The sequence below is a fragment of the Bradyrhizobium sp. USDA 4452 genome, from assembly GCF_054063575.1.
Genome location: NZ_JBSSGK010000002.1, coordinates 49,461 through 101,491 on the forward strand (window position 1 = coordinate 49,461; position 52,031 = coordinate 101,491).

Annotated in this window: 81 protein-coding genes and 1 pseudogene (1 of these 82 only partly in view); 70 read left to right on the forward strand and 12 right to left on the reverse strand. The window is 61.0% G+C overall.

Annotated elements, in window-relative coordinates; translation table 11 throughout:
* Positions 1-575: 575 nt before the first annotated feature.
* From ACVISU_RS41495 to ACVISU_RS41595, 21 genes are all read left to right on the forward strand, one after another.
* A complete protein-coding gene (locus ACVISU_RS41495; RefSeq protein ID WP_456711016.1) occupies positions 576-1,184 on the forward strand; it encodes a hypothetical protein in 609 nt (202 codons plus the stop codon).
* Entirely contained in the window at positions 1,162-2,181 is a 1,020-nt protein-coding gene (locus tag ACVISU_RS41500) for a hypothetical protein (RefSeq protein WP_456711017.1), read from the forward strand. The genes ACVISU_RS41495 and ACVISU_RS41500 overlap by 23 nt, the downstream gene beginning before the upstream one ends.
* Before the next feature lie 16 nt (positions 2,182-2,197).
* The gene (locus ACVISU_RS41505; protein WP_194483194.1) at positions 2,198-3,211 is read left to right on the forward strand and encodes a hypothetical protein; all 1,014 of its coding nucleotides are present in this window, start codon (positions 2,198-2,200) and stop codon (positions 3,209-3,211) included.
* Positions 3,212-3,250: 39 nt separating this feature from the next.
* Positions 3,251-5,476 (forward strand): hypothetical protein, encoded by a 2,226-nt coding sequence (locus tag ACVISU_RS41510; protein WP_194483195.1) that lies wholly within the window; start codon positions 3,251-3,253, stop codon positions 5,474-5,476.
* Positions 5,477-5,490: 14 nt separating this feature from the next.
* On the forward strand, positions 5,491-5,979 hold the full coding sequence (locus ACVISU_RS41515) for a hypothetical protein (RefSeq protein ID WP_194483196.1): 489 nt from the start codon (positions 5,491-5,493) through the stop codon (positions 5,977-5,979).
* A 170-nt stretch (positions 5,980-6,149) separates the two neighbouring features.
* Positions 6,150-6,449, forward strand: coding sequence for a DUF7717 family protein (locus tag ACVISU_RS41520; protein ID WP_194483197.1), 300 nt, complete (start codon positions 6,150-6,152; stop codon positions 6,447-6,449).
* A 3-nt stretch (positions 6,450-6,452) separates the two neighbouring features.
* Positions 6,453-6,824, forward strand: a complete 372-nt coding sequence (locus ACVISU_RS41525) for a hypothetical protein (RefSeq protein WP_194483198.1) — start codon at positions 6,453-6,455, stop codon at positions 6,822-6,824.
* Positions 6,817-7,188: a hypothetical protein gene (locus ACVISU_RS41530; protein WP_194483199.1), complete on the forward strand. Its 372-nt coding sequence runs from the start codon at positions 6,817-6,819 to the stop codon at positions 7,186-7,188. Before ACVISU_RS41525 ends, ACVISU_RS41530 begins: the two co-directional genes overlap by 8 nt.
* Entirely contained in the window at positions 7,188-7,487 is a 300-nt protein-coding gene (locus tag ACVISU_RS41535) for a hypothetical protein (RefSeq protein ID WP_194483200.1), read from the forward strand. The genes ACVISU_RS41530 and ACVISU_RS41535 overlap by 1 nt, the downstream gene beginning before the upstream one ends.
* 81 nt (positions 7,488-7,568) lie before the next feature.
* A complete protein-coding gene (locus ACVISU_RS41540) occupies positions 7,569-9,152 on the forward strand; it encodes a UvrD-helicase domain-containing protein (protein ID WP_194483201.1) in 1,584 nt (527 codons plus the stop codon).
* A gap of 37 nt (positions 9,153-9,189) precedes the next feature.
* Positions 9,190-10,305 carry an ATP-dependent DNA ligase gene (locus ACVISU_RS41545; protein WP_194483202.1) on the forward strand — a complete coding sequence of 372 codons (1,116 nt, stop codon included), beginning with the start codon at positions 9,190-9,192 and terminating at the stop codon, positions 10,303-10,305.
* Positions 10,306-10,307: 2 nt separating this feature from the next.
* Positions 10,308-10,667, forward strand: coding sequence for a hypothetical protein (locus ACVISU_RS41550; RefSeq protein ID WP_194483203.1), 360 nt, complete (start codon positions 10,308-10,310; stop codon positions 10,665-10,667).
* 17 nt (positions 10,668-10,684) lie between these two features.
* Positions 10,685-11,443 carry a hypothetical protein gene (locus ACVISU_RS41555; RefSeq protein ID WP_194483204.1) on the forward strand — a complete coding sequence of 253 codons (759 nt, stop codon included), beginning with the start codon at positions 10,685-10,687 and terminating at the stop codon, positions 11,441-11,443.
* A complete protein-coding gene (locus ACVISU_RS41560) occupies positions 11,443-11,604 on the forward strand; it encodes a hypothetical protein (RefSeq protein WP_194483205.1) in 162 nt (53 codons plus the stop codon). Before ACVISU_RS41555 ends, ACVISU_RS41560 begins: the two co-directional genes overlap by 1 nt.
* Positions 11,601-11,795 (forward strand): hypothetical protein, encoded by a 195-nt coding sequence (locus ACVISU_RS41565; protein ID WP_194483206.1) that lies wholly within the window; start codon positions 11,601-11,603, stop codon positions 11,793-11,795. Before ACVISU_RS41560 ends, ACVISU_RS41565 begins: the two co-directional genes overlap by 4 nt.
* On the forward strand, positions 11,795-12,040 hold the full coding sequence (locus ACVISU_RS41570) for a hypothetical protein (RefSeq protein WP_194483207.1): 246 nt from the start codon (positions 11,795-11,797) through the stop codon (positions 12,038-12,040). The genes ACVISU_RS41565 and ACVISU_RS41570 overlap by 1 nt, the downstream gene beginning before the upstream one ends.
* The gene (locus ACVISU_RS41575) at positions 12,037-12,408 is read left to right on the forward strand and encodes a hypothetical protein (protein WP_194483208.1); all 372 of its coding nucleotides are present in this window, start codon (positions 12,037-12,039) and stop codon (positions 12,406-12,408) included. The genes ACVISU_RS41570 and ACVISU_RS41575 overlap by 4 nt, the downstream gene beginning before the upstream one ends.
* On the forward strand, positions 12,401-12,670 hold the full coding sequence (locus ACVISU_RS41580) for a hypothetical protein (RefSeq protein ID WP_028340908.1): 270 nt from the start codon (positions 12,401-12,403) through the stop codon (positions 12,668-12,670). Before ACVISU_RS41575 ends, ACVISU_RS41580 begins: the two co-directional genes overlap by 8 nt.
* 10 nt (positions 12,671-12,680) lie before the next feature.
* Positions 12,681-12,875, forward strand: a complete 195-nt coding sequence (locus ACVISU_RS41585) for a hypothetical protein (RefSeq protein WP_194483209.1) — start codon at positions 12,681-12,683, stop codon at positions 12,873-12,875.
* A gap of 211 nt (positions 12,876-13,086) precedes the next feature.
* On the forward strand, positions 13,087-13,311 hold the full coding sequence (locus ACVISU_RS41590) for a hypothetical protein (RefSeq protein ID WP_028340910.1): 225 nt from the start codon (positions 13,087-13,089) through the stop codon (positions 13,309-13,311).
* Positions 13,312-13,399: 88 nt separating this feature from the next.
* A complete protein-coding gene (locus ACVISU_RS41595) occupies positions 13,400-13,681 on the forward strand; it encodes a hypothetical protein (RefSeq protein ID WP_172647857.1) in 282 nt (93 codons plus the stop codon).
* An 11-nt stretch (positions 13,682-13,692) separates the two neighbouring features.
* Here ACVISU_RS41595 and ACVISU_RS41600 read toward each other — a convergent pair whose 3' ends face one another.
* Together ACVISU_RS41600 and ACVISU_RS41605 are read right to left on the reverse strand one after the other, a co-directional pair.
* Positions 13,693-14,412: a helix-turn-helix domain-containing protein gene (locus tag ACVISU_RS41600; RefSeq protein ID WP_155258510.1), complete on the reverse strand. Its 720-nt coding sequence runs from the start codon at positions 14,410-14,412 to the stop codon at positions 13,693-13,695.
* Between the two features lie 247 nt (positions 14,413-14,659).
* Positions 14,660-15,301, reverse strand: coding sequence for a hypothetical protein (locus ACVISU_RS41605; protein WP_456711018.1), 642 nt, complete (start codon positions 15,299-15,301; stop codon positions 14,660-14,662).
* Positions 15,302-15,384: 83 nt separating this feature from the next.
* Between ACVISU_RS41605 and ACVISU_RS41610 the strand changes: the two genes are divergently transcribed.
* The 40 genes from ACVISU_RS41610 to ACVISU_RS41805 all read left to right on the forward strand — a co-directional run bounded on the left by ACVISU_RS41610 (position 15,385) and on the right by ACVISU_RS41805 (position 39,937).
* The gene (locus ACVISU_RS41610; protein ID WP_194483211.1) at positions 15,385-16,221 is read left to right on the forward strand and encodes a helix-turn-helix domain-containing protein; all 837 of its coding nucleotides are present in this window, start codon (positions 15,385-15,387) and stop codon (positions 16,219-16,221) included.
* A 409-nt stretch (positions 16,222-16,630) separates the two neighbouring features.
* Complete coding sequence (locus tag ACVISU_RS41615) at positions 16,631-17,992, forward strand: AAA family ATPase (protein WP_456711019.1); 1,362 nt, start codon at positions 16,631-16,633, stop codon at positions 17,990-17,992.
* Between the two features lie 61 nt (positions 17,993-18,053).
* Positions 18,054-18,662, forward strand: coding sequence for a single-stranded DNA-binding protein (ssb, locus tag ACVISU_RS41620; RefSeq protein ID WP_028340915.1), 609 nt, complete (start codon positions 18,054-18,056; stop codon positions 18,660-18,662).
* A 115-nt stretch (positions 18,663-18,777) separates the two neighbouring features.
* Positions 18,778-19,173 carry a hypothetical protein gene (locus ACVISU_RS41625; protein WP_028340916.1) on the forward strand — a complete coding sequence of 132 codons (396 nt, stop codon included), beginning with the start codon at positions 18,778-18,780 and terminating at the stop codon, positions 19,171-19,173.
* Positions 19,173-19,523: a hypothetical protein gene (locus tag ACVISU_RS41630; RefSeq protein WP_028340917.1), complete on the forward strand. Its 351-nt coding sequence runs from the start codon at positions 19,173-19,175 to the stop codon at positions 19,521-19,523. Before ACVISU_RS41625 ends, ACVISU_RS41630 begins: the two co-directional genes overlap by 1 nt.
* The gene (locus ACVISU_RS41635) at positions 19,501-20,088 is read left to right on the forward strand and encodes a hypothetical protein (RefSeq protein ID WP_172647852.1); all 588 of its coding nucleotides are present in this window, start codon (positions 19,501-19,503) and stop codon (positions 20,086-20,088) included. The genes ACVISU_RS41630 and ACVISU_RS41635 overlap by 23 nt, the downstream gene beginning before the upstream one ends.
* Positions 20,085-21,032 carry a radical SAM protein gene (locus tag ACVISU_RS41640; RefSeq protein ID WP_194483213.1) on the forward strand — a complete coding sequence of 316 codons (948 nt, stop codon included), beginning with the start codon at positions 20,085-20,087 and terminating at the stop codon, positions 21,030-21,032. The genes ACVISU_RS41635 and ACVISU_RS41640 overlap by 4 nt, the downstream gene beginning before the upstream one ends.
* A 226-nt stretch (positions 21,033-21,258) precedes the next feature.
* A complete protein-coding gene (gene dnaQ / locus ACVISU_RS41645) occupies positions 21,259-21,936 on the forward strand; it encodes a DNA polymerase III subunit epsilon (RefSeq protein ID WP_194483214.1) in 678 nt (225 codons plus the stop codon).
* 14 nt (positions 21,937-21,950) lie between these two features.
* On the forward strand, positions 21,951-22,907 hold the full coding sequence (locus ACVISU_RS41650; protein WP_194483215.1) for a YqaJ viral recombinase family protein: 957 nt from the start codon (positions 21,951-21,953) through the stop codon (positions 22,905-22,907).
* 15 nt (positions 22,908-22,922) lie between these two features.
* Positions 22,923-23,645 carry a hypothetical protein gene (locus ACVISU_RS41655; RefSeq protein ID WP_194483216.1) on the forward strand — a complete coding sequence of 241 codons (723 nt, stop codon included), beginning with the start codon at positions 22,923-22,925 and terminating at the stop codon, positions 23,643-23,645.
* Complete coding sequence (locus ACVISU_RS41660; protein ID WP_194483217.1) at positions 23,635-23,895, forward strand: hypothetical protein; 261 nt, start codon at positions 23,635-23,637, stop codon at positions 23,893-23,895. Before ACVISU_RS41655 ends, ACVISU_RS41660 begins: the two co-directional genes overlap by 11 nt.
* A gap of 7 nt (positions 23,896-23,902) precedes the next feature.
* On the forward strand, positions 23,903-24,100 hold the full coding sequence (locus tag ACVISU_RS41665) for a hypothetical protein (protein ID WP_194483218.1): 198 nt from the start codon (positions 23,903-23,905) through the stop codon (positions 24,098-24,100).
* An 87-nt stretch (positions 24,101-24,187) separates the two neighbouring features.
* A complete protein-coding gene (locus ACVISU_RS41670; RefSeq protein WP_456711020.1) occupies positions 24,188-24,592 on the forward strand; it encodes a hypothetical protein in 405 nt (134 codons plus the stop codon).
* Positions 24,592-25,032, forward strand: a complete 441-nt coding sequence (locus ACVISU_RS41675; RefSeq protein ID WP_194483220.1) for a hypothetical protein — start codon at positions 24,592-24,594, stop codon at positions 25,030-25,032. Before ACVISU_RS41670 ends, ACVISU_RS41675 begins: the two co-directional genes overlap by 1 nt.
* On the forward strand, positions 25,029-25,178 hold the full coding sequence (locus tag ACVISU_RS41680) for a hypothetical protein (protein ID WP_194483221.1): 150 nt from the start codon (positions 25,029-25,031) through the stop codon (positions 25,176-25,178). The genes ACVISU_RS41675 and ACVISU_RS41680 overlap by 4 nt, the downstream gene beginning before the upstream one ends.
* A complete protein-coding gene (locus ACVISU_RS41685; RefSeq protein WP_194483222.1) occupies positions 25,168-25,428 on the forward strand; it encodes a hypothetical protein in 261 nt (86 codons plus the stop codon). Before ACVISU_RS41680 ends, ACVISU_RS41685 begins: the two co-directional genes overlap by 11 nt.
* Positions 25,425-25,754 (forward strand): hypothetical protein, encoded by a 330-nt coding sequence (locus ACVISU_RS41690; protein ID WP_172647845.1) that lies wholly within the window; start codon positions 25,425-25,427, stop codon positions 25,752-25,754. Before ACVISU_RS41685 ends, ACVISU_RS41690 begins: the two co-directional genes overlap by 4 nt.
* The gene (locus ACVISU_RS41695) at positions 25,751-26,191 is read left to right on the forward strand and encodes a hypothetical protein (protein ID WP_194483223.1); all 441 of its coding nucleotides are present in this window, start codon (positions 25,751-25,753) and stop codon (positions 26,189-26,191) included. The genes ACVISU_RS41690 and ACVISU_RS41695 overlap by 4 nt, the downstream gene beginning before the upstream one ends.
* Complete coding sequence (locus ACVISU_RS41700; protein ID WP_194483224.1) at positions 26,191-26,421, forward strand: hypothetical protein; 231 nt, start codon at positions 26,191-26,193, stop codon at positions 26,419-26,421. The genes ACVISU_RS41695 and ACVISU_RS41700 overlap by 1 nt, the downstream gene beginning before the upstream one ends.
* A 31-nt stretch (positions 26,422-26,452) precedes the next feature.
* Positions 26,453-26,956 (forward strand): hypothetical protein, encoded by a 504-nt coding sequence (locus ACVISU_RS41705; protein ID WP_194483225.1) that lies wholly within the window; start codon positions 26,453-26,455, stop codon positions 26,954-26,956.
* Between the two features lie 198 nt (positions 26,957-27,154).
* Positions 27,155-27,484, forward strand: coding sequence for a hypothetical protein (locus tag ACVISU_RS41710; RefSeq protein WP_194483226.1), 330 nt, complete (start codon positions 27,155-27,157; stop codon positions 27,482-27,484).
* Positions 27,485-27,513: 29 nt separating this feature from the next.
* Positions 27,514-30,942, forward strand: coding sequence for an adenosylcobalamin-dependent ribonucleoside-diphosphate reductase (locus ACVISU_RS41715; protein ID WP_194483227.1), 3,429 nt, complete (start codon positions 27,514-27,516; stop codon positions 30,940-30,942).
* Between the two features lie 180 nt (positions 30,943-31,122).
* On the forward strand, positions 31,123-31,452 hold the full coding sequence (locus ACVISU_RS41720; protein WP_172647841.1) for a DUF6197 family protein: 330 nt from the start codon (positions 31,123-31,125) through the stop codon (positions 31,450-31,452).
* The gene (locus ACVISU_RS41725; protein ID WP_209944945.1) at positions 31,449-31,832 is read left to right on the forward strand and encodes a nucleoside triphosphate pyrophosphohydrolase family protein; all 384 of its coding nucleotides are present in this window, start codon (positions 31,449-31,451) and stop codon (positions 31,830-31,832) included. The genes ACVISU_RS41720 and ACVISU_RS41725 overlap by 4 nt, the downstream gene beginning before the upstream one ends.
* A 64-nt stretch (positions 31,833-31,896) precedes the next feature.
* Positions 31,897-32,286, forward strand: a complete 390-nt coding sequence (locus tag ACVISU_RS41730) for a hypothetical protein (RefSeq protein WP_028340932.1) — start codon at positions 31,897-31,899, stop codon at positions 32,284-32,286.
* Positions 32,287-32,475: 189 nt separating this feature from the next.
* Positions 32,476-33,363 carry a TAXI family TRAP transporter solute-binding subunit gene (locus ACVISU_RS41735; RefSeq protein ID WP_194483228.1) on the forward strand — a complete coding sequence of 296 codons (888 nt, stop codon included), beginning with the start codon at positions 32,476-32,478 and terminating at the stop codon, positions 33,361-33,363.
* A gap of 72 nt (positions 33,364-33,435) precedes the next feature.
* Positions 33,436-33,933, forward strand: coding sequence for a hypothetical protein (locus tag ACVISU_RS41740; RefSeq protein WP_172647839.1), 498 nt, complete (start codon positions 33,436-33,438; stop codon positions 33,931-33,933).
* On the forward strand, positions 33,930-34,094 hold the full coding sequence (locus tag ACVISU_RS41745; protein WP_172647838.1) for a hypothetical protein: 165 nt from the start codon (positions 33,930-33,932) through the stop codon (positions 34,092-34,094). Before ACVISU_RS41740 ends, ACVISU_RS41745 begins: the two co-directional genes overlap by 4 nt.
* Positions 34,091-34,270: a hypothetical protein gene (locus tag ACVISU_RS41750; RefSeq protein WP_172647837.1), complete on the forward strand. Its 180-nt coding sequence runs from the start codon at positions 34,091-34,093 to the stop codon at positions 34,268-34,270. Before ACVISU_RS41745 ends, ACVISU_RS41750 begins: the two co-directional genes overlap by 4 nt.
* A 6-nt stretch (positions 34,271-34,276) precedes the next feature.
* Complete coding sequence (locus ACVISU_RS41755; protein WP_194483229.1) at positions 34,277-35,359, forward strand: FAD-dependent thymidylate synthase; 1,083 nt, start codon at positions 34,277-34,279, stop codon at positions 35,357-35,359.
* Entirely contained in the window at positions 35,356-35,679 is a 324-nt protein-coding gene (locus ACVISU_RS41760) for a hypothetical protein (protein ID WP_172647836.1), read from the forward strand. The genes ACVISU_RS41755 and ACVISU_RS41760 overlap by 4 nt, the downstream gene beginning before the upstream one ends.
* Complete coding sequence (locus tag ACVISU_RS41765) at positions 35,676-35,903, forward strand: helix-turn-helix transcriptional regulator (RefSeq protein ID WP_035631640.1); 228 nt, start codon at positions 35,676-35,678, stop codon at positions 35,901-35,903. Before ACVISU_RS41760 ends, ACVISU_RS41765 begins: the two co-directional genes overlap by 4 nt.
* 400 nt (positions 35,904-36,303) lie before the next feature.
* Positions 36,304-37,317 carry a tyrosine-type recombinase/integrase gene (locus ACVISU_RS41770; protein WP_456711021.1) on the forward strand — a complete coding sequence of 338 codons (1,014 nt, stop codon included), beginning with the start codon at positions 36,304-36,306 and terminating at the stop codon, positions 37,315-37,317.
* Entirely contained in the window at positions 37,208-37,696 is a 489-nt protein-coding gene (locus ACVISU_RS41775; RefSeq protein ID WP_456711022.1) for a tyrosine-type recombinase/integrase, read from the forward strand. The genes ACVISU_RS41770 and ACVISU_RS41775 overlap by 110 nt, the downstream gene beginning before the upstream one ends.
* Positions 37,697-37,704: 8 nt before the next feature.
* A complete protein-coding gene (locus tag ACVISU_RS41780; protein WP_028340208.1) occupies positions 37,705-37,959 on the forward strand; it encodes a hypothetical protein in 255 nt (84 codons plus the stop codon).
* Complete coding sequence (locus tag ACVISU_RS41785; protein WP_028340209.1) at positions 37,959-38,216, forward strand: hypothetical protein; 258 nt, start codon at positions 37,959-37,961, stop codon at positions 38,214-38,216. Before ACVISU_RS41780 ends, ACVISU_RS41785 begins: the two co-directional genes overlap by 1 nt.
* Positions 38,217-38,244: 28 nt before the next feature.
* Complete coding sequence (locus tag ACVISU_RS41790; RefSeq protein ID WP_028340210.1) at positions 38,245-38,682, forward strand: DUF6884 domain-containing protein; 438 nt, start codon at positions 38,245-38,247, stop codon at positions 38,680-38,682.
* Between the two features lie 4 nt (positions 38,683-38,686).
* Positions 38,687-38,977: a hypothetical protein gene (locus ACVISU_RS41795; protein ID WP_028340211.1), complete on the forward strand. Its 291-nt coding sequence runs from the start codon at positions 38,687-38,689 to the stop codon at positions 38,975-38,977.
* Between the two features lie 10 nt (positions 38,978-38,987).
* The gene (locus ACVISU_RS41800; RefSeq protein ID WP_028340212.1) at positions 38,988-39,281 is read left to right on the forward strand and encodes a hypothetical protein; all 294 of its coding nucleotides are present in this window, start codon (positions 38,988-38,990) and stop codon (positions 39,279-39,281) included.
* The gene (locus ACVISU_RS41805) at positions 39,278-39,937 is read left to right on the forward strand and encodes an SLOG family protein (RefSeq protein WP_172647905.1); all 660 of its coding nucleotides are present in this window, start codon (positions 39,278-39,280) and stop codon (positions 39,935-39,937) included. The genes ACVISU_RS41800 and ACVISU_RS41805 overlap by 4 nt, the downstream gene beginning before the upstream one ends.
* Here the strand turns inward: ACVISU_RS41805 and ACVISU_RS41810 are convergent.
* The 3 genes from ACVISU_RS41810 to ACVISU_RS41820 are packed head-to-tail and all read right to left on the reverse strand — an operon-like array spanning position 39,900 to position 40,823.
* Positions 39,900-40,130 carry a DUF4118 domain-containing protein gene (locus tag ACVISU_RS41810; RefSeq protein ID WP_456711034.1) on the reverse strand — a complete coding sequence of 77 codons (231 nt, stop codon included), beginning with the start codon at positions 40,128-40,130 and terminating at the stop codon, positions 39,900-39,902. The genes ACVISU_RS41805 and ACVISU_RS41810 overlap by 38 nt on opposite strands.
* Positions 40,027-40,503: a hypothetical protein gene (locus ACVISU_RS41815; RefSeq protein ID WP_456711038.1), complete on the reverse strand. Its 477-nt coding sequence runs from the start codon at positions 40,501-40,503 to the stop codon at positions 40,027-40,029. Before ACVISU_RS41815 ends, ACVISU_RS41810 begins: the two co-directional genes overlap by 104 nt.
* Positions 40,504-40,511: 8 nt before the next feature.
* The gene (locus ACVISU_RS41820; protein ID WP_028340214.1) at positions 40,512-40,823 is read right to left on the reverse strand and encodes a hypothetical protein; all 312 of its coding nucleotides are present in this window, start codon (positions 40,821-40,823) and stop codon (positions 40,512-40,514) included.
* 396 nt (positions 40,824-41,219) lie between these two features.
* Between ACVISU_RS41820 and ACVISU_RS41825 the strand changes: the two genes are divergently transcribed.
* The 7 genes from ACVISU_RS41825 to ACVISU_RS41855 all read left to right on the forward strand — a co-directional run bounded on the left by ACVISU_RS41825 (position 41,220) and on the right by ACVISU_RS41855 (position 43,546).
* Positions 41,220-41,726, forward strand: a complete 507-nt coding sequence (locus tag ACVISU_RS41825; protein WP_210199782.1) for a deoxycytidylate deaminase — start codon at positions 41,220-41,222, stop codon at positions 41,724-41,726.
* Positions 41,723-42,019 (forward strand): hypothetical protein, encoded by a 297-nt coding sequence (locus ACVISU_RS41830; RefSeq protein WP_028340215.1) that lies wholly within the window; start codon positions 41,723-41,725, stop codon positions 42,017-42,019. Before ACVISU_RS41825 ends, ACVISU_RS41830 begins: the two co-directional genes overlap by 4 nt.
* The gene (locus ACVISU_RS41835; protein WP_028340216.1) at positions 42,016-42,210 is read left to right on the forward strand and encodes a hypothetical protein; all 195 of its coding nucleotides are present in this window, start codon (positions 42,016-42,018) and stop codon (positions 42,208-42,210) included. The genes ACVISU_RS41830 and ACVISU_RS41835 overlap by 4 nt, the downstream gene beginning before the upstream one ends.
* A gap of 7 nt (positions 42,211-42,217) precedes the next feature.
* A complete protein-coding gene (locus ACVISU_RS41840) occupies positions 42,218-42,412 on the forward strand; it encodes a hypothetical protein (protein WP_028340217.1) in 195 nt (64 codons plus the stop codon).
* Positions 42,412-42,591: a hypothetical protein gene (locus ACVISU_RS41845; protein ID WP_028340218.1), complete on the forward strand. Its 180-nt coding sequence runs from the start codon at positions 42,412-42,414 to the stop codon at positions 42,589-42,591. Before ACVISU_RS41840 ends, ACVISU_RS41845 begins: the two co-directional genes overlap by 1 nt.
* A 62-nt stretch (positions 42,592-42,653) precedes the next feature.
* Positions 42,654-43,271, forward strand: coding sequence for an MT-A70 family methyltransferase (locus tag ACVISU_RS41850; protein ID WP_051447820.1), 618 nt, complete (start codon positions 42,654-42,656; stop codon positions 43,269-43,271).
* Entirely contained in the window at positions 43,268-43,546 is a 279-nt protein-coding gene (locus ACVISU_RS41855; RefSeq protein ID WP_028340220.1) for a hypothetical protein, read from the forward strand. The genes ACVISU_RS41850 and ACVISU_RS41855 overlap by 4 nt, the downstream gene beginning before the upstream one ends.
* Before the next feature lie 36 nt (positions 43,547-43,582).
* Here ACVISU_RS41855 and ACVISU_RS41860 read toward each other — a convergent pair whose 3' ends face one another.
* Positions 43,583-43,750, reverse strand: coding sequence for a hypothetical protein (locus tag ACVISU_RS41860; RefSeq protein ID WP_244980668.1), 168 nt, complete (start codon positions 43,748-43,750; stop codon positions 43,583-43,585).
* 24 nt (positions 43,751-43,774) lie between these two features.
* Here ACVISU_RS41860 and ACVISU_RS41865 point away from each other — a divergent pair, with 24 nt between their 5' ends.
* A complete protein-coding gene (locus ACVISU_RS41865; protein WP_244980667.1) occupies positions 43,775-44,101 on the forward strand; it encodes a C40 family peptidase in 327 nt (108 codons plus the stop codon).
* A gap of 59 nt (positions 44,102-44,160) precedes the next feature.
* A complete protein-coding gene (locus ACVISU_RS41870) occupies positions 44,161-44,283 on the forward strand; it encodes a hypothetical protein (protein WP_256438749.1) in 123 nt (40 codons plus the stop codon).
* A gap of 40 nt (positions 44,284-44,323) precedes the next feature.
* Here ACVISU_RS41870 and ACVISU_RS41875 read toward each other — a convergent pair whose 3' ends face one another.
* From ACVISU_RS41875 to ACVISU_RS41900, 6 genes and pseudogenes are all read right to left on the reverse strand, one after another.
* The gene (locus ACVISU_RS41875; protein ID WP_155258435.1) at positions 44,324-44,608 is read right to left on the reverse strand and encodes a hypothetical protein; all 285 of its coding nucleotides are present in this window, start codon (positions 44,606-44,608) and stop codon (positions 44,324-44,326) included.
* A 51-nt stretch (positions 44,609-44,659) separates the two neighbouring features.
* A complete protein-coding gene (locus ACVISU_RS41880) occupies positions 44,660-45,841 on the reverse strand; it encodes a GIY-YIG nuclease family protein (protein ID WP_028340224.1) in 1,182 nt (393 codons plus the stop codon).
* Positions 45,834-47,901 (reverse strand): annotated as a pseudogene (locus tag ACVISU_RS41885) (DEAD/DEAH box helicase). Before ACVISU_RS41885 ends, ACVISU_RS41880 begins: the two are co-directional and overlap by 8 nt.
* A complete protein-coding gene (locus ACVISU_RS41890) occupies positions 47,898-50,681 on the reverse strand; it encodes a class I SAM-dependent DNA methyltransferase (RefSeq protein WP_028340226.1) in 2,784 nt (927 codons plus the stop codon). Before ACVISU_RS41890 ends, ACVISU_RS41885 begins: the two are co-directional and overlap by 4 nt.
* Before the next feature lie 160 nt (positions 50,682-50,841).
* Positions 50,842-51,627, reverse strand: coding sequence for a hypothetical protein (locus ACVISU_RS41895; RefSeq protein ID WP_456711023.1), 786 nt, complete (start codon positions 51,625-51,627; stop codon positions 50,842-50,844).
* A protein-coding gene (locus tag ACVISU_RS41900; RefSeq protein WP_456711024.1) for a hypothetical protein crosses the window boundary here: on the reverse strand, positions 51,614-52,031 show its 3' portion. 344 nt of this gene lie beyond the right edge of the window; 418 of the gene's 762 nt are visible here — the last part of the coding sequence; its start codon lies beyond the right edge, outside the window; its stop codon occupies positions 51,614-51,616. The genes ACVISU_RS41895 and ACVISU_RS41900 overlap by 14 nt, the downstream gene beginning before the upstream one ends.

The window sequence follows — 52,031 nt, forward strand, 5'->3', positions numbered from 1 at the left end:
ACCGCCGATGTTCGAAGTGCTCGGTTGGGCTTCGACGTCACTTCTACGAACTAGCATGACTTGTAGGCAGGGAACTTGACTAACAGACGACTCACACCGAGAGCGCGTCAAACCAAAAAGAGGAGCGCAAATGCTCACCATAAGACTTCTGCGGGACCATCAGGAGGTTCCGCCTGTTCAACTCTCGGGACAGACCAACCCTGCATCTTCTCATCCCACCCACTCCATGAGACGGAGACGTGCGAATGCGAAAGATCCGGTATTACTACGCAAGGGACAGACCATCCCTCAGCTTCCACCTCAATCTTCAACACCAATGAGATGGAGCCATGGTCAACAAGCCGATGAAGGCCGGGCCCGTGCGGCGGGTTCGCTTCTACAATCCACGAGATAGACCGCGTTAGAAGGCGGTTGTTTGTAAATAACTCTTGCGCTTCCGTGCGCATGAATGCAAATTAACGCCAAGAACGGCAGCCGGGCGAACCTCATGTTTCAAAGGTTTTCCCTGCTCCACCAAGAGATACGTGCGCCTGCACGATAGCTTGAATGCAAATCAAAGCAAATGGAGGACTGCAATGTCGTTCTACCTGGTCCGGTTAGAACCGGACGGGGCCGGTGCCATGAAAGATGTGCCGATCCCGGACTATGGCCCCTATGACAAGGGCAGCGAGGCAGCGAAGGCCGCGAAGACCCTTACCGAGGAGCGCGGCTACAAGGTGCAGCCGCGGCGCATGGCCCAGGCTCCGGACTGGCGTGGCCGGCAGCAGGAGCGGCTCGCGAGCGGCGCTTTGAAGGCGCTGCCTGAGGCGTGGGACCTTGAGCCGATCAAGGATCACTTCGCTCACCTCTGCCCGCGCGATCCGTCGAAGATCGCGTTCACCGAGAGCGACGAGCACGGCACGATCGACCGCACGACCTCGCTCAACCCGGGCCGGTACATCACCCGGTTCTATGAGACCGAAGACAAGATCCCCGACGCTCACCGCCGGAAGCTGATCGCTGCCATCGATCCCAACGGCGAGATCTTCTTTGCGTTCAGCCCGGAAGAGATCGTCCGCATCTACAAAGAAGGTCCCGGCTCGTGCATGGACGGCAAGCACACGTTCGAAGGGATGGACCCGCACTGGCCGACCGAGCCCTACGGGGGCTGGCGACCTGGCTGTGGCCTACACCAAGAACGCTGAGGGCCGCATCCAGTCGCGCTGCCTGTGCTGGCCCGAGAAGAAGATCTTCGGTCGCTGCTATGGCGACATCCAGCGCATGATCGCTGCGATGAAGGCCGAGGGCTACACCTACTACCACGGCGACAACATCCGCTTCCCGGACGGCGCGAAGCTCCTCAAGATCGAGCACCCCGAACGGCGCTGGGAATACGTGATGCCGTACTTCGACGACATCGAGATGGTCATCATGAACGGCGACTATTTCGAGACCTACAACGGCACGCTGGCAAGCCTGCCGCTTGGCACGAAGTACATCAGCTGTGGCGGCAGCGCCGGTCGCTCCCTGCTCTACCAGTATTGCCCGAAGATGCGCAGCGGACAGCCGGCGCACACCTTCAAGCACATCCACGGTGTCGAGCAGGAATGGTCCAGCCAGGCGTACCAGTCCTACGCCTTCACCTGCCGTGGCTCCGGCAAGCTCTACGCCAACGAGTTCAAGGTCTCCATGGCCACTCCAGGCGTTTACTGGGGCCACGACTACTTCGCCGAGCACGGCGAGCACTGCGCCGTCACCAAGAAGAACCATCCCAAGACCGAGATGGTTCAGAAGGGCGACCGTCGTGTCCACAACAGCGTGGAGTGGCGCTTCGATGCTGACGGCAAGGAGCTGCCAGCGAAGAAGATCAAGGCGATCGAGGAGGAGCGCTGGGGCACCGTCACCATCGGTGATCTCATCGGCGAAAAGCCGTGGCACCGCGACATGCGGTACCTGAGCAAGAGCCGCTTTGAGCGTGAGTATAACGCCGTCACCAACACGGTCGAAACTCGCGTCACCGGTCGGCGTGCTGACCAGGTGATCATCGACGACCCGTTCGTGGCTGCGCCCCAGCTCGACCCACGCCAGCAACAAGAGATGGCCCGCTACATGGGCGATCTCGTCGACCGACAACTGCGCGACCAGATGCTCCGGGGCCTCCCTGAGCCGGCCGCTCGGTATGACTACGATCCAACCCGCTAATCCAACAGGAACTGAAATGTCCAACGACCTTGAGATGCTCAAGGCGATGCTGTCGCATCGTCGTCCCTATGGCTCGAAGACCGAGCTTGCCTACATCGATCGGTTCATCACCCCGCTCGGGGTGCAGACCGACAAGTTCGGCAACCGGTTCATGATCATCGGCGAGGAAAAGCCGACGATCCTCTGGTCATCCCACACGGACAGCGTCCACCGGGATGAAGGCTTCCAGCAGATCGAAATGACCGGCACCAAGATCCATCTGCCGAAGAAGTCCAAGTCGAACTGTCTCGGCGCCGACGACGCGGCCGGCAACTTCATCATGATCAAGATGATCGAGGCGAAGGTGCCAGGCCTGTACGTCTTCCACTTCGGTGAGGAGGTCGGCTGCAAGGGATCGGGTGGCATCGCCAACGAGACGCCCGAATTCCTGGATGGCATCAAAGCTGCCATCGCCTTCGACCGTCGCGGCTTCACGTCCGTCATCACCCACCAGCGGGGACGGACGGCGTCGGATGCGTTCGGCGACTCCCTGGCAGCTCAGCTGCCCAGCCGGTTCAAGAACGATCCGACCGGCGTCCTCACGGACACCAAGATCTACATGGGCATCGTGCCGGAGTGCTCGAACGTCTCGGTTGGATACGAGAACGAGCACACCAATCGGGAGACGCAGTGCGTCCAGCATCTGTTCGAGTTGCGCGACCACATGGTCAAGATCGACGCTTCGAAGTTCGTCATCGAACGCAATCCCAAGGCCACGGAGCCGGACGTGAAGCGCTCCTCCTGGTCGGGCTCGTCGACAGGCAGCAGCTTCGGCAGCAGCAGTCCGCTGCGTACCATGCGGATGCTGAAGCAGCTGCGGCAGCGCGAACTCGAGGATCTGGTCTTCAAGTACCCGCGACAGGTCGCTCAGTACCTGGCCGACATCAAGGTCAGCGCCGAGGAGTTGGATGACGCCATCTACCTCATCAACCGGCCCCGCGAGCGCTCCTTCCTCGATCTCTTCGACGACGAAGGCCTGCTCAGCGCCTGATCGCCACCCACGAAATCACGAAACAAAGGACACTGAACAATGAAACTCGGATTGCAAGAGCATGTGGACGTCGCCTCTGGAGTGCAGGATGAAGTCGCTATCTCGTTCGAAGCCAACGCGGTTGCGTTCTACGCCCAGATCTCCGGCCTGGCGAAGGACAAGATCGGCTACCCGATCCGCGAGCTGACGACGAACATGTGGGATGGGTCGCGCCTGAAGTACGGCGACGACATCCCGGAGGACAAGATCCCGCAGATCCGGCTGCCGACGCCGCTCTCGCCGACGATCTCGTTCCGGGACTTCGGTCCCGGCATGTCGCCCGACGACATGAAGAACGTCTATGCCCGCCTCTACGCTTCGACGAAGCGTGGCAGCAACGACCAGGTCGGCGGCTGGGGTCTGGGTTCGAAGAGCCCGTACGCCTACCTGATCTCGGACTCGGGCTCCGGCTCCTACACCGTGACGTCCTACCACGGCGGCATGATGCGGACCTACGTGCTCTCGCTCTCCCAGAGCGGTGCGCCGACCATGCGCCTGCTGATCGAGGCGCCGTCCGACGAGCCGACCGGCCTGGAGGTGTCTTTCCCGGTTCGCCGCGAAGACATCCGCGAGTTCCATGATCGGGCTCGCAGCATCCTCTGGTCGTTCACTCCGCGGCCGAAGATCACCCCGGCGATCGACTGGAAGGACCCGGTCGTCATGAGCCAGGGCGACAACTACACCCGTTACAAGAACGGAACGGTGCCGTTCAACGGTCCGCACGTCCGCATGGGTTGCGTGATGTACCCCTTCGACATGCGGCAGATCAAGACGACGGGCTTCCTCGACTACAGCGACGCCGTCCTGTTCGATGCGCCGATCGGCTCGCTCAAGGTGACGCTGTCCCGCGAAGAGCTGGCCTATGACGACAATACCAAGGCGACCCTGGCTCGCTTGACCGAGGAGTATGAGCAGAACTTCATCCGAAACTGTCAGACCGCCGTCGACACGGCTGAAGACCTGATCGGTGCCGTCGAGCTGTTCGAGGAAGCAACCCAGTCTCTCGGCGTCTCTCGCACCGAGAAGCTGCGGGAGGTCGTGAAGTGGCGCGGCAAGACGCTCTCGTCGACCGTTCCGAAGATCAACTGCAAGACCGGGATGCTGGCCGATGGCTGGGTCCACTTCGACAAGTTCGAAGACACCACGGTCCGGATGAGCTGGTGCCGGGACGCCAAAATCGTCATCGAGCACAACCCCAGCTACTCCTACTCGCGCTTCCAGATGGCGCAGTTGGTCGGCCAGAAGGTGCTCTGGATCCGCTGCAAGCGGGCCTTCCGCGAGGAAGTGCTCAATGCCCTCGGCAATCCCGAGGTCGTCGAGTTGGACACCTTCAAGGTGCCGGCGAGCAAGCGGACCCGTGGCAAGACCGTCCGTCGCCGCAGGGTGATGGTGGTCACCGAGGGTGGTGGCGTCCTCGTGTCGCAGGAGGATGTCGACCTGGCCGAGGGCGGCTTCTACCTGCAGCGCGTCAGCAACGGCCTCTACAGCCGGCGTCGCGGTAACGAGTACGTCAAGGTCTCGACCGAACAGAACAGCGTCTCGCTCAGCGTGATGAAGGAAGTCATCTCGGCCTCCTTCGAGCTGGGTCTGGTCGAGGAAGGCACCACGATCCTGATCCAGAGCGAGGATCACGCTGCGCTCGGCGACAACTGGACGCTGTTCGGAGATGACCTGATCCCCGATCTGCAGGCCAAGATCGACGTCTCGACGTTCACCGGACTGCACCAGAAGTCCTTCAACGATCTCGACTCGGCGCTGAGGGGCATCGTCGGCATGACGCCGGCGACGTTCGCCAATGCGCCGGGCGACCTGCTGCTGTTCAAGACCGAGCTGACGGCGCTCGGCACCGCTCTCCGGGGCAACTCGACCGTCGATACCCCGACCGACAAGGCCCACTCCGCCCTGTCCAGGCTCGGTATCGAAATCGACAAGCCGGAGGTGCAGTGCCCGATCACGGCGATGGAACGGCGCTACCGCGAGCTGTGCTCGAAGTACGCGCTGCTCAAGCTGATCATCGAGCCGAACCCGTACTACTCGTACTCGAACCGCACGGACGCTGCCCAAACCCAGCGCCAGCTCAAGCACTACTGTGACCTCCTGCATGCAGAGCAGCAGCTCCTGCAACAGCAGGCGGAAATGGCGAGGGCTGCGCTGGCGCTGAACGACAACAACCAGAACGCCGAGCCGGTCGAGGACGAGATCGACCCGCTGGCGGAAGCAGCCTGAGACGGAGCGATCCAATGATCCCGAGCGTCATCACCGACACCTCAATCACGTTCATTGCCAGGGGCCGTCCGTGGACCCTGGCAGCGGACCACACGCACTTCGGAAAGGTCAAAGATCTGTTGACCTCAGGCTCTGACGACTCCGACGAGATCGTCCGGCTGGCCGACGTGCGGGTGGCGGTTGAGGAGCACTCCGGCGGCGCAGCCACCCTCACCGAGGATGGTCTGTACCTGGACGGAGAGCAACTGCCGCAGGCCTGGCTCTACAAGGCCTGTGCCGAGCCCGACGCCGCGAAGGTGTTGGCGGTGACGCCGGGAGATCGGGTCCGCGTCGAAGGCGACGAGGATGCGCCTGACGGCATCTACACCGTGGCCGAAGTCGACAACACCGACGTGGACAAGCGCGTCTACGTCGAGCCGGTCGACAACGACGAGGACTACTTCGGCTTCGTCGCAAACACGTCGATCGTCGAGATCATCCGGGACGCGGCCGATGCCGCGTGACCCGAGGGTGGACCCGCTCATCCAGGAAGCGAAGTGGCACTGCAAAGGGTGCCGCGAGTCCTGGCGCCTGGACGGGTGGATGCACCGCAAACCCATGAAGATCGAATGCACCGCGAAAGTCATCCGCCAGAAGCTGCGGGACATCGCCAAGGAATTGAGGAGTAACGAACTTGCCCGACTTGCAACAAGCAATCCAGATCTTCTTCGAAGGCTGCAAGCGCATCGCCGAGGCTCACCGGCAGGCGAACTACCCGCGCAACCCCGCGCCAGAGTGGAAGCTGCAGGAGCTGCAGAAGCGATTTCGGATCGTGAATGGGAGCGGCGTTCACTGCTTCATTGATAAGGCGACCGGCGACGTGCTGAAGGCCGAGAGCTGGGCGCGGCCGGCGAAACACGCCCGCGGCAACGTCTTCGACGAGCACAACGGTCTCGCGAAGATGGGTCCGTACGGCCCTGCTTACCTGAGGTGACCCATGGGCAAGAAGATCAACGAGAAGCCGATCGATCCGAAGCAGGTCGCACTGGCGGCTATTCCCGGTCTGGAGATCGGCGACGTGCTCCAGTTCTTCTACGACCGCGCGTCGGAGCGTGACAAGAAAATCGCGGACATGGCCGACGTCGGCGACGACGGAGAGTTTGAGATCGATGGCGCGATCATCTCCGAGGGCGATGACAACGGCGCCTACGTCCTGGGCTGGAGCTGGGCGAGCTTCGCCGGCACCGCGCTGACCAAGATCTGCGAGTGCTGCGAGGCCGACACCGACAAGGCGATCGAGGTCAAGACGACCCTCGGCGAGAACGAGTTTTACTGCGCCGAGTGCGCGAAGGAGATGACCGATGCCTAAGACTCTGACGAAACTGCAGGAGCAGATCGTCGCCAAGGTGCTGACGCTCCATGCCACCAACTACGTCTGGCTCCGCGAGGGCGAGGTCAACTCGCTCAACAGCCTGAAGGCCAAGAACCTGATCGACCAGCACGCCTATGGCTCGATCCAGCCGCGCCACCTGACCGCCGAGGTCAAGGCCGTGTTCTGGCGGGAAAATCCGCGCACCTTCAAGATGTCGAACTTCCACGGTGAAGGCTGGCTGATCTTCGACGACAAGCGATACATCTGCAAGGTCTACAACGAGGTGGATGCGACGCGCGTCGTTGAAGGCCTGAAGGAGCTGCGCGTCGCGGAAGTCGATGCCGGCAAGGAGGCTGCGTGATGGCTCTCCATCCGATGATCACCACCTACCTCGACGGCCTGGACGCATCGATCGATGGCCGCGGCTACGACGCCAAGCACGATCGGGCTCGCAAGTTCGTCGAAGGCGCCTGCGAGATCCTCTCCCAGCTTTCCAGGATGGACACGCCGACCGACAAGGCGCGGAACGCCGAGCACGCCGAAGACATCATGGCCGATCTCGACGACGAACGCCTGTGCAGCGATGCATCGGCTCTCTACGCCCTGATCCGGAAGGCTCGGGAACTGTCCCGCACGAGGAAGCCCCGCAAGAAGCGGTGATTTGCATTTTTTGCAAATATCATTTGCTTGAATGCAAATGCACTGATAACCCTGACCAGACCCAATTCCGAAAGGTGAACCATGTACGTCCCCTCCCCGCAGCAAGCGGCTGTCCAGCAAGAAGCCTGGAACGGCACCGGCTCCATCATCGTGATCGCAGTGGCCGGCGCCGGCAAATCGACCACCATCGTCCGCACGGTCGGCGAGATGCGCGGCAGCAGCATCATCCTGTCATTCGGCGCCAAGATCTCCAAGGAGATGAAGGGCAAGCTGGAGCAGCTCGGCATCGACTGGAAGAAGGCTGAGTCCTCGACCTGTCACGCCATCGCCCTGCGCAACTACCGCAAGACGTTCCCGAAGGTGCGTATCGACGACGAGAAGGTCGGGCGCATCAGTGCTGACTGGGTGGAAAACGCCAAGATCGAGCCTTCGCTCGTTCCTCACGTCTCGGTCGCCTGTCAGCTCGTCGGCCTCGCCAAGCAGAGCGGCCTCGGCATCGAGGGCCAGGGCCACATCGACGATACCTCGATCTGGGAGGATATCGCCGAGCACTTCGACCTGTTCGACGAAGAGCCGCTGCAGAAGAAGGCATCGGACATCATCGACCTGGCGATCCTGCTGCTCAAGGAGTCGAACAAGAACCCGGACGTCATCGACTTCAACGACATGATCTACCTGCCCCTGCTCTACAAGATCAAGTTCTGGCAGTTCGAGAATGTCTGGATCGATGAGGCGCAGGACACCAACACGGTGCGCCGTCTGCTGGTGAAGGCGCTGATGAAGCCTGGTATCGGCCGCGTCATCGCTGTCGGAGATCCTCACCAGGCCATCTTCGGCTTCACGGGCGCCGACAACGACAGCCTCGACATCATCCAGCAGGAGTTCGGCGCCAAGGTGATGCCGCTCACGGTCACCTATCGCTGCCCGAAGAACGTGGTGAAGTTCGCCCAGACCTGGGTGAACCACATCGAGGCTCACCCCTCGGCGCCCGAGGGCAAGATCAGCTCCGAGACGTTCGAGAAGATGATCACCGTCCGCGACCGTCTGAACGGGGACGCGGCGATCATCTGCCGCAACACCCGGCCGCTGGTGACGGCAGCGTTCGCCCTGATCCGCGAGAAGATCCCCTGCCGCATCGAAGGCCGGGACATCGGCAACTCGCTCAAGAAGCTGGCCACCCGCTGGAAGTCGATCAGCACCATCCCGGAGCTGGAGGACAAGCTGGAGGACTGGCTGGAGAAGGAGAAGGAGCGCTGGCTGCCGAAGAAGAAGATGTCGAAGGTCCAGGAGGCCGAGGACAAGGTCGAGACGCTGAAGGTCGTCATGGATGCATGCCGCGACGACAAGCAGGACTCGATCGCAGCGGTCACCGCCTACATCGACAACATCTTCGCCGACGACGTGAAGGGCATCCTCACCCTCTGCACCATCCACCGGTCGAAAGGCCGTGAGTGGAAGCGCGTCTACTGGCTCGATCGGCTGAACACCTGCCCGTCGAAGTACGCCAGCATGCCCTGGGAGAAGGAGCAGGAGGTCAATCTGCAGTACGTGGCAGCCACCCGAGCCATGGAAGAGCTGATCGATCTCTATCCGCCGTTGCCGAAGGTGAAGGTGCCGCCGGCCAACGACAACAAGCAAACCGTAGCAGCGACAAAGGCGGCCTAAGGGCCGCCACTTCGCCCCTTTCCATCAAGGAAGCATCATGATCACTGAACAGATTTTCAAGCGTGGCTCGGACGGCAAGATCCGCAGCTGGCAGGTCGAGGTCAACGGCGCGGACTATCGCGTCATCGCCGGCATCCACGGCGGCAAGATGGTCGAGAGCAAGTGGAAGACAGCCAAGCCGAAGAACGTCGGCAAGGCCAACGCCACGACTCCGGAGCAGCAGGCAGCGCTAGAGGCCTCGGCTGAAGAAGCCAAGAAGCTGAAGCGCGAGTATCGCCGCACGATCCCGGAACTCGAGTTCGTGCCGAATGGCCCGATGCTCGCCGAGACCTGGGACGACTTCAAGAAGGACGTCCCCTACGCTGACGGCGTCTGGTCACAGCCGAAGCTCGATGGCATCCGCGCCATGATGACCCGGAAGTGGGGCGCGACCTCCCGCGAGTATCAGCCGCATTTCAACTGCGGTCACCTGATGGCAGCGCTGGAGCCGCTGTTCAGCGCGCACGACGGCATCGAGTTCGACGGCGAGCTGTACAACCACGATTTCAAGGCCGACTTCAACGGCCTGGGATCGATCATCCGCAAGCAGAAGGCCACGCCCGAGCAGGCCGCTCGCGCCGTCGAGCTGATCCAGTATCACATCTACGACCTTCCAAGCCCGGCGCCGTTCGCCGAGCGCACGGAGAAGCTGAAGGAGCTGCTCGCCAAGATCGGTCATCCGCAGCTGATCTACGTCCCGACCACCAAGGTGGGCAACCTGGAGGAGCTGGACGCCGCCGAGGTCGAGGCCGTGGAGCTGGGCTACGAAGGCCAGATGGTTCGCTTCAACGAACCGTATCAGTACGACAGCAGGCCCTGGTCGCTCATGAAGCGGAAGCGCTTCGTGACCGAGGAGTTCCCGATCCTCCGCGTCGAGGAAGGCGAAGGCAACTGGTCCGGCGTCGCCAAGCGCGTCGTCCTCCAGATGCCGGATGGCCAGGAATGCGGCTCCGGCATGCGGGGCTCCCAGGAGTTCGCGGCCGAACTGCTGGCTCAATGCCGCGCCGGCAAGACGCCGAAGGAGGGAACGGTGCGTCACTTCGGCTTCACGCCGGACGGGATGTTGCGCTTCCCGGTCGTGACCGACTTCCACCAGGACGGTCGCGTCGACTGACCATGAAGCTGCACCATCCGCATGGCCCGGTGCCAGAGGGCGTCGATGTCCTCTGGCGCTGCGAAGCGAAGAGCTACTCCTACGTGATCGACGCCGATCGCGAAGAGTACGGCGTCACCGCTCCCCGCCTGGAGATGCGGTGGTACCACGTCGATCGCCGGACGCCGAAGGGCGCCTACTGCTGCGGTGAGTTCGTCCGGCTCACTGCGCACAAGAAGAGGTTTGCGGAGACCGAGGCTGATGCCCTCCGCGACTTCAAGGCTCGCAAGAACAAGCAAATCCAAATCCTCAGCCGGCAACTGGTGAGGGCTGAGCGCGAGCTGGCCCTGACCAAGCCCAACCATGACCTGTTAGTTGCATGAATGCAAAGGAGAGACCCGTGAACGGCATCGTTCTGTACCGCGGCCCGTCCGTGATCGACGGCCAGCAGATTATTTGCATTGCCACCGGACTCGAGGACGGTGGCTCCAATTCAAAGACTGGACCGATGGTTCAGATCTACATCCTGCGCGACGGCATCAACCCGATGAAGGCCGTGCAGACCGGTGACGACATCTCGATCTGCGGCACCTGCCCTCACCGCGGCAAGGTCGTCAGGGACCACAAGACGGGTCTGCTGACCAACGTCGGCCGCTCCTGCTACGTCACCCTGATGCGCGGTCCTCGCGTGGTCTGGGACGCTTACTCACGCGGCAAATATCCCGAGGTGCCGCTCGCCAAGGCCCGGAAGCTTCTGGCTCGCAAGGTCGTCCGCGTCGGCGCCTACGGTGATCCGGGAGCTGTGCCGGTCAAGGTCTGGAAGACGGCGCTGAGCCAGGTCGCCGACCTCACCGGATACACGCACATGTGGCGCGAGATCCCCGAGCTGGCCGACTTCTGCATGGCGTCCTGCGACACCGAGGTCGATCGCGTGCTCGCCAAGGCTCTCGGCTTCCGCACCTATCGCGTCCGAGGCAAGGCCGATCCGAAGCTCCCGGGCGAGGGTCACTGCCCTGCATCGGCGGAGATGGGCAAGGCCGTCCAGTGCGCCTCCTGCATGCTGTGCGGTGGCAACCGGACCAAGGCCAATGCCGACATCACCATCGCCATCCACGGCGCCGGCAAGAACAACTTCAACCGGAGTCTGGAGGTTGCCTGATGTTCAGCATCATCACCCTTCTCGACCGCGATTACGACGATGACGACATCGAGACCGTAATCCGCACCAACCGCCAGGACCACCGAGTGCAGAAGACCGCACGAGAGTATCGGCGCGTCGATCGCAACCAGGACGGATACGGAGATCAGGATCAACCATGAAGCAATACAGCGTCGTCGGCTGCGTCACAGCCAGCAAGTACATGGGCCGCTTCTGGGCCAACTCGAAGGAGGAGGCTATCGAAATGGCTCAGAGGAGCGACAACAACTTCGTCTCGCTTTGCCACCAGTGCAGCGACGAGTGCGAGGATCCTGAGATCCACGAGATGGTCGCTGAAGAAGTGACCAATTGATGCCGATCTCCATCGTGCATGACGGCACCAGTTTTCCCGAGCCAGCGGAGAACTGCTGCTTCTGCTTCGGCCTGACCAGGCACTGGCACAGAAGATCCGACGTCGCGGTCTGCGAGCAGTGCGCTCCGGTCCGCAAGGTCAAGGAGATCCCCACCAAGAAGGACTGGTGCGCAGCTGTGCGCGCCAAGATGCCCCGACGCTTCGGGGAAATCGACATGGCTTACATCAAGAGGATTGCATCATGACTGCGACCACCATCGAGGCGCCCGCCCTTACGGCGCAACAGCTCGCCGACCAGATCGTCACCGCACTGGAAGGCGGCTCGAACCACTGGCTCGAACGCTTCCACTCGAAGAAGGGCAAAGAGCGGGCAACGGAGGGCCCGTGGTATTCCGACCCGAAGGTCTGGGACGGCGACTTCGAGATCGAGGTGCTGGCCGACGAGGACAGCGTGACGCACAGCTTCACGCCGGACAAGGTGAAGGATGGCCTGGCGTGGCTGATGAAGAACCACCCCCATCGCGTCGCCGAGATCATCGAAGAGACCGGTGATGCCGAGACGGCGGACGTCTTCCTTCAGGCCTGCGTGCTCGGCGAGATCGTCTATGGCTGAGCGACTGGCACAGTGGCGCGGCCTGACGCGGGGCCAGAAGATCAAAACGCTCATCGAAACGAAGGGAGCAGACCACGATGACATCGAGCACACCATGCCGCCCGGCACGGATGGCGTCGTCGACCAGATCGAACGGTACACTAGTGAACAAGGTGTCGTCGTAACGATCGTGATTTGGGTCGATGACAAGCGCGACCGTTCGATCGTCAACGCCTTCGACGAGCTGGACGGCCCGATTGAGAAATTCGTGGAGGCGATATAGAAGAGGAGACATGAAACAGCGGAATCGAGCGAAGGCCGAACAGTTGGTGGTTGTCGTGGCGTTTATGCGCACCGAAAAGCCGCCGAAGTGGAAGGTCGTGTGTGAGCCGACAGCGCGAGCGTCTGCCCTGCTGGTGGTTCAAGAGCAATGGAAGCTGGGCCATCCAGCGCGGATCGTTGCTGCGCCGATCTCAAATGCGGCGTGATTAAGATCGGCAGGTCTGCCTTGCCGAATTGACGCCGCATTAATATTTGCACTTCCTGTGAAAAGGTGCCACCAGCACCTCGTCACGACTGCGCAAATGCAGTTCGTTTTTGTGTGCATTGGGAAACAAAACCATGCCAACAGGAAGGCGAGCTGCATCCGAGAAATTCCTTTCGGGCACGGAAATCCGGGCCTGGAGGCTTTCTAGGAACTTGACCCATGCGAAGCTGGGCGAGTGGCTCGGTCTGACGCCTCAGGCAATAAGCAAATACGAATTGCGCGGCGCCACCAAGGCGATCGCCCTGGCCCTGGCTGCGCTCGATCGCGGCCTGAAGCCATGGCGGGCGACCAAAGAGGATCTCAAGGCGATCGAAACGAACGTTCGCATGAAAGCCTTGAAGAAAGGTGCGTCAGCAAATGGCGAAAAAGCAAACTAGGACTGTCGAGCCGGCTGTGCGACCGCAGCCGATCAACGCTCGATTCCAGAGCCGCCTCCACGGAATGTTGGAGGAGATATGTCAGCAGATGCTGATCATTGAACCGGCGATGGACAAGGTCGCGATCCCGATCAAGGAGTTCATCGACTTCCTGGACTTCGAGATCGAGAAGGTGACGCTCTCCATCAACCAGGAAAAGTGGGAGAGCATCGTCAACGTCCAGAAGGTCGCTAACGACGAGGCCTGGCTCAAGCGACTGACGGAACTTCGTAACGGCCTCGACATCTACGACCTGACGGCATCAGTGCCACGCATTGATGCTCTGGTCGCAGGTATCGAGAGGACATTCGATGTCGAGGGCGGGGGCTGAGGCCCCTGCCCTTAGATCGTCTTGATCAAGCCGACGAGGATGGCGATATCCTTGATATCGTCGAACCCAAGCCGCTCTTCCTCTTCGCTGCCGAACTGCTTCAGCATGCGAAGGCCGTCTTCATCGATGCCGAGGAGCAGGCGCAGTTTGGTGCGCTCGTTCTTGTCGGTCACCACCAAAACATCGTTCCGCACTGGATCCCTGCGCTTGGTAGCGTACATCAGGGTGCCAGACTTCACCCACGGCTCGAAGCTGTCGTCCGGCATGTAGAACGCGAACGCAGTCTCGTCGTCCGCCAGCTGGGCCGGAGCAGGAACATACGTTCCCTCCCGCCGAGCCGACGTCGTGGCAGCCTGCAGCGAAGCCGGCAGCGACGACACATGGCGAAGCTCGACCTGGAACGTCCGCAGACGAGCCCGGCGAGACTCACTACTCCCGCTACTGGATTCCTCTTCACCGTTCTCCGGTGCTTCCATCTTCGGAGCGCCGAGAGCTTCAGTCACCTTGCGAGGGATCGGATATCCGGAGGCCTCCGCGATCTTCTGCAGGGTCTTCAGGGTGGGAATAAATGGATGTTCAGGATCGTTGAGTAGGCGCAATATGGTGGAAGGCGCGAGCTTTGCTTCACGCGCGAGACGTGTTCCGTCCCATTTCTTCCGGTCGAGGATGTGATCGATCCACTCGATCACGATCTTCTTCGGGGTTTTCATTTCTAATACCGCTTCAGACACTTGGCGGCCCTCCAATAACATGCTTTCCGCAGCGCAACCGTTAAGATGATCAGCAAACGCTGACAAATCAGCGCGGCTAATGAGGTCTAGAAAGATTCAAAATGCAAAACATACTTGGTTCCCTCCGTTTGCACGGATGCTAACGCAAACCTGTAAGGCCGGTTTCGCTCAATTGCAAACGGTTTTTTGTTCTCGGTCTGGCCCACCAAGGGAACCATATGGAAACATTCAGGAAAGTAACGATTTGTTAGCTTCCTGCAAATCCTACCGCTTTCCACAGCGCCATCAATTGCTTGAATTGGTCTGTTTTGATTCCTGCGTGGCAGGCGGCGGTAGCGTCCGCAGCGTGCTCATTGTCTTCGTGCAAATCGCCTGCGCTCCTCGTGCGCTTTCCTCGGTACATCACGTTTTCGTGATATCGCTTCCACTCGGTGTCCGGATAGCGCTGCGCGGCCCAAGCGATGATCGCCGGCTTCTCGGCCTTGGGATCGCCGACGCTGGCCATCTTGGTCTCGACTGGCATCACCTGGATGATCGGGATCGGGCACGATGCCAGTACGCCGAGCGCTACGCCAAAGCCTAAGGCGGCGCGCTGTCCCTGGGTTCCTGTCGGGATCTCGCCGAACGCTACCTTGCAGCCGGCGATGGCCTCGTGAAAGCCATCGTGCAGCTCTTTGGCGCGGCGCAGATCGTCGCTGTTCTTCCGGACCACCTTCCGTGCTGCCTTCTCGACCGCTCGCGTGCTGAGCGTCCTGACGGCCTCCAGCGACAGCTCCAGGCTGTCGAGGTCGAGACGCATTCTGGCGATGCCGAAATTGGCGAAGGCCGGGTCAAGACCGGCGACGAGGATAGAACCCATTCTGGTGTGTGACTCGAGTTGAGCAGGCACGAAATGTCGTGGCTTGCATTTTCATTTGCATTACTGCAAATACACGATCCCGCTGAGCGGGTCAAATCCAAGGGAACTAACGAATGAGCTTCGACGCGCAATCCTGGGCGAGAAAGATCAAGACTGGCAGCACGCTCCGCAAGGCTGTGCTGATGTCGATCGCCAACAGAGCGAACGATGCCGATGGTGCGTGCTGGCCATCGCAGCAGCGGATCGCCGACGAGGTTGAGGCGTGCGTGCGCGCAGTCCGCAACGCTATGACCGACCTCGAAGACATGAACCTGATCCGCCGCGTCAAGCGCCGCGATACCACGGACATGATCTACCTGAACATGACGGAGCCTGCTGCCGGCTCGTCGGAAGAACCACCGGCATCTCGTTCCGGTGGTAGCTCCAGGAAAACTGCAGCAAACGACAACGATAAGGACCGGAACGACGTGCCGCGGCAGGAAATGCCGGAGTCAGAGGCATCAGATTCCGGTGGGGACCGGAACGACGTGCCGGTGGGTGCGGAATCTGGTGCCGGTGACCACCGGCATGAGGTGCCGCCTAACCTATCAGTTGAACCCACACTGAACCAATCAGATGAACCCAAAGCTAACCGGAAGAAGCCGCGCAAGACAGCGCCGTGGCCGGAGGACTATCGGGATCAGTTCTGGAAGCTCTACCCGAAGAAGCGAGGCGACAGCAAAAAGGAAGCGCTCCGCAAGCTCGACAAGATCCATGACGAGGACGAGGTCGAGTTCGTGGACCTGATGGCTGGTCTCCGACACTACGCCGATCGGATGAACGCCGACGTCCGGGAAGATCCGACCCGCGAGAAGTTCATCGCAGCCGCTGTGGTCTGGCTCAACCAGGCCCGATGGGAAACCGAGCGCGCACCAGCTCGGCCGCGAGGTCGACCAGGGATGGCGATCTGATGGCGGGGGTCGATGTCGAGAAGGCACTTCAGGAGAACGGCATCAAGGTCCGATCCCTGAAGATGGGCACCCAGTACGCCATCTGCCCGAACTGCTCCCACAGGCGGAAGGGGGCTCACAAGAAACTCAAATGCCTGAGCGTCAAGATCGACGCCTCAGGCGTGGTTTGGAACTGTCATCACTGCACATGGAGCAGCTACGAGAATGCTAAGCGAGAAGCACGCCAGGGGGATCGAGGACAGAGGCCTCACCAGCGAAATGGCGGTGGATATGGGGACCTTCAGCGGGCGTCTCTCGCGAGATTCGCAGGACAACCTCGTCGTTCTGCCGGATGAACGCGGCAACGTCCTCTGCTTCCCTTACTACGAGCACGGCGTCGAGGTGAACTGCAAGTACCGGTGGGCGCAGGATGGCGAGCGCGCGGTTCATGCAGAAGAAGGGCGCCGTCAAAACGCTCTACAACGCCGACGTCCTCCTCAACGAGGACACGATGGCACGCCTGGAAGCCGGCACGGACTCGCTGATCTGGGTCGAGGGCGAGTTCGACGTCCAGGCCGGCAAGGAGTCCGGCTACGAGACGATCGTATCCGTCCCCGATGGCGCACCCCCTGCCCGCGACAAGAACGGCAACCTGATCGATGTTCCGGACGACGCCAGCGATGTCGATCCGGAGGACGATGACAAGTTCTCGTTCATGGTCCGTCACATGCAGCGGATCATGGCGGTGAAGTATCACATCATCGCAACAGATGCCGACGAGCCTGGCCGCCGGCTGGCGAAGGAGCTGGTCCGACGCATCGGCCCCGCCAAATGCTTCTGGGTCCAGTTCCCGGATGACGAGGTGGTGCCCGACAAGAAGACCGGCGAGCTGCGAGCGTGCAAGGATCTGAACGAGGTCAAGAAGTACCTCGGCGCGGAGAAGGTGCGCGAGCTGATCGAGAACGCCAAGGAGTGGCCCGTCAAGGGTCTCTTCAAGCTGTCCGACTATCCCGAGATCGCGATCCCGGAGATGGTCGAGGCCGGCATCTCGAAGGAGCTGGACGAGAAGATGAAGTTCTACCAGGGACAGTTCATCGTCTGCACCGGTATCCCCAACGTCGGCAAGTCGACCTTCATGAACCAGGTCGCGGTGCGGTTGGCCATGAGACACAAGTGGCCGATCGCGATGTTCTCCGGCGAAAAGTCGGTGAAGCCGTTCCTGGCCAATGAACTGATGACTGCGTTCCTCGAAAAGGAACGGGCTGCGTGGTCGCATGAGGAGCGGAAGAGAGCCGAGGCATTCGTCGAGCGCTACTTCTACTTCATCGACTACGACGAGAACGACGACACCGAGGTCGATCTGGACTTCGTGCTCGACAAGGCTGCGGCAGCCGTCTTCCGCTACGGCGTGAAGATGCTGATGATCGACCCTTGGAACGAGCTGGAGCACAATCGGCCCAACTCGCTGTCGCTGACCGAGTACGTCGGCAAGGCGATCAAGAAGATGAAGCGGTTCGGCAATCGGTTCGGTTGCGCGACCTGCGTTGTAGCGCACCCGACCAAGCTGGAGGGCAAGATGGTCCCCGGGCTCTACAACATCTCGGACTCGGCGCACTGGGCGAACAAGCCGGACCTCGGCATCGTGGTCCACGCTATGCGTCCAGACGAGGCGCCGAACGAACGAACCATCTTCATCCCGAAGGTGCGTCTCAAGCGCATCGCCGGCAACACAGGCTCGGTCGACGTCGGCTTCAACGAGAAGACCGGCCTCTTCACGAAGCTAGATTTTTGATTCCCTACTTGCTTGAATGCAAATGGAATGGTAATGCAAACGCAGAAAAGGAGACGACGACATGTCAGTTAACAAGGTGACCCTGCTGGGACGTCTCGGGAAGGACCCCGAGATCCGCCGCATGCAGAACGGCAACGAGGTCGCGAACCTCAGCGTCGCGACGTCGGAGCGCTGGAAGGACAAGCGCGACGGCGAGATGAAGGAGAAGACGGAGTGGCACAACGTCGTCGTCTTCAACGAGCACACCATCAAGTTCATCGACAAGAACTTGGCGAAGGGTGATCAGGTCTATCTGGAAGGCAAGATCCAGACCCGCAAGTGGCAGGACCAGAGCGGCGCCGACCGCTACTCGACCGAGATCGTGGTCCCGCAGTTCGCTCAGTCCGACGCATTCCAGAAGATCTGGGAGCGCGATGGCAACGGCGGCGGTGGCAACCGTGACAACGACGACCGCGGCAATGACCGAGACGGCGGTGGCCGCTCGTCGAGCCGTGATGATCGCGGACGCGATGATCGTGGTCGGGACGACCGTGGCTCGTCGAGCCGCAACCGTGACGATGATCGCGGTGGCCGCAACGACGACCGTGGCGGCAGCCGCGGTGGCAACAGCAGCCGCTCCTCCGCTCCGGCGCGCGGCAACGACAACATGGATGATGACATCCCGTTCTAAGAGCTGAGCTTCCCCGTTGAGCGGGGAAAATCGAGGGGCGCCCTGTTTTGGTTCGTGCGTGCCAGGGCGCCCCTTTTCGCGTCATTCCATTTGCTTGAATGCAAACCGAGGTAATATGAGAGATCCGTTCTTCACCACCGTGCTCCCCTTCCTCGCTGACGACCTGGCCGCCCGCGGCGGCATCCAGATCGCCGACTGCAACTGCCCGCCCGATGGTCCGTGCCTCGGCCTCGAAGACATGCCTGAGGTCGTCGTGATCGTCCAAGCGATGAACGATGACGACTTCGACGATGGCTCCGGCGCGGCCGAGCCGCCGTACGACCCGTTCGACGACAACTTCGACGATGACGATGACTTCGAAGACGACGACGTGATCAGCGAAGAAGAGTTGGCCGCGATCGAGCGCGAAGAGAACCGTCAGGCGGTCGACCATCTCGGCGGTGTCATCGACAACATGGTCTACATCGTCGGCATGTACACGTCCCTCGTCCAGAACAAGGTGGGGGCGTGATGTCCGACACCGAAACCACAGTTCTCGACATCTCGCCGGGCGCGCTGTCCGACTATTACGACTGGCTGAAGCAGGCCGCTGCCGGCGACATCCTCGTCTACTGGACCGGCCACCTGCAGATCGACCGCCAGGTTGAGATCCCGGAGACCGATGTCCTGCGCACCGTCGAGCGCATGAACATCGCGCAGCTGAACGTCATCGCTGACCGCATCCTCAAGGATGCCCGCGAGGGGCAGATCCTGCTCTCGCAGAAGCGGGTCCACTACGGCTGCTACGAGTACCGGGCAACGCGACGCCGTCAGATGTACGGCAACGCTGCGGTGGCGAATGACCAACTCGTCCCCGCTTGAGGCGCGCATCCAAGCGCTCAGCTGGCTCGCCCATGGTGGCGAGCTGGCGTGGGCCCTGAAGGGCGAGAAAACGCGGCACAGCGATGTCATCTGGCAGCTGCTCGTCGAGGCCGTCGAGGTCATCGACAAGACGCCTGACCAGGAGCGTCGCTGGCTGACATCGGGCCAGCGCTCCGGCGGCTGGAACATGATCGGCATGTCCCGCGCCGAGCTGGTCGAGATCGAACGCATTCGTCTCTTCAGCTCGATGAAGCCCTTCGATGGCGCGGCGAAGTACTCGCCTCAGCGAAACGACACCGACCGTGCCCTCGGTGTCCTCGACTGGATGCGCTGGTGCAACGCAGCTCGTCTGTCCGATCGGCTCACCAAAGCCGCCATCGCACTCGCTCGCGGAGGCGACTCCGAGCTGGTTCACAAACTCTACTGCCCGACGAGGAAATCCCACGACCGGCAGACTGTCTACGAAATCCGAACCCGCACGACCGGCTTCATCATGGCCGGCCTGAAGAGAGATCTCTGCATCGTCCCATCGGACGGCATCAGCTTCAAGGAAATCACCTCGTGAGACCTGCCTGGGATAACGTTAAGCGGATCGACGACGCCGCACAGAACGTCGCCAAGTTCGTGTTCGACAATGGCACCGCTGTCGCGGAGTCGGTGCTGTACAAGTATCCGGACTATGCCACCCGCACCGTGATCTGCTGCTCCACGCAGTCGGGCTGCCCGGTTGGCTGCCGCTTCTGCGGTGCCGGCGACAACTTCGTCCGGTCGCTGACCGCCGACGAGATCATCGCCCAGGTCGAGCACTCGATCGAGCAGACCGGCATCCAGGCGTCCGAGATGAAGCGCCTGCAGGTCATGTTCATGTCCATGGGCGAGCCGCTACTGAACCCGAAGGGCCTGGTCCCGGCGCTCCGTCAACTATACCAGCTGTATCCGAATGCAGCGCTCCTGATCTCGACCTCGGCGCCGATGATCAACTACGAGTGGGTGCGCGAGATCTCGATGGAGATCCCGACAATCGGCCTGCAGTTCTCGGTCCACGAGTCGACCGACGCTGCGCGTGACGCGCTGGTCCCCTTCAAGAAGAAGCTGAACCTGTTCCAGATCGCGACCGAAGGCATGATCTGGCACGAGGTCACCGGTCGCAGCCCGTTCTTCAACTACTGCGCCCACGACGGCAACTCCTCGATCGAGGACGCCGAGCGCCTCTGGGGTCTGTTCGATCCGCTGATCTGGAACGCAACCGTCAGCGTCGTCTGCGAGCGGTCAGAGGGCATGCCGGCGACCAATGAGCATCAGCGTTCGCTGGCCTCGGACTTCAGCCTCAAGCTGGTCGAGCGCGGCTACGACGTCCGCGTGTTCGATCCGGCCGGTCAGGACACGATCGGCGGCGGCTGCGGTCAGCTCTGGTTCGTTCAGAAATGGATGCAGGACCACCCCGATCTCGCTCACCCGAGCATCGGACGTGGCCTGCCAGTCGTCCACGCGCCGACCAATGCCGCGTAGCCCGGAAGTCACCGACGCCTACCTCCGGTTCCAGGCGGCGAGACGTGTCCACGAGGCATGTCTCTGCCGGCTGGAGGCGTCGTTCATCGTCGGCTCCCCCGAGCAGGTGGGAGCTGTCGATCTCAGCCCTCCTGGACTCGTCGCAGACGCTCGCCGATCGGCTGCGAGACCAGGTGTTCGCCCAACTTCGTGACGACGGGATCGACCCGATCACCCGGAGATCGCTTTGAGAGAGATCATCATCGACACCGAAACCACGGGCATCGAGCGCAAGGTCGACCGCATCGTGGAAATCGGCTGCGTCGAGATCAACAACTGGCTGCCAACGGGGAAGACGTTCCACAAGTACGTCAACCCCACGCATCCGGTTCACCGGGAGGCGTTCGCCGTCCACGGGCTCAGCAATGAGTTCCTGAAGACGAAGCCGACGTTCAAGCGGGTCGTCAACCAGTTCCTCGCCTTTATCGGCGAAGCCCGGCTGGTGGCGCACAACGCTCCCTTCGATCTCGGGATGATCAACGACGAGCTGGAGCGGCTCGACATGCCACCGCTCCAGAATGAAATCGTCGACACCCTGGAGCTGGCGAAGACGAAGCGCCCGCGTGGCCGTCACACCCTCGACGGTCTCTGCTCGGCCTTCAACATCGATACCAGCAGGAGAAAGCTGCATGGCGCCCTCCTCGACGCCGAGCTGCTGAGCGAAGTCTACGTCGAACTGCGGGGTGGCCGTCAGTACGGCCTCACGCTGCTCGGCGAGCAGGAAGAAGTGACCATCGACAACCTACCCGCTGCGCGCCAGCGGCCCGTTCCTCTGCCGTCCAGGCTGACCGACGAGGAGCGGCGTTTGCACGCGGCCTTCGTCGAGACCCTCGGCGACAAAGCAATCTGGCGGGAATACCGCTGAACAGGAGAAGTGAGATGCAGTTTCTACGTCGTACCCGCCACCTCGGCATGAGCGATGAGGCTCGCGCTGCCCGCATGACATCCCTCGGCGGATCGGACGCGCGGATCATCATGTCCGGCGATCAGCGCGCCATTGAGCGACTGTGGCGCGAGAAGCGCGGCGAGCAAGAGCAGGAGGATATGTCCGAGATCCTGCTGGTCCAGATGGGCAACACGACCGAGCAGCTGAACGCTGACTGGTTCGAGTTCCAGATGAACCTGGCCGTGACCAACGAGCAGGACAAGGTCTTCTACAAGGACTGGGACAAGGCTCACGCGACCCTCGACGGACTCGTTCGCAAGGCGATTGAGGCTCCCGTCATCGCGATGGTCGAGTTCAAGTTCATGATGCCCTTCGGCTTCGACAAGCAGAAGGCCTACGACAAGTACTACGCGCAGTGCCAGCACAACATGATGGTGATGGACCTGCCGCTCTCGTACCTGTCGATCATCACCGGCGCCGCCCAGCACGTCGTCATGGAGGTCGAGGCCGACATCTTCTACCAGGCCAAGATGCTCCAGGCGGAGCAGGACTTCTGGGATTGCGTCCAGACCGGCCGCACGCCCGGGACGCCCACCATCGAGATCCCGCTGCTCGAGAAAGTTCGTGTCGCCGACATGAGCCAGGACAACGAGTGGTGCGACCTCGCGCAGAAGATGGTGGAGACCAAGTCCGCCGTCGATGCGCACGAGACCGCGAAGAAGGCGATCAAGAAGAAGATGCCGCAGGACGCCAAGGAAGCGTGCGGCAAGGGCGTGACGATCTCCTATTCGAGCGACGGCAAGATGCTCGTGAAGATCGACAAGGCAGCGGTTGCTCAGGCCGACAAGGACGCTGGTCGTCCCCAGCCGGAGCCCAAGCCGAAGGCGACCCGTTCCCGCAAGGCCGCCAACAGCAACGACAAACCCACCACCGCGGCCGAAGCCGCTTAATCACAGGAGAGAACAATGGCACGGAAGAACCCGAAGCTCGACAAGATCTACGACGTCTTCGACAAGCACAAGGTCGACATCGATCGCGACTCCATCTGGGAAGTCCAGGGAACGCCCGTCGTCAAGCATAAGGACGTCGAGCGCCTGGGTGCCGCGATCGGCATCAAGTGGACCAAGCCCGAGATCCTGCGTGCCGAGCGTGACGAAGCCGTCATCCTCGTCATGGGCGAGGCCAATGGAAAGACCGAGTGGTCGATCGGCGAGGCGTTGATCTCGAAGGAGAACGAGGTCGGCGGCAACTACAAGGTCAAGGGCAAGATGGCGGCGTATCCGTACGCCATGGCGGAGAAGCGGGCAAAGGATCGCGTGATCCTGAAGCTGGCCGATCTGCACGGCGACGCCTACTCGTCCGAAGAAGCCGACGACTTCAACCAGGACCCAGACAACCGGTCGAACGACCGTCGCGACGATCGGCGTGACGAGCGCCGGCCGGCTGCCAACGACGACAAGCCCCCGGCTCGCGAGGCTTCGGTCTCGAAGGAAGAGGGCCAGAAGATCGTGACGTTCTGGGCCGACAAGATCGCCGGCATCGAGCGCACGAAGCAGGCGATGGAGATCGCCGCCGACAAGGCCTTCATCGAAGACATGAAGAAGCTCTCGTCGAACGGCGAGGCCTACGTCATGGGTAAGCTCAGCGACAAGTCGCAGGAGCTGAAGCGCGCGGCCCATGCCGGATAAGGCTGCGGCCTACGTGGAGCTGGCCCTCTGGGGGATCTCGATCTCAGAGGGTCCAGCCTCCTCGCTGCGTCAGTGGTGGGCCGACGAACGGGCCCACCGCGAGGACTACGGCCTCACCCAGGACCAGATCGACACGCTCGTCGAAGCCTGCCGGGTGAAGGTCGAGCAGCTGCAGCGCGACGACAGGCCGAGACCCCAACCCAAGCCGAGATCCACCAACCAGCGCGCCCGTCAGGGATCGCTGATCTGAGAGTGACATGAGCAACAAGCTGGACGCTATCGCGAGAGCGATCAAGGCGCTGACTTATGACGAGACGGAGGAGCTGGCTCGCGACCTCCATCAGACGGTCAAGGGGCGCATGGAAGAGACGCCACCCTGGTGGAAGCCAACCGAGCAGCGCGATTGGATGGAGCTGCTGCAGGACTGGGCAACGTACCAACTGGAGGACAAATGAGCGCGAGCAATAAGTCCAAGAACAAATGGATCCTCGTCCGCCAAGGTGGACGGGCTCCTGATCCCGCATGCCGCGTACGACGTGGAGATGTTCCAGGCGATCCCGGAAAACGTCCCGGTGCGGGCGCAATTCGCCCAGCCGCGCAGCGGTCCCAGGCATCGCCTGTACCGGGTGATCCTCCGCCTAGTGACTCACAACACAGACCTGTTCGCGACCGAGGACTCGCTGCACGACACGCTGCTGCTGTCCAACGGCGTGGTGCGGCCGGTCATGACCACGGCCGGCGAGATCATCATGATCCCCTCCTCCACAGCGTTCGATGCGATGGGCGAGGAGGAGTTCAAGGCCTACTTCGACGCCGCGCTGGAGACCATCCAGGCGCACATCATCCCGGGCATCGACCTGGACGAGCTGCTCAAGGAAGCCAGGGCACAATCGAATTACAAGGCCGCGAACGACAACGAAGAGCGGCGCAATGAGGAGGCCGCGTAATGGCAAACCTGATGAACAAGCTGTCCAACCTGATCCGTGGCATCGGCAAGGGCGAGAAGCCGCAGGCCGTGGACTGGTTCGGATCGTATCTGGACGAAGACGGCATCGTCGCCGACGTGATCCAGCGCATCCGCAAGGACGAGGTCGCGCTGAGGCGCTGGCTCGATCCGTGGAGCTGGAAGTTCCCCTTCACGCTCAGTCCGGTGCTGTACCGTCCTCCGCCGCCGGATCATGCCGGCTGCCTGGTGTTCGCGCACCGGGGCATCCGAAACTTCTACGGCCTGTGGCACGCTGACAATCCGCACACGGAAGCCCAGGACGTCGTGGTCGAGGACGGCATCATCACCGATCCACGGCACCCGGACAACTTCTCCGGCCGCGTCGTCGAGCGCGTCAAGACGGAGCTGGCGAAGCTCTATCCACAGGTGGTGGCAGCGTGAAGTTCTATCGCCCGATCATCTGCGGCGAGACCGGGTTCTGGGGTGGCGCCTTCTGCTGCGTCGCCCCTTCCCTGAAGGCTGCCTTCAAGATGCTGGAGAGACGGATCGCCGCCGGCAAGATCACCAAGGTGCCATATGCACGCTGACGACATCGTCAGACAGTGTGTGGAGAACATCAACTTCTACACACTCAACAAAATGCCCGCCGAGGAAGCGGGCATCCTTCTCACCACGCCGAAGGGCTGGAAGGCTCCGCCTCGGTTTCCGCGAGGCAGGCTCAACATCGTCAAGCCCGACGGCACCAGGGTCTGGCACTTCAAGGCCATGAGAATCCTTGCCTACCTGGTCGGCAATAACCTCACCACCCTCAAGATCGAAATGAAGAGCCTGAAATGAGCGAGACAGAATCCCGCCCGTCCCACGCCGCCATCCACATGGCGGTCCGAAACATCCTGTTCAACGAGCTGGGTCTCAGCCGCGACGGCATCGAGGCCTTGGTCCGGCAGGAAGTGACGGGTGTAACCGCCCAGCGCTTCCGCAACACGGACGAAGTGGAGAACTTCGTGATCCGGGCTATCAGCCATGTGGTCTGGGGCCACTGGAACCGGAAAAAACTCGAGAAGATGATCGAGGACCAGGTCAACGTTCGCGTCAAAGCGCACGTCAAGGAACAGGTCGACGCCATCCTCAACGATAAGCTCAAGATCGAGATCAGCGCATGAACCCGAGATACCTACCCACCACAGTCGACGGCAAGGTCGCCAGAGTCGTTGAGGAGTCCGGCGAAGTCGTTGAGGTAATCGGCCGCTGCCTGCGGATCTACGGCAAGATCGGCCGCTTTGGTCTCGACAGCACCGACCCCGGCGGCGGACCAACCAACGCCGCCATGTACCTCTCCGAGCTGGCCGACCTGCGTCACGCCATCTCGCAGATCGAGAACTCGCTGACGGACTTTGCCAAGATCAAGGTCGGCAACACCGAGCTGGTCTGGACAAGCACGCTGATCCCCACCCAGGAGCTGCGCGAGCTGATCGGCGACGAGGACCACGCGAACGACAACGAGTTCAACTCCGCGAACAAGGTCATCCCGGTGTGCGCCGGCCAGTGGCACCGTGAGGGATTGGAGTGGCGCTTCTACGTCGACCCGGAGCGGGACTGATGACCAGACCTCGGTTGTCGAAGGCACAGCGGAAGTTCATGGATCTCTGGGTTCCTGCACAGAAGTACTGGCGCGATCGAGGTGGCTGGGACATCGGGTCCGTGGCCGCCACGAAGCTCGAACGGCTCAGCCTGATCGCACTGGTCCGCAAGGGTTTCGCTGCGGCGGACGGGCAATTCACCGACGCCGGCCTCGCCGCCTACGAGAAAAAAGGTCGTCCTGCCGCTTGACTGTTTGCATGAATGCAAATACGAAAAGCGCATGGACGCCCCCCTCCCTCTCGCACCGCCGCCTGGTTTTAGAAAAGCGATCCCAGACAAGGTGAAGCTCCAGGTGGTGATCCGGCAGGACAGCAAATGCTCGTCCTGTGGTGAACGCCTGGGCAAGCTCGTCGACACCGAGTTCGATCATATCCCGGCAGTGCAGCTGCGCTGCTGGGATCCAGAGGCGAAGGACACTGTGCCCCCGTCAAACGACGTGGAGCACATCTTCGCCAAACACGTCGACTGTCACGCCGCCAAGACCTTTGGGTCGAAGGCCTCGAAGCGTGGTTCCGACGTGACGGAGATCGCGCGGACAAAGCGCATTGCCAAGGACACCGAAGAGTTCAGACGCCGCATGCTGGCGAAGGTTGCTCCCGATGTGGAGATGCCTCGCGAGAAGCGGCCCAAACGGGCGTGGCCGAAAAGGTCGTTCCCGAAGAGAGGGAAGCATGAAGGCACACGTTCGAGAGATCAAGAAGGAGGCGCAGCAGCTGATGGATAATGGCGAGATTGACGAGTTCTATCTCGACCAGAACAGAAGACACTACGTGGTCCACTTCCGAGTCCGGACATCGTGGGCCCAGGTGCCTTTCGCATCGTCACCGCGCACCCCGTACGTTTCCAACTTCACCCGACAGCAGATCAGACGCCGCATTCGTTCTCTGCCCTGACGTTTGTTTGAATGCAAATGGAGCACCAAGTGGAAGCAGCCAACGACATCCTGACCGGCCTCATGAAGGCCTTTCACTTCCTGAGCAGACCGAAGCCTGCTCCGAAGCCGAAGTACACCTACGAGAACTCCTACACGGCCCTCCATGCGCGGCGCCGCCTGACCCGCGAGGAGAGCGCAGCCGTCGACTCCCTCACCGATCAGCTGCGCGTGCTCAATCCGAAGAGCGATGGCGAGCGCATCAAGAAGATCCTCTCCGAGATCGGCAAGCTGCCGGTGAAGTTCGTGCCGCTCAAGCGCGAGACCCGCATCGATAACTCCAAGCGCTACCCGTACGCCTCGGCGAAGCGCGGCGGCTGAGTCAACATCAACGAGAAAAACAGTCACTTATGAGAATCGACAGACTCTTCACTGCCGGCGTCAACTCGCCCTACGACAAGATCAAGTTCAAGCGGGCGACCAGCGAGATCAAGAACCCGGATGGCTCGATCGTTTTCCGCATGGAGAACATCGAGGTGCCGGACCACTGGTCTCCGGTTGCCATCGACGTGCTCGCCCAGAAGTACTTCCGCAAGGCCGGCGTGCCCGACCAGGTCAGCAAGGTCCATGAAGACATGGTCCCGGTCTGGCTGCAGCGCTCCGTGCCCTACGCCAGCAACGGTGATCCCGATACCCGGTCGGCCCACCTGGGCTCCGAGACCTCGGCCAAGCAGGTGTTCGATCGCCTCGCCGGCTGCTGGACCTATTGGGGCTGGAAGAGCGGCTACTTCGCTCCCGAAGGCACCAAGAAGGGCGACGCCTTCAAGCTGCGCGATGCCGAAGCCAACGCTCTCGCGTTCTACGACGAGCTGCGGTTCATGCTGGCTCAGCAGATGTTCGCGCCCAACTCGCCGCAATGGTTCAACACGGGCCTCAACTGGGCGTACGGCATCGACGGTCCGGCGCAGGGTCACTGGTACGTCAACGAGCTGTGGGCTCATGACATGTCCCACCAGGGCTACGGCGCCGTTCTCTCGGAGAACGCCTACGAGCGCCCGCAGCCGCACGCCTGCTTCATCCAGTCGATCCAGGATGACCTGGTCGGCAACGGCGGCATCATGGACCTGTGGACCCGCGAGGCCCGCCTGTTCAAGTACGGCTCCGGCACGGGCTCCAACTTCTCGAACCTGCGTGGCAAGGGCGAGAAGCTGTCCGGTGGCGGCCAGTCGTCTGGCATGATGTCCTTCCTCAAGATCGGTGACCGGGCTGCCGGCGCGATCAAGTCGGGCGGCACGACGCGGCGCGCGGCCAAGATGGTCGTCGTCGATGTCGATCACCCGGATATCGAGGAGTACATCGGCTGGAAGGTCGAGGAGGAGAAGAAGGTCGCGGCGCTCGTGGCAGGCTCCAAGGCTGCCAAGAAGCACCTGATGGCCATCTACGAGGCCTGGGGCGACGGCGAGAGCCGTGAGACCCCGAGCGTGAAGAGCGCGATCCGTGCGGCTCGTGCGGCGTTCCTGCCGGACAGCTACATCCAGCGCGTTCTCCAGCTCGCTGAGATGGGCGAGCCGTTCGACTTCCCGGAGTTCGATGTCGACTGGCAGTCGCCGGCTTACGAGACGGTGTCGGGCCAGAACTCGAACAACACCGTGTCGGTGACGGACGCCTTCCTCAAGGCGGTCGACAGCGGTCACATGTGGCATCTGAAGTCGCGGACCACGGGCGAGACCGTCAAGTCGGTCCCTGCTCGCGATCTGTGGGATCAGATCTGCCGCGCCGCGTGGGAGTCGGCCGACCCCGGCCTGCACTTCAACACGACCATGAACGACTGGCACACCTGCCCGGCTGGCGGTCGCATCCGCGCCTCCAACCCGTGCTCGGAGTACATGTTCCTGGACGACACGGCCTGCAACCTGGCCTCGGCGAACCTGCTGAAGTTCTACGGCAAGAACGTCCTGAAGCAAGGTGGCCCGTGGGAGTTCGACGTTGATGCCTTCATCCACGTCTGTCGCCTGATCCAGATCGTTCTGGAAATCTCGGTGACGATGGCGCAGTTCCCCTCCAAGGAAATCGCTCTGCTCTCCTACGAGTACCGGACCACAGGCCTCGGCTTCGCCAACCTCGGCGGCCTGCTGATGGCAATGGGTCTGCCGTACGACTCCCGCGAAGGTCGGGCGATGGCTGGCGCCATCTCTGCGATCATGACGGGCGTGGCTTACCGCACCTCCGCCGAGATGGCGCGGGAGCTGGGTCCGTTCGTCAAGTTCGCGGAGAACCGGGACGCGATGCTGCGTGTGATGTCCAACCATTACGCCGCGGCTGAGGCTGGCTCGACACAGTTCGATGGCCTCAGCATCTGTCCGCCTCGGCTGGACTGGAACGCTCTGCCCCAGACCGAAATGGCCGGCAAGGCCACGGCGATCTGGGCGGACGCGCTCGATCTCGGCATGCTCTACGGCTACCGCAATGCTCAGACGACCGTCGTCGCCCCGACCGGCACGATCGGCCTGCTGATGGATTGCGATACCACGGGCATCGAGCCGGACTTCGCGCTGGTGAAGTTCAAGAAGCTGGCCGGCGGCGGCTACTTCAAGATCATCAACCAGCAGGTCCCGGCTGCGCTCCGCAAGCTCGGCTACACCGAGACGCAGATCGACGCGATCTCGAAGTACGCCATCGGCACGGGCGTGCTGCCGTCGAAGTTCGACCTAGCCCTGCGGGCTGCGTCGATCATCATCCCGGAGGCCCAGGTCAAGTCGACGTTCGACATCCGCTTCCTCACAAAGTGGAAGGATCTCGGGTTCACCGACGCTGAGCTGGAAAAGGCCAACACGGAAGTGTGCGGAACGATGACGCTGGAAGGCGCCCCCGGTCTCAAGCCGGAGCACTACCAGATCTTCGACTGTGCGAATCCGTGTGGCAAGCTGGGCAAGCGGTTCATCGCGACCGAGGGTCACATCCTGATGATGGCAGCTGTGCAGCCATTCATCTCGGGTGCGATCTCCAAGACAATCAACATGCCGAACACCGCGACCGTCGAGGACGTGGCAAAGGCATACCGGATGTCCTGGAAGCTCGGGCTGAAGGCCAACGCGATCTACCGCGATGGTTCGAAGCTGTCGCAGCCGCTCAGCTCTGCCCTCGTCGACGACGAACCGACCGGTGACGAGCCGGCCGAGGCGCCGAAGACGCTGGTCCAGGTGGTCGAGAAGCTGGTGCGCAAGCGGGAGAAACTCCCGTCGAAGCGCGGCGGCTACACGCAGAAGGCAATCGTGGGTGGCCACAAGGTCTACCTACGGACCGGCGAATATCCGGACGGTCGGCTGGGTGAAATCTTCATCGACATGCACAAGGAGGGTGCGTCCTTCCGGTCGATGATGAACGCCTTCGCCATCGCTGTGAGCCTCGGCTTGCAGTACGGCGTGCCGCTCGACGAGTTCGTCGACGCCTTCACGTTCTTCAGGTTCGAGCCCTCCGGGTTCGTCCAGGAGCACGACCGCATCCGGCAGGTGACGTCGATCGTCGACTTCGTCTTCCGGGACATCGCGATCAACTACCTCGGTCGCGATGACCTGGCCCACGTCTCCCCCGAGGAGAGCAACCACACGGCCATGGGCACTGGCGTCGATAAGCCTGTCACGGTGATCAACAACGTCGTGATCACCGCTCCGGCTGCGGAGGAGAAGGAAATCGCTGACGCGGCTCCCGACAAGCGTGCCGTCGCCAAGATGTCCGGCTTCACCGGGGACGAGTGCGGCAACTGCAACAGCTTCACCATGGTGCGGAACGGCACCTGTTTGAAGTGCGAGGCGTGTGGCGAGACCACCGGGTGCAGCTAAAAGTCGCCAAGAGGCACAAGCGCCTCTGGATCATCGACAAGGAAACGGATCAGGCGGTCTACACGCCGCCTGATTTCGTCGTCCTCCCGTCGAGAGTCCCCATGGCGTTCGACCTCATGAGGCTCGGTCGCCGCGACATCAATCGGATTGCGTCATTTGAATGGGAGTTCAGCAAACGCAATGCACACCGAACTCGAAATTGCGGAGCGGTGCCTGTTGCTTTTCTCGAAGCCCGGACGGTGGACGCAGAAGACTTGCGCACGGGACCGGCAAGGTAAGCCCTGCCCCGTGTTCAGCCAGGAGGCACGCGCGTTCGACATCGAGGGCGCGATCCGCCGAGCAGCTGGCAAGGAAGACCGGGGCGCGTATGCGCGCTTCGTCAAGCTGATCAAGGATCAGCTCCACAAGCATCCGTTCGACTGGAACGATCAGTCGGGTCGCAACCAGCGAGACGTCGTCCGGATGTTCCAAGACCTCGCCGACGAACTACGATTCAAGGAGCAGACGTGAGCATCGTGAATACCGATATCGACACGAAGGCGCCGATCAGAGCCGAAGAGCTGATCCGTGGCTTCGACCTCTACCAGGAACAGTCCATCAGGACGATCAAGTACGGCGACGACATGAAGCTCTGGTACCCGGCGCTGGGCCTCGGCGAGGCCGGCGAGGTCCAGAACAAGGTCAAGAAGATCTTCCGGGACGACGGCGGCGTCCTCACCCCCAAGCGCAAGCAGGACATCGTCAAGGAGATGGGCGGTAACCTGTGGTATCTCGCTGCGCTCGCCCACGGCATGGGCATGAGCCTCGGTGATATCGCGCTCGCCAACATCATGGAACTGCGCGGGCGTGTCGATCGCGGCACACTGCAAGGAGATGGCGACGATCGTTGAGTTTTCCTCTTGACGATTCGTTCGCTTGAATGCAAATAAGCAATGCAAACGGGAGCTAACTGACTTGGACGCAATCGCAGCAGAAAAGGCCGCCCTCGACTTCATCGTGAACGAGCTGGCGCGGCAGAACGAAATGTGGGGACCGGCCAACGAGCGCGTGGACGTCTCGAATGGTGAGCTGTTCCAGGCCGGCGTCGGCCAGCTGGACGCGGTGTTCGATCGCCGCAACCACGATGCCACCGCCTTCGACGAGCCGCCGCAGATCTATCCTGAGAACTGGAGCGGCTTCCGCAGCTACGGCGGTGATTTCCCGAACATCGGCGTCGGCGTCACCTTCCTCATCCAGGAGATGAAGAGACTGGCGATGAATGGAGAAGACCTCACCCGCCTGAGCCGCCGTCCGGACCAGGCCTACAATCCGGAGACGGGGTTGCCCAACCCGGTCAGCGCATGATCGTAGCGCTCCTCCTCAACCACGCCCTCGGCGCATTCGGCCTCTTCTTTGTGGTCACCGTCGCCGTGAAGATCGCCCGCGGTTATCCGATCCGCCGCTGGTTCTTTTGATGCCCTGACGTTTGTTCAAAAGCAAACGTCTCGATTTTGGAGAGCGGGCCCCGTGGTGGGGCTCGCAAAAGGAGAAGAGATGAAGAAGCTGTTTTTGTTGCTCGCTGCTGCGACCCTCGGTCTGTCGGCAGTCACCACCGCCCAGGCCGCTGACGCGACGAAGTTCCGTCTCTGCACCGGCAACGCCAAGCTGAACTACTACGCTGCTGGTCAGCACCTGAAGCGCCACGCCTCGGGCATCGAGGTCATCGAGAGCAAGGGATCGCTGGACAACCTCGACAAGGTCACGGCCGGCGAGTGCGACGGTGCATTCGTGCAGTCCGACGCCCTGCTCGTCTATTCGAGCAGGAATGCCAAGGCGATCTCGGCCCTGCAGCGTGCTGGTGTGCTCTATCAGGAGCAGGCGAACCTGATCTGCAACCGGAAAGCCTACTCCTCGGCCCGCATGGTCGATCTGAACGAGACCTACACGGTCGCGGTCGGCCCCGAAGGCTCCGGCGCCAACACCACCTGGGCCGCGTTCGTCATGGCCGACAAGAAGCGCTACGGCAAGGTCCGCACCACCGATGCGACCGGCACCCTCGCGCTCAGCATGGTCTCGGACGGCTCGGAAGCTCAGTGCGCGCTGATCATCACCGCACTCAACGCTCCGTTCCTCAAGAACGAGGCGCCGCAGTATGCGGACAGCATCGTGCTCGTCGGCACCGATGACCGCGACATGGCGAACGGCGCGAAGGATGCTCGCGGCCAGCAGGTCTACACCTACGGTGAGATCCCGGCCGGCACCTACCGAGGCATCCAGCCCTCCGGCGTGTTCGGCTCGAAGGCTGTCAACACCATCCAGGTCGATGCCGTGTTCGTCGCCAACCGTGACTGGATCGCAGCTCACAGCTCGGAGTTCGAGAAGGTGCTGCAGGGCTTCGCCAACGCCAAGCCCGACATCGCGAAGCTCGTCCAGCCGAAGTAACGGCACGGACTACAGGCGGTCGCCCTCACCCGGGCGGCCGCTTTTTTCGATTTGGATTTTCAGGAGCAGGACGTGACCGACACCACCGTGACCAAAGAACAGATGCTTGCCTACGTGGCCGACGCGAGACGACTGCTCGCACAGGTCCAGGACCCGATCTGGGCCATCACGCCCAAGCAGACCGACGAAGAGCACCTCGCCGACTACGAGGTGACACTGGCACGGACCCGCGTCGCCTTCCCGGAGATGGAAGAGAAGACGGAGATGAACATGGTCCTGGGTGAAGGCGGCATCGTCTACGCATTCACCGGGCATTCCCCAACCGCGGCCGATCGCGCCAAGGCCCTCGTCGGCTTCATCCGCACCATGCCATTCCTGCTCGACAGTCTCGTGGCCTCGCTGGAGGCGAAGGAAGAGCACTCGGCTCGAGTCACCGAGCTGCTCCAGCACAACAACACACAGCTGACCGAGAACCGGGAGCAGCGCGCGGAAATCAAGCGGCTGCAGTCTCGGGTCAAGTGGCTCCTGGAGCTGGTCCCGGGCGAACAGATGAAGGCGGTGAGCGCATGAAGGATGTCCTCACCCTCCTGGTCGGCGTCGGCATCGGCCTCACCCTCGCTTTGATCCTCAGCGGTCGACCGCTGGACAACTGCCAGGCCCGCGTCTCGTCCGGGCACGTCTCGCTGTGCCTCGACAGCAAAATCCAGAAAGCCAAGGAGCTGTTCCGTTGACCAACGCAACCATGAACCAGACCGAGGTCAAGTTCCTCCCGCCCGAGGAGGTCGGTGAGGAGCTGTCCGGCTGGTGGATCCTCGAACTGGAGCCCGAAGGCTGCTGGGACGCCATCGGCCCCTACGACTCGAAGGAAGAGGCTGAACGCCTCATCGCCAACCGAACGGAAAACTGACCCTCTATGACCATCTCCGCGACCAAAATCCTGCACAGCATCTCGCCGGCCGGCATCGAGCTGAAGACGGTTCTCGCCAGATATCCGCGCTTCATCCACGCCGAAGAGCTGACGCATCGTGTGCTCACGTCCACCCCGGACCTGATGGAGATCCTCACGATCCCGGACGGCGTGATGTACGACCGCAACCTGAGCCGCAACGCTTCGAGTTCCCGGGCCATCCCGGTCAAGCGCCTGATCGACGACATCCTCAACGATACGGCCATGCCGATCCACTGGGGCAAGAACCAGAAGGGCATGCAGGCCGATCAGGAGAACGACGCGCCGATCACGCATCCGTTCGCCGACTACATCCCGCACCCCTTCGCCAACGACAACGTCCGCAAGGGTTCGCTGCTGAGCCCGCAGCAGATGTGGTTGGAAGCCCGCGACTACGCCATCGCATTCGCCCGCGCCTACGACGATGCCGGCTACCACAAGCAGGTCGTCAACCGACTCCTGGAGCCGTTCGCCCACATCAACGTGCTGATCACTGCGACCGAATGGGACAACTTCTTCGAGCTGCGGGACCACAAGGACGCCCAGCCGGAAATCGAAGCTCTCGCCAAGGCGATCAAGGGTGCATTCGAAGGCAGCGTCCCGACGCAGCTCAAGCCTGGTGAATGGCATCTGCCCTTCATCACGGAGAGCGACCGGCACTGCATCCAGCCGCTCCCCTACGAGGCACGCCACATGGCGACGATGAACAGCCAGTATGTGGGCACCTTCATGGGTGAACGCTCGATCGAGGAGCTGATCAAGATCTCTGTCGCTCGCTGCGCCCGCACGTCGTACCTGACACACGACGGGAAGAAGCCCAGCGTCTATGCGGACCTCGACCTGTACGATCGCCTGGTCGGATCGCGCCCGCTCCACGCCTCGCCGGCTGAGCACCAGGCCACGCCGGACGTGTTCGTGAAGGGCGACGTCTGGAGCGACATCCGGCCGAGGCATGACCACTGGAAGCAGCCCGAGCTGCACGGCAACCTCCGTGGCTGGGTTCAGAACCGGAAGATGCTGGAGCGGTCAGTCTTCGCCGAGGTGGCATGAAAACGAAGCTCGCCACCTCCTACTACTCGACGGCTGTCGGTCACGGTCAGGTCGATGGTCTCTTCTTCGGGACCTTCGGCATCCCCGGCAAGCCACCCATGTGGGTCCACGACCAGCACGGCCAGCCGAAGACCTTCCGCGATCCGGACCAGGCCTGCCTCGCCGGCTTCAAGGTGATGGTCACCCAGCTCAACCGTGCGCGGCAGGAGCAGGACTTCAGGGTCAAGGGAGCCAAGAACCCAATGAGACGCTGGACCGCTCCTGAGCGATCCAACGCCAACGAGCCCACCATCGAAACTGTATTTGGAAAGAAGAAATGACGGACACCGACGCCCCTGAGCCTGTGAAGCAGGACAACGAACTGCGCCAGATGATCACCATGAAGCAGGTGCTGGCCAAGGTGCCCTTCAGCAGATCGACGCTGCTGCGCCAGGTGGAGGAAGGCAACTTCCCGAAGCCTCGCCCGATCGCATCGGGGCGCGTCGCCTGGTACCTCGACGAGGTTGTCGAGTGGCAGCGCGAACTGGACCGGAAGGTCGCTTGAGACGGACAATCGCCAGCCTCAGTGCTGGCGATTTTCTTTTGGGGAAGGACATCGGCACGGGCGACCAATGTCACTTGATCTCACCGTGTGTTTTTGATTTCCTAACCCATGCCTAACCCAGAGAGGATTTTGGGAGTTTTTGGGTTTTCGACCATTTCGCCAAGTATCTGTTTTTACTTGGTTATTTTGGTCGGAGCGAGAGGATTTGAACCTCCGACCCCTAGTCTCCCAGACTTGCTTGCATTCAAATCATTTGCATCATGGAATGTAGATAAACGCCTAAGTCATTGATCTTTTTCCCTTGACCGTTTGCATGAATGCTAATAGATATCACCAAGTACCACGCTTTCCTAACCCTTGGGTTAGGCAAAACCGGGGATTTTGAAGTCGGAGGACTAGGGTGCCAAAGCTCACGGACAAGTATATCGCAGGCCTCAAATGCCCGCCAGATCAGGATCGGATCTCGGTCAGCGACGACGGCTGCAAGGGCCTCCAGCTGCGCGTCTCCAAGTCCGGTTCCAAGTCGTGGCTCTTTCTCTATTGGTCCCCTCTGCTGTCGAAGCCGGTGCGCCTCTCGCTCGGTCGCTACCCCGACGTCTCTCTATCCAAGGCCCACGCGAAGGTCGCCGATCATCGTAAGACGATGGCCGATGACGAGGACCCCAGGCGCAAGGTGCGCCAGGAGCGGAAGCGCATATCCCGGGAAGAGGCGTTGTCCTTCGACGGCCTGGCCAATCTGTACATCGCCGAATACGTGATCGGCGGCCAGTGCGGAAAGGACGCGGTGCGGATCTTCCAGGAGACCGGGAAGTGGCCGATCCTCCTGACGTCGATTCCGAACAAGAAGTCCTGGAAGAACGACATCGGCTACCTGCGCCGGCCGCGGTCGGCCTGGAGCAGCCAGCCAGCGGCGTCCATTACCGACGACGACATCGCCGACCTGCTCGACGAAATCGCCGAGGAGGCGCCGGTCAGCGCCAACCGGACCCAGTCGATTCTCCACAAGACGTTCAAGTGGGCGATGCAGCCGGGCCGGAAATACGTGCCGTCCAACCCGCTCGCCGGACTCGAGCGCCGCGGCGGCAAGGAGAAGAAGCGCGACCGGGTGCTGTCGGACGACGAGATCAGGACGCTGTGGTGGGGTCTCGAACGGCCGGATGCGCCGGTTGAGCGCAGCGTGATGTTGGCGACCCGGTTCATTCTGGCCACCATGGTTCGACCCTACCAGTCAGCGGTGTGCCGAGACCGCCGAGGTCAGCAATCTTGGAACGGCCAACGCTGTCTACGAGATGCCTCCAGGGCGCGTGAAGAAGGACCGCGCTGTCATCGTTCCGCTCTCGGACCTGGCATCCAGCATCGTCATCGAGGCGACCACACCCGAGCGTGGCCGGATCGGTCACAACAATCCGCCTGAGCCGATCGAGGATCAGGTGGTCCTGTTCCCATCGAAGTACGACGCGACCGGCAAGACGCCGATCGCTCGCTCGTCGATATCGCAAGCCCTGAATGGAAAGAAAAATGGAAAGAAGAACGGAGACAAGACGGAGGACCGCATAGGACTCCGCGAGTTCCTCGGCCTCAAGCACTTCACAGCCCATGACCTGCGACGAACCGCGGCGACACTTGCTCGCCGGGCCGGTGCGCCGCGCGAGGACGTGAAGGCGATGCTGGACCACGTCAACGGTGACGTGACCGAGGTCTACGACAAATACGACATGCTGAAGGAGAAGCGGCAGGTCGTGACCATTCTCGCCCAGGAGCTGCGTCAGATCATTGGCGACGGCCCGACATAGGAAATGACATGAAGACCGCACTGATCATCGCTCTGGCCATTATTGCCTCCCCGGCGCTGGCTGAGAGCCCCTACCCCACGCCGACACGGGATGGCCGCCAGCGCATCCATCGGGAAGGCACATGCCCCACCGGATATGTCGGCAAGGGCGATAAATGCGAAGCACTCCACAAGGACACGCCTCGCGCCTACCCGTACATCCCCGGCATGGCCTGCCCGTCCGGGACGTTCCGCAGCGGCGACGCCTGCAAGGAGTTCCGCTGATGTCCAGCAAAGCGACCAAGCGCGGCAATGCTGACCTGCACGCCAAGGCGAACGCATTGATGGAGCAGCCCGTGATCGGCGACTGGCACTCGCTGGAACGGGTCGTAACGCAACTGGGAGCGGCGGCTCCCAGGGCGGCGAAGGAGGCTCTCGCGAGCTTCCAGAACTCGATGCTGAAGCTGCCAAACCCCTTTGGTGACTGCTCGGGAAGCGTTGGGCCTGAATCCGCGGAATCGGCCCAGGCCGACCCGACCTGAGGTCGAAGCGTTGGGAAAGAGAGATGCGATGGGCGAGAAGATGGCGACGCGGGTGACCTTTGTGTCCTGCGTCAAGACGAAGTCCGCAACGCCGGAGTTAGCCGAATACCTCTACATCTCGCCGTGGTTTCGCATGGCGAGGGAGTGGGCGCGGCGAAACTCGGAGCGCTGGTTCATCCTGTCGGCGGAGTACGGGATCATCGAGCCAAGCAAGCTGATCGCCCCGTACGAGCGGACCTTGAACGGATCGAGCGTTGAGGATCGCTACAATTGGTCGCAGCGTGTGATTGAGCAAATCGTCGAATGGGATCTTCGTGGCCAGTGGGCATATGTCCTGGCCGGCGAAAGCTACCGGCGATTCCTGATTGAGACGCTGGGGCAACGCTTCGATCGGGTCAGAGTCCCGATGGAGGGACTGATGATGGGCCAGCAGCTGAGCTGGATGAAGAATGAGCTTGGAGGGTAATACGATGAAGAAGATTCTGCTGATCGCACTCGCCATGGGTCTTAGCCAGGCCCAGGCCGCGACCTACAACTACGTCTGTAAGGATCACGGCAAGACGAGCACGTTGAAGGTGGACGATGCCGCTAACACCCTGACCTGGAAGGGCACGGTCTACGCGATCAAGGAGACGGACTGCGGCAGGGCCGGATGGCATGCCGAGAAGGATGGGGTTGGTTTCGACTTTTGCACTGCCACTAAGGGCGTCGCTGACTTCGACTTCAAGGGCTCCCCCGTCACATGTGACATGAAGCGCTGAGGACACGGCAATGGGACACAACAATCCGGGCCGCGCACGTCGAGAGATACTCCGCGACAACGAGCGCCTGTCCAAGATGACCCCTGAGGAGAGGCAAAAGGAACGAGATGCGGAGGAGCTGTATAACGTAAAAGCAACGGCGAGGAACGAAGCCTACCGTTCCTTCTCGGCCGAAGAGCTGGCGATCTACAACAAGGTCAAGGACGCGCTCTTTGCGGCGGAGAGCCGCGCATCCGATGCGTGGAATTGGGATAAGCAGTTCGGTGGAACGGGCAAGCAAAACCCCTGGCGGAAGGAACAATGATGCCCGCACCTCGAGTCTACAACAAGCACCATGGGGACGCTCCCCCTGGTGCAGTCTACATCGGCCGCGGCTCGCCCTGGGGCAACCGCTTCGTCATCGGGAAGGATGGCGACCGTGACCAGGTCTGCAACAAGTTCGAGTGCGAACAGCTGCCCGAGATGGATGTGTCGTCGCTCGCCGGCTGTGACCTCGTCTGCTTCTGCGCGCCGCATCGGTGTCACGGGGACTTGATCCTGCTGAAGGCGAACCACCGCGTGGTCGTTTTCGGAGGCCGGGATTACCGCGACGAACGCACGCTGTTTCGCGTTCTCGACGCCGTCCATGCGCGCAGGAAGATCACCTGCATCATTGAGGGAGAAATGTCTGGAGCCGATCTGCTGGCTCGCCAGTGGGCTGAGGACCGCAACATTGCGGTCGACCCCTACCCGGCCGATTGGGACAACGTCGATCGGCCGGGAGCTGTGGTGAGAAGAAACAAACGTGGAAAGCTGTATGACGCAGCGGCAGGCCCGTTCCGCAATGAACGGATGCTGCGTGAGGGGCGCCCGAATTGCGCCGTTGGTTTTCCGGGCGGAGCTGGAACTACTGACATGACGAAGCGATGCCTGGCGTACGGACTCACCCCCTTGAGCGTCGAAACGTCGATCCTTCCTTGAGAAGCATTGGTATCGCCCATGCTGCAGCGAAGTTGATCGCCAGGTTGGCAACCTCGCTCCAGGTCGGAGGGTCGAACGTGAAAAATGGTTCAACGGCAAAGAAGTTGACGATGAATCCGGAGATCCCTGCACACGTCAATGCGTAGCCCCGCCCGAACGCGAGCGCGACCGCGCAAATCCCGAGAGTGAGCATAACGTCGATTGCGCGCGTCGATCCGAAGGAAATCCATCGCATAGGCCACAGGAGCCGAAACGCTCAATGCGGCAAGCCCGAACAGCCAATACGGCACCCGCCATTCCCCGGCGGGCGGTGGATCGGTCTCCGATGCTATCGCCTCAGGGGCGTCTTTCTGATCGACGATCTCGACAGCATCGAGGTCGATCGCGCTGCTGCCGGAGAACCATGAGGGAGCGGAGCCGCGATCGAGGCCGTCCCACATCTGGTCGATAGCGCTCATCAGGCGCTGCTGGCTGCGGGAGATCATCAGACTCTCGTCGTCTCGTGACTGGCCGACGAAGGTATCTCCGACCTTGGAGACGTCGTAGTTGCGGTAAATGGTGGTCATCGAGAACCTCAGGCGACGGCTTGCAGCGCCGCAGCAACGGGCGCGATCGGGAACGAAGGAACGACGGATACCGCTGGACGGTCGACCACGACCATCGCTTCTGAAGCAGCGTCCACGTCGATGAGATCGGACGGACTGTGCAGCCAGACCGGCGCTGGGATCTTCCCCCCAAGCGCATTCCATAGCGTGTCGATCGCGCGGGTGACGCGCAGCACGTTCCTGGATCTGATTGTAAAGGGTTCTCCGTCAGAGGAGTCGGCTCGGTAGGCCGCCCCGTCGAAGCTGACGACGTATGAGCGGTATTCAAACGACGTTTTCATTTTTTCTTAATGCTTCTCGTTCCCGAACCCACGGCGGGCCGGCTTATGCGGGACTGCTATTAGCATTTGCATCCGGACGCAAGAGTGCGGGATGCCCGTTATACTACGGTAACCTTAACCCAACCCCCGTCACAAAACCCCGTACTGGCGCGGATTTACCACAAATTTCTTGCCCGAGCGCCCTTGGCAGAAAATAGGTGTCCCCTCTTGCCACGCCATCTCATTTGCGTTAATGCAAACATCACAAAGCAAACGGAGGGTCGATTGTTCCCGGGTTCCAGATCGCCTGATAGCCTTACATTTCCGCACGTTTCCGCGTTTCTGCGTGACAGCGGATTAGGCGGCGTCGCCGACTCACTGGCAACCCGAGTTGCGAACTCCGGTTTCGTCCGATGGTTGAAGGCGTTCAACGATGTTGATGCCAATCCCGAATTGACACGGGAACGTCTCAAGCAGGCGCGCTGGGATCGCTACTTCCTCACGGTCGCTCAGGCGGTATCCACCGCGTCAAAAGACCCCAGCACTAAAGTAGGGGCTGTCATCGTTCGTCCCGACAAGACGATGGCTTCCTTCGGCTACAACGGCTTCCCTCGTGGGATCGCCGACACCGACGAGCGCCTGAACAACCGAGAGGTAAAGTACGACCTCGTTGTCCATGGCGAGATCAACGCGATCCTCACGGCCCGCGAGCCGCTGCACGGCTACACGCTCTACACCTGGCCCTTCATCACCTGCAAACGCTGCTCCCTCCACGTCATCCAGGCTGGCATCAAGCGCGTGGTCGCTCCTGAGCTGCCCGAGCACCTGAAGGACCGCTGGGCCGCATCCGTTCGCGACGCCGGGCAGCTCTACGATGAGGCCGGCGTGTCCTGGGCGCTGATCGACACGACGGAGGTCGAATGAAGCTCGGCGCCTGGCCCCTGCCCTATGTCCGGGTGAAATGTTCGAAGTGTGACCGCGAGGGCCGCCTCAGCAAGGACGGCTTGATCGAGCGCTTCGGACCCGACCGCGAGATGTTCGTGGTCCGCGAGAAGCTCACCAAACCTTCCTGCAAGCGCCCGGACAAGAAGCAGCCCTGCCAGTCGGTGCTGCCCGATGGCCTACTGGTGCAGGCGATCACTGCCAAGAGCGACGACGAGATCATCGATAAGCGGCTGACCGCTGAAGCGAAGAAGTGGCGAGAGGAGAACAAGTGAAGATCAATGCACACGTACTGGAAGCCAGCGACAGGGGCGACAAGCTGAGCGTGACCGCTCAGGGGAAGGCGGTTGGCGCAGCTGAATGGCAGCCCTTCATGAGCATCCTCGTCAACGTTCCGATGACTGACCGGAACAAGCGAGCCTTCTACATCGGCCGCGAGATCGAAGTCATCGTCACACCACGCTGAGGACACCATGAACAAGCGCGAGATCGAAGCCCTGCAGGATGCCGCCGGTCGCCCCGGTGGTTGGGGTCTGTTCAAGCAGAAGTCCACCGCGAAGCTGGCCGAGCTGGGCTACTTCGTGAAGGAGCAGCATCCGTCGTACGGCAACCAGTTCCGCATCACCGACGCCGGCCGCGCCGCGCTCGCAGCCGCGGAGAGCAAGTGATGTCCACGCCCGAGCCACAGCCGTGGCGTGACCCGGAGCGCTACAAGACCGGCAAGCTCACGAGCTGCCTGGGCTGCGGCAACTCCTGCCGCAAAACCCACTGGGGCGCCTGGTGCTACGGCTGCAACGTCGAACGCATCGAGCGCATCAACAAGACCTTCGCCGACCTGATGAAGTAACCACCATCAGCATCGACGGGATACGCGCGTCCTGTCGTTTGCTTGAATGCAAACAGAACCAAATGCAGATCAAACCCTTCCCCATCCTGCCGCCGCCGACGTTCAACCTCGCGCCGTTGAAGGAGCACCACTACGGGCTCGCGAAGATCGATCCGCCGTGGGCCTTCAAGACCTACTCGGCCAAGGGCAAAGGCAAGTCCGCCGAGCAGCACTACGACACGATGACTCTCGAAGAGATCTTCGAGCTGGATATCGAGCGTCTCGCGCATCGCGATGGCATGTGGGTTTGGCTCTACGCCACCGCGCCGATGTACGACCAGGCGCGCGAGTGTTTCAGACGCTGGAGCGTCACCTACGTCACGCAGGGTGTCTGGGTGAAGATGGTCAAGGACGGCAGCAAGCCGACCTTCGGCACCGGCTACGCGCTGCGCAACTGCCATGAGCCCTTCCTAATCGGAAAGGTCGGCAAGCCGAAGATCCACGCACGCGACATCCGCTCTGCAATCCTCGAACCCCGCCGCGAGCACTCACGCAAGCCTGAGCAAGGCTACGTCGAGGCCGCGAAGATGGCTGGGCCATATCCGAAGGCCGACATCTTCAGCCGCGAGCAGCGTCCCGGCTGGGACTCCTGGGGGAACGAGACCTCGAAGTTCAACCCGCAGCAGGAGATCGCAGCATGACTCAGAAAATCACCAACCTCGTCGTCGTGACCGCAGGCCCCCTCGGCTTCGCCGCGACGAAGATCGAGGACGAGGGCAAACAGCCCCGGCTCACATTCCGAATGGTCTTCGGGGACAAGATCCTCGCGGACATGGGTGAAGAGGCTGCGCGCTTCTTCATCAGTCAGGTGCAGCAGACCTTCGCCATCCAGAGCGGCGACGAGTGGACGCGGCACCCGACCTACGCCGCGGTCGAAGCTGACCGCCAACGGATCGCTGCACGCAACGCGATCTGATCCACCTTCAACGGAGCTACCCCAAAAATGAGAACCCTAAGCACGGCGCTCGTCGGCGCTGCGATCATCGCCTTGTCTTTTTCGGCCGCCGAAGCCCGCCCAAAGCATCATCACCATCATCACCGCCATGCGCGTCACCGCGTCGTGGAGCGCGTTGTGCAGGAGGAGCCATCGTTCGCTGACTCCTTCCAGTCCGGATTCCATCCCGGCTTCAGCGCAGGCGCAGGGGTGGTCGAACGCGCTCGCCACTTCATCGGAGAGACCGCCCACCGGGTCGGCGTGCGCAGCACCCTGTGGTGCTCGGCATTCCTCCGCAAGGTCACGGGCGCGCGGGACGTCGACGATCGCGCTCTCTCCTGGGAACGGCACCGGCACATCGCTCCGCAGGTCGGCGCCGTCGTGACCATGGGCCGCCGCGGCGGCGGACATGTTGGTGTCGTGTCAGGCTTCACGGTCAAGGGCGATCCGATCGTGATCAGCGGCAACCACGGTGGCCGCGTCCGCGAGGCGGTCTATTCCCGCAGCCGCATCCGCGCCTGGGTCTCTCCGACCTGATGAATCTGGTCCGCGTTGTAGCACCGCACTTCGTCGCCGGCTTTGAGACGGATGGCGTCGTGCGGCGTGCAGCTCCGATCCTGAAATACCTCGTCGGCAAGAGCGACGATCAGGCGCGGGCTTACATCAAAAAGAAGGAATGGAAGGCAATCGTGGTTATGCTCGACACCTCGGCTCCGTAGCCCGTTTCTCAATGAAGACGTCGTGTAAGCGCGGGTCAACCTAATTGGCCGCGATCTCATCTGCCTCGGCTCTGGCGAGCACTACGGCCCGATGAGCATCCGATAGCCGCGAGAAAAGCATGTCCAATTCCTCCTGCGCCTTTGTCAGTCGGTCGCCGATTGAGTCCATAGCTGCTCTTGAATGCTTGTCCCGACGATCACCTAAGAACTCATATAATTCGCCATAAATTAGCGCGACCCGATCGACCTCCTGTGAAGCCTTGATCACCTCTTTCAGAATGTCGTCACGCTCCTGTCGACGCCAAAAGACGGTATCGGGTGTCATGGCTCCCTCACTCCGGTCTTGGTCCATTTGTACGCAAGCCGTCAATCGAAGTCAGGCTACACGCACCAATGCTGCTGCTTTCGGATCGTATGTGTAGTCTGTAATCGTTCCGTCCTTGATCCGATCAACTGCTTCGTTGACCACGAACAGCGGTACAAGAAACCATTCGCGCGGGATCACTGGATTCCCAAAGCGATCCTTGATCTCGACATCGAGCTGAGCCAGGCCAAAGATGCGGTGGATGAGGTTTTCCAGCTTGGTGCGATTGACGTTGTAGAGCTCGTAAGTCGCGACGACTTCCACCTCGGCCATCAGAAATGTCGGGTCGAGTTTCGCGTTTGTGATACGTCGTTCCACATCCCCGCTGGTCACGCCGATCTTGTGCAGAACATCGCGATGGGCTGCGACCAGCGGGTGGTCGGACTTACTGCGCAGAACGTAAATCGTACCACTGGCTAGGTCTCCTTCGGCGCTCTCGCCGGCAAACAGCGGTCCCGCGACGGGATCGGTGATCCGCCTCCCGGCCTCGTCGCGGTGAAGCGCGCGCTGGAGAGAGCGTAGCAGCACGTCGCTTTCCGTAGCGTTGTCATAGATGACGCGCAGCCGGCTGTCGCGACGGTCATACTGCGTCGTGAATTCCTCGCCAAGTTCCGCGACATAGGCGATCTGGCCGCCGACGATGAAGAACTCGCCTTGCTTAATTTCAGCCATGGTTTGGAAGGGCCGCGTCTGGCGGATGCCGGAATCGATGTCTTTCTTGACCTGAATGAACAGAGGCTTGAATCGGTCGAAGTCCTCGCATTTCTTGCGATTGGCGATTTCCTCCGCTGCGCGTTTGTCGGCAGCGGTGCGGACGTGGCGGAGTTCGGTGATATCGGATGCGCCTGCCGCATCCCTCAGTTCGGCCAGCAACTCATCCTCATCCACCGCCTCTTCGGGAGCGGCGGGGGTGCTTTCCGCGCCTGTCAACAGTCCCTGATTGTCGAGCGGCGAAAGAAGCGAACGACATTCCTCAAGTGCGCGCAGACGGTCGAGGCGCACGGCATAAAGTCGCTCGAAGATGTCATTATCCTCGCCATGCTGCGGAGCGCGGCCGTGCTCCTTGAAAAAGCGCTGGATTTCTTCGAACCCGGCAATGATGCGTTCTTCGCGCGCGGAGCGTCCGCCCTTCTTTTCGGGCTGAGCGAAGTCGTCCAGTTCGGCGCGCAGTTCGTCGAGGTCGAGGTCAGTCATAGCGGCCCTCGTCCTTGAAACGAACAAAGGCGGCAGCGCCTTCGGCCATCCGCTTTTCCCAGGCATCTGTCGAACTGATCGAGGGAAGCCGCCCCCGCTCCTTTTTGAATTTGAAGGCTCGCAGAGCGAGTTCCTTCGCTTCGTCCGGCGTCAGGCTCGTGCGCTTGGCGGAAATCGCCGCCTGCACCTGTTTCAAGCTGTCCTCGCTCATCGTCTTGGCGAGGATAGCGTAAGCCTCGCCGAACGGATTGATCCGGTCGATAAGGTCGATGTCGAGTTCGCGGACGTCCATCGCAAACCTGCGCACGCCGTCAATCAGGGCCGTGTTGGCGCTTTGCTCGGGGTCGCCGCCTGCCCCACCCTCGAGCGCAATCTGTTTGGCCTGTTGCGTCAGGTTGAGGGCGGCGATGGCGTGCTGGCGCACCGCCTCCTGATCCTCCTCGTCAAGTTCTGGATATTTGTCCTTGATGATCTTGCCCAAGCGGACTTGCGTCAGCTCCTCAGGCACCAATTCCTCGTCAAACAAGCCGCGTTCGATGACGGTCTTGTCCTGAACGAAGGCGGCAATGACCTCGTTCAGGTCTTCGCGGCAGATGCGCGCCGCTTCCTTGCTCTTGGGTTCGGTCAGACCTTTGATCTCGATCTGGAATTGCCCCGTGTCCCCGTTGAAGCCGACATTACATTTGTTGGGGTCGTAGCCCCCGTCTCCATAGTCGAACCCTTCCACCGGACCGCTCGTGGGGTTCTTCGGTTTGAACTCGAAGCGGGGCGCAAGCACCTGCTCCATGAGTAGGCTCGCCGCTATCGCCTTCAAGGTATCGTTCACCGCCTCGCTGACGACTTCGTCGGCGGCATCCGGTTGGGCAATCAGGTTGGAGAAGCGCGCGCGAGTCTTGCCCGGAGCGTCGCGCGTCGCGCGGCCGATGATCTGCACGATTTCGGTGAGGCTCGACCGGTATCCGACAGTCAGCGCGTGCTCGCACCAAATCCAGTCGAAGCCTTCCTTCGCCATGCCTAGCGCAATGATGATATCCACATGCTCGCGGTTGTTCTTCTGCGCCGGGTCTTTCAGCGCGGCGGAAACGCGGTCACGCTTCGCGGAATCGTCGTCGACCAGATCTGCGATTTTGAGCACGCGGCCGGCCGGTGTCTTGACCAGCTGGAAGCCAGTCACGGGGTCGGGCCCCTGCCATGCGCCCAACTCTTCGATGATGTGCTCGACCTCCTTGATCTTGTCCTTCGTGCTTTCGCGGGAGTTGACGCTCGGGATATGGATGATTGTTTTCTCGGCCGGATCGAGCACGTTCAGGATATCATCGGCATAGGAGCCCGAATAAAAGAAGTAGCCAATGTCGAGCCGCTTGAGGTATTCGTAGCCGTTGAGCTGCTCATAATACGTGTAAGTGACGGTATCGAACTTCGCTTCATCGCGCGGGGCCAGCACGGCCTCGGCATCGCCCCTGAAATAGGAGCCGGTCATCGCGACGATGTGAACCTTGTCGCGGGCGATGAACTCGCCGAGATGTAGACCGAGCTTGTTGTCCGGATTCGCCGAAACGTGGTGAAATTCGTCGACGGCGATCAGCCGGTCGTCGAACGCCTCGACGCCGAACTTGTCCACCGCGAAGCGGAAAGTAGCGTGGGTGCAGACTAGCGCCTTATCGTCGCCGTCAAGGAAAGCGCCGACAGAATTGACCTTACCGCCATTGTCGTTTCCGGGCGCGTCGCAGAGATTCCATTTAGGCGCAACGGTCCAGTCGGCCCAAAAGCCGAACTTGGACAGCGGCTCGTCGTGGAGAGCTAGCGCCGATAGATTTCTCTGGAACGACGATGATCGCTTGCTTGAGCCCTTGATTGTGGAGCTTGTCGAGGGCGATGAACATGAGCGCCCGGCTCTTGCCAGAGGCCGGCGGCGACTTGATCAGAAGATACTGCTCGCCGCGCCTTTCGTAGGCGCGCTCCTGCATTGGCCGCATGCCAAGCGCATTGGCCTTGGTCGAGCTACCGTTGCGGGCATAAGAAACCGAAACGGAGGGAACTGATTTTGCATCAATGGTCATGCACTCGCCCCAGCCTTCCGTTTCTTGGTCGTTCCCCGTCCTGCAGTCATCTTGGTGTAAAGCTCGAACAACTTTTCCAGCCTCTCGGTGTCATTGCGAAACCGGCGGCCAATGTAGATGCGCTCCAGCACCTCGTCGTTGCGCACGTGAGCCTCGCGCAGTTCGGCGGGCATTTTGTCCGGGGCGTACAGATCAGCGATCGTCGCTGGGAAATGCGCCTCGCGCGCGAGCAGGATATCTTCGGCGCAGCGAGTGAGATCGGCCTTGTTCTTCTCAGTCAGTGTGGGGACGGGAAATGTGTTCCAGCCGAGAGTATTGGAATAAGAGAAATCAGTTCGCATCCGTACGCAGACCGTGCCGATCCAGACCCAATGAAGTCGCGAAGCAACGATCGCCATGTTCCATAACGGTGCATCAAAGAGGGCAAAGCATTTGTTAGATATAATTGTTCCCAGCGGCAGCAATCCACACGGAAGATACTCTCTATTCTCCGAACTGATCGCCGCTACTGCGATAACAATTTCTCTACCTGATTGGCGGCGTTCATCAAATCGGTGAGGCCACTCTGCGCCTCGCTGCGTTGGGATCTTTGGACTTCCTAGTCTCATTGCGCGGACGCTTTGCAAGCGCGGCCCGATGATGGGGTGTACATGCGCAACCTGTGCATCTTTGTCTTCGATCCAGATGCAGAACCGTTGTCTTCCTCCGATAAATTCATCAGAGCCAAATATTGGTCGTATGTACTTTTGCTGATCGTTTCGCTCCAGTCCAAGAGCCAACAATTCATCGCGGGAAAGTAGCAAATTGCCGCCGTCCACAGGCTTGCTACCGAAAGTCATTTCTGAAACGGCGGTGAGAGGCTTTGCCGCCTTCTCGACAATTACGTCCGGGCCAGTCACCAAGTAGGCGTTGATGTGCTCGGTCTCCTTGACAATGGCACTTCCGTCATCGGCAACTGAAAACAGCCGACGTGTCTTGGCCAGATGACCTGAAATCCCGACAATCACCACCGTGACGCCTGCGTTGTAGCTCGCCAAGTTCGCCCATTTAAATGAGGTATGCGCGAAAGCAATTTCATGCCTGGTTTCGAAAACGAGTGGCCACAGGATCGGCACCTGCTGGCCCTGGCAGATCGAATTGGTCGCGACAAAGGCCGCAGCCGCATTAGTCTGTGTGCCGTAGTCGGCCGCCTTCATGAACCAACCGGCGACATAGTCGAGCGATTTCCAGCTTTTTGTTCGTCCGTCGAAAATCGCCTGCAGCTCTGACTTTTGCTCTTCGGATTGCCACGTCGAACCGAGATACGGAGGGTTCCCGCAGATATAGGTCTCTCCACCCTCATTCTCGAAGTCAATTTGCGCTTGATCGAGTGGTGAGTGGAACAGATCATCGGCGTGATGCTTGACGCCTGTCCCCGTAGGCGGGCAGATACTCAGCCAATCCAACCGCAGCGCATTGCCGCATGTGATCCAATTCTGGGCGTCGAGCGGCAGAAACTCGGCCAGAGCTTCTTTCTGTCCGCGATAGAGCACATCACATTGAAACTCAGCGATGATGAGAGCAAGGCGTGCGACCTCGGCCGGAAAGTCGCGCAACTCGATGCCACGAAAGTTCGTGAGCGGAATTTCGGTACGGCGGTTCTCTTCGCCGCGCCGCTGGTTGATCTCCGCCTCGATCGCCCGCATTTCCTTGTAGGCAATGACTAGGAAGTTGCCCGATCCGCAGGCCGGATCGAACACTCTGATCTTCGACATCCGCTTGCGCAGGTTGAGCAACACGCGAGAGTTGTGCCCCGCCTCCTCAAGCCGCGCCCGCAGGTCGTCGAGAAACAGCGGGTTGAGCACTTTCAGGATGTTCGGCACGCTAGTGTAGTGCATGCCGAGCGCGCCGCGCTCGTCGTCGTCGGCGACGGCCTGGATCATCGAACCGAAGATGTCTGGGTTGATCTTGGTCCAGTCCAGATTGCCGATATGAAGGAGATAGGACCGTGCGATCTTGCTAAACCGCGGCACTTTCGAGTTGCCTGAGAACAGACCTCCGTTGACGTAGGGAAATGCGTCAGCCCAATTTCGTATTTTTGCCGCCTCGCGATCTTCGATCTTCGTGTTCATAGCGAGAAATAGCTCGCCGATCACCTCGTGGGTGTTGGACGAGTCCCGCGCGCTCATCTGTTCGATGGTGCCCGTGAAAAGACGCTTCCCGTTGAAGATGTCGGTGTCCTCGGCGAAGAAGCAGAAGATCAGCCGCGCCATGAAATGGTTCATGTTGGGACGGCGCTCGACTGTTCCCCAATCGGGGTTGTCCTTGAGAAGCTCGACATAGAGGCGGTTCAGACGGCTGGTGGCCCGGATGTCGAAAGAGCTGTCGCGCACCTGCTTGACGGTGGAGATCCCGGCGAGCGGCAGAAAGAAACCGAAGTGATCAGGGAAGTCCCGATAGGCGCAAGCAATCGGCGGATCGTCCGATTCCAGGTCCTCAGCCTCGAAGTCCGCCCCGTCGGTCGCGAGGATGAATCGTGCCTTCGCCCTGGCCGTCGCCGGGCTGGCCTTCAGCGCGGTAAGAGTCTTTGTGACCTCGCCCGGCGGACAGACCGCGATGTGGATATTGTTCGTTTGCAGGACGCCGCCCAGATCGGACTTGTTAGACGCACCCGAGCGCAGCCGCTTGATCGTAGTATCCTTATTCCCGAACGCTTGGAGGAAAGCGAAAGGGAACTCGAGAGGATCGAACGGCTGCTCAGCGAGAGCCGAAATCGCTTCTTCGATTTCGACCGGGTTCATATCGTTCCTGCCCCAAAATGCATTTCAGGCTCGCATTGTGCGTCTTAACCGCGACGTCGCCTGTCGGCTTGGCCGTTCTTGGAGGAGTCGCACGGATCAACGGGATTTGTCTAACTTTTTTCGCCACGGTGAGCGCCGAACTTGGGTTATCCGCGCGCGTCTAGGATTCCTCGGCTTCAGCATCTTCCAGCTCATCAAGATGGATGAGGCGCCTCTTGATGATTCGCTCAACACGAGCGTCAACGATCGAATATTCGTTTGATGGTTTGCCACCCTGCTCTCCCTCCGGCGCGCGGGTGCCTGTCTGCTTGACCAGACCGGCATCTTCCCAATTCTTAATCTTTGTTCGCGCGCTTTGAGCGTTTACACGGAAAGCGGACTGAACGTCTCTGTTGATGAAGCGCACATCAGGCAACCTGTATATTTGCCCCAAGGTCTTGTCGGGGTAGACGGCGCTAATCCGCTCTTTAACGTATTTGTCCAGACCATCCTCTATCGATTGCTGTGTCAGCAGCATCGGAGGATTCGAGTCAGCATTTCTAATATCGTGCTCCACTATGATGGTGTCCATCAGGCGTACCAATTCGCGAGGGGAGCGCATAGATATCGAAATGACCAACCGCGTTGCCGCATCAACATCGACCGCTGCGTCAAAAAGATTAGCGAATTTCAACTTCCCTTCCGAGAAATATTTTATGCGCGAGTCCAGCATTTCTGCGAAGAATCGATCATCCCATTCGATCGTGGTATGCGCAATTTTATCCAGGCGGACAGGAAATTTGTCGGCCTCAAAGTAAGGCTTAATTTGCGTCCAGAGAAAAAATAGCCAAGCAAATCCTTCAACTTCCAAAAGCTGAACGTGCGAAAGTATGGGATGGATAAGGCGCGAACTGGCGTCCGACGAATTCTGGGTAACATCCGTTTCGTCGACCTTATCGACAAGCAACGCAATTCCGGTAAAACGGGAAGATCCTCACAAAATCGACGAGCTTTTGAAGAACGGTCCGCGAAGTTCCTCCCTCGCCTCCTGCAAGGGACTTCAGCAACTTCTCGACGGGTGCCTGGACCTCGACACCGGCCTGCTTTTTGGTGAAGGCGTCAACCAACGAAGCGACAACACCCGAAAGGGAGTCCCATCGTTGAGACGCCCACATCACACTCTTTGTCTTCCAAGCTCGGTTCAATAAACGCAAGGCATCGCTCATCGTCCTTTGCCGGTCCATATCGGAGCGAGACAGATAGAACGCCTTCAGGAGAGCCATGATGAGGTTGCTCTCATCGTTATTCAGTGCACCGGTGTATGTCGATCGCTCGTCTTCAGTCAGAGACGCTAACCAGGTCAGCACCTGT

Coding starts and splice junctions, on each gene's coding strand:
- ACVISU_RS41495 (WP_456711016.1), top strand. CDS start 576: ATGTCGTTCTACCTGGTCCGGTTAGAACCGGACGGGGCCGGTGCCATG.
- ACVISU_RS41505 (WP_194483194.1), top strand. CDS start 2,198: ATGTCCAACGACCTTGAGATGCTCAAGGCGATGCTGTCGCATCGTCGT.
- ACVISU_RS41510 (WP_194483195.1), top strand. CDS start 3,251: ATGAAACTCGGATTGCAAGAGCATGTGGACGTCGCCTCTGGAGTGCAG.
- ACVISU_RS41515 (WP_194483196.1), top strand. CDS start 5,491: ATGATCCCGAGCGTCATCACCGACACCTCAATCACGTTCATTGCCAGG.
- ACVISU_RS41525 (WP_194483198.1), top strand. CDS start 6,453: ATGGGCAAGAAGATCAACGAGAAGCCGATCGATCCGAAGCAGGTCGCA.
- ACVISU_RS41530 (WP_194483199.1), top strand. CDS start 6,817: ATGCCTAAGACTCTGACGAAACTGCAGGAGCAGATCGTCGCCAAGGTG.
- ACVISU_RS41535 (WP_194483200.1), top strand. CDS start 7,188: ATGGCTCTCCATCCGATGATCACCACCTACCTCGACGGCCTGGACGCA.
- ACVISU_RS41540 (WP_194483201.1), top strand. CDS start 7,569: ATGTACGTCCCCTCCCCGCAGCAAGCGGCTGTCCAGCAAGAAGCCTGG.
- ACVISU_RS41545 (WP_194483202.1), top strand. CDS start 9,190: ATGATCACTGAACAGATTTTCAAGCGTGGCTCGGACGGCAAGATCCGC.
- ACVISU_RS41550 (WP_194483203.1), top strand. CDS start 10,308: ATGAAGCTGCACCATCCGCATGGCCCGGTGCCAGAGGGCGTCGATGTC.
- ACVISU_RS41560 (WP_194483205.1), top strand. CDS start 11,443: ATGTTCAGCATCATCACCCTTCTCGACCGCGATTACGACGATGACGAC.
- ACVISU_RS41565 (WP_194483206.1), top strand. CDS start 11,601: ATGAAGCAATACAGCGTCGTCGGCTGCGTCACAGCCAGCAAGTACATG.
- ACVISU_RS41570 (WP_194483207.1), top strand. CDS start 11,795: ATGCCGATCTCCATCGTGCATGACGGCACCAGTTTTCCCGAGCCAGCG.
- ACVISU_RS41575 (WP_194483208.1), top strand. CDS start 12,037: ATGACTGCGACCACCATCGAGGCGCCCGCCCTTACGGCGCAACAGCTC.
- ACVISU_RS41580 (WP_028340908.1), top strand. CDS start 12,401: ATGGCTGAGCGACTGGCACAGTGGCGCGGCCTGACGCGGGGCCAGAAG.
- ACVISU_RS41585 (WP_194483209.1), top strand. CDS start 12,681: ATGAAACAGCGGAATCGAGCGAAGGCCGAACAGTTGGTGGTTGTCGTG.
- ACVISU_RS41595 (WP_172647857.1), top strand. CDS start 13,400: ATGCTGATCATTGAACCGGCGATGGACAAGGTCGCGATCCCGATCAAG.
- ACVISU_RS41610 (WP_194483211.1), top strand. CDS start 15,385: ATGAGCTTCGACGCGCAATCCTGGGCGAGAAAGATCAAGACTGGCAGC.
- ACVISU_RS41615 (WP_456711019.1), top strand. CDS start 16,631: ATGGCGAGCGCGCGGTTCATGCAGAAGAAGGGCGCCGTCAAAACGCTC.
- ssb (WP_028340915.1), top strand. CDS start 18,054: ATGTCAGTTAACAAGGTGACCCTGCTGGGACGTCTCGGGAAGGACCCC.
- ACVISU_RS41625 (WP_028340916.1), top strand. CDS start 18,778: ATGAGAGATCCGTTCTTCACCACCGTGCTCCCCTTCCTCGCTGACGAC.
- ACVISU_RS41630 (WP_028340917.1), top strand. CDS start 19,173: ATGTCCGACACCGAAACCACAGTTCTCGACATCTCGCCGGGCGCGCTG.
- ACVISU_RS41635 (WP_172647852.1), top strand. CDS start 19,501: ATGACCAACTCGTCCCCGCTTGAGGCGCGCATCCAAGCGCTCAGCTGG.
- ACVISU_RS41650 (WP_194483215.1), top strand. CDS start 21,951: ATGCAGTTTCTACGTCGTACCCGCCACCTCGGCATGAGCGATGAGGCT.
- ACVISU_RS41655 (WP_194483216.1), top strand. CDS start 22,923: ATGGCACGGAAGAACCCGAAGCTCGACAAGATCTACGACGTCTTCGAC.
- ACVISU_RS41660 (WP_194483217.1), top strand. CDS start 23,635: ATGCCGGATAAGGCTGCGGCCTACGTGGAGCTGGCCCTCTGGGGGATC.
- ACVISU_RS41665 (WP_194483218.1), top strand. CDS start 23,903: ATGAGCAACAAGCTGGACGCTATCGCGAGAGCGATCAAGGCGCTGACT.
- ACVISU_RS41670 (WP_456711020.1), top strand. CDS start 24,188: ATGTTCCAGGCGATCCCGGAAAACGTCCCGGTGCGGGCGCAATTCGCC.
- ACVISU_RS41675 (WP_194483220.1), top strand. CDS start 24,592: ATGGCAAACCTGATGAACAAGCTGTCCAACCTGATCCGTGGCATCGGC.
- ACVISU_RS41685 (WP_194483222.1), top strand. CDS start 25,168: ATGCACGCTGACGACATCGTCAGACAGTGTGTGGAGAACATCAACTTC.
- ACVISU_RS41690 (WP_172647845.1), top strand. CDS start 25,425: ATGAGCGAGACAGAATCCCGCCCGTCCCACGCCGCCATCCACATGGCG.
- ACVISU_RS41695 (WP_194483223.1), top strand. CDS start 25,751: ATGAACCCGAGATACCTACCCACCACAGTCGACGGCAAGGTCGCCAGA.
- ACVISU_RS41700 (WP_194483224.1), top strand. CDS start 26,191: ATGACCAGACCTCGGTTGTCGAAGGCACAGCGGAAGTTCATGGATCTC.
- ACVISU_RS41705 (WP_194483225.1), top strand. CDS start 26,453: ATGGACGCCCCCCTCCCTCTCGCACCGCCGCCTGGTTTTAGAAAAGCG.
- ACVISU_RS41715 (WP_194483227.1), top strand. CDS start 27,514: ATGAGAATCGACAGACTCTTCACTGCCGGCGTCAACTCGCCCTACGAC.
- ACVISU_RS41720 (WP_172647841.1), top strand. CDS start 31,123: ATGCACACCGAACTCGAAATTGCGGAGCGGTGCCTGTTGCTTTTCTCG.
- ACVISU_RS41735 (WP_194483228.1), top strand. CDS start 32,476: ATGAAGAAGCTGTTTTTGTTGCTCGCTGCTGCGACCCTCGGTCTGTCG.
- ACVISU_RS41745 (WP_172647838.1), top strand. CDS start 33,930: ATGAAGGATGTCCTCACCCTCCTGGTCGGCGTCGGCATCGGCCTCACC.
- ACVISU_RS41755 (WP_194483229.1), top strand. CDS start 34,277: ATGACCATCTCCGCGACCAAAATCCTGCACAGCATCTCGCCGGCCGGC.
- ACVISU_RS41760 (WP_172647836.1), top strand. CDS start 35,356: ATGAAAACGAAGCTCGCCACCTCCTACTACTCGACGGCTGTCGGTCAC.
- ACVISU_RS41765 (WP_035631640.1), top strand. CDS start 35,676: ATGACGGACACCGACGCCCCTGAGCCTGTGAAGCAGGACAACGAACTG.
- ACVISU_RS41780 (WP_028340208.1), top strand. CDS start 37,705: ATGAAGACCGCACTGATCATCGCTCTGGCCATTATTGCCTCCCCGGCG.
- ACVISU_RS41785 (WP_028340209.1), top strand. CDS start 37,959: ATGTCCAGCAAAGCGACCAAGCGCGGCAATGCTGACCTGCACGCCAAG.
- ACVISU_RS41790 (WP_028340210.1), top strand. CDS start 38,245: ATGGGCGAGAAGATGGCGACGCGGGTGACCTTTGTGTCCTGCGTCAAG.
- ACVISU_RS41795 (WP_028340211.1), top strand. CDS start 38,687: ATGAAGAAGATTCTGCTGATCGCACTCGCCATGGGTCTTAGCCAGGCC.
- ACVISU_RS41800 (WP_028340212.1), top strand. CDS start 38,988: ATGGGACACAACAATCCGGGCCGCGCACGTCGAGAGATACTCCGCGAC.
- ACVISU_RS41805 (WP_172647905.1), top strand. CDS start 39,278: ATGATGCCCGCACCTCGAGTCTACAACAAGCACCATGGGGACGCTCCC.
- ACVISU_RS41810 (WP_456711034.1), bottom strand. CDS start 40,130: ATGCTCACTCTCGGGATTTGCGCGGTCGCGCTCGCGTTCGGGCGGGGC.
- ACVISU_RS41815 (WP_456711038.1), bottom strand. CDS start 40,503: ATGACCACCATTTACCGCAACTACGACGTCTCCAAGGTCGGAGATACC.
- ACVISU_RS41820 (WP_028340214.1), bottom strand. CDS start 40,823: ATGAAAACGTCGTTTGAATACCGCTCATACGTCGTCAGCTTCGACGGG.
- ACVISU_RS41830 (WP_028340215.1), top strand. CDS start 41,723: ATGAAGCTCGGCGCCTGGCCCCTGCCCTATGTCCGGGTGAAATGTTCG.
- ACVISU_RS41840 (WP_028340217.1), top strand. CDS start 42,218: ATGAACAAGCGCGAGATCGAAGCCCTGCAGGATGCCGCCGGTCGCCCC.
- ACVISU_RS41845 (WP_028340218.1), top strand. CDS start 42,412: ATGTCCACGCCCGAGCCACAGCCGTGGCGTGACCCGGAGCGCTACAAG.
- ACVISU_RS41850 (WP_051447820.1), top strand. CDS start 42,654: ATGCAGATCAAACCCTTCCCCATCCTGCCGCCGCCGACGTTCAACCTC.
- ACVISU_RS41855 (WP_028340220.1), top strand. CDS start 43,268: ATGACTCAGAAAATCACCAACCTCGTCGTCGTGACCGCAGGCCCCCTC.
- ACVISU_RS41860 (WP_244980668.1), bottom strand. CDS start 43,750: ATGGAATCCGGACTGGAAGGAGTCAGCGAACGATGGCTCCTCCTGCAC.
- ACVISU_RS41875 (WP_155258435.1), bottom strand. CDS start 44,608: ATGACACCCGATACCGTCTTTTGGCGTCGACAGGAGCGTGACGACATT.
- ACVISU_RS41880 (WP_028340224.1), bottom strand. CDS start 45,841: ATGACTGACCTCGACCTCGACGAACTGCGCGCCGAACTGGACGACTTC.
- ACVISU_RS41890 (WP_028340226.1), bottom strand. CDS start 50,681: ATGAACCCGGTCGAAATCGAAGAAGCGATTTCGGCTCTCGCTGAGCAG.